Here is a 57,671-nt window from a genome sequence, read left to right as displayed (position 1 = left end):
GAGATCACGCTGTTGCCGGATGCTCAATTGCGAACATCCGAGTCCCGGTATTGGGTCGATACGGCGGTTCATTCGCTAAACAAATGCATCGACGAACATCCCGGCACGCCCTGGCCCTATCTGGCGCAGTGGGAACTTGACGTTCCGGTGGGATTGCGGATCCAGCCCGCGGTCATTCCTCGTCCACCCCCGCCACCTCCGCGGCCACCGGGTGGTCCTAGCTTCTCGACGAAATCGTCGTCAGGGTCGTCGTTTTCGTTTCCTCGTTTGTAGCGGCCTCGTAGTGGATCCTTGCTAACGATCCCGCTTGGCGGATTTTTGGCGACACTGACTACTGCGAGTTCCAGCTACGGTTGTGACAACACCTTGTCAAAGAACTCGATCATCGCCTTGCTGGTTTGAGGGTTCATGAACGTGATCAAATGGCCTTGTCCGGCAATGGTCGTCAAGTCGCAGAGGACGCCAACGGCTTGCGCTCGTTCGCGAAACCGCAGGCTATTTTGGATCGGAACGATTGAATCGGCTTCCCCGTGGATCAGATGAACCGGCGGGTCCTCGGCCGAGACGTGTGCGGTCGGTGACGCCGCTTCGTACACACCGGGTTTTTCGCTGCGAGAGCCTCCAAGAAAATAGGCCAATCCGGTGTTCTCGGGCGGCAGATTACGAAAGTCGCATGGGGGGCCTCCGACACAGACGGCTTGGATCGTCGGCAGTTTTTGCCATCGTTCGTCGTCCGCAGCCCACTCGCTCGACGCCAACTTGGTTTCCATCGGTTCGTCGCCGAGCACCGAAACCAGCAGCGACAAGTGGCCGCCTGCCGAGTAACCAAACAGCCCGATACGACGGAGGTCGAGTGAAAAACGAGCGGCATTCTCTTGGGCCCACACCAGCGCTTCGCGAACATCATCGACCTGCGAGGGAAATTTGTAGCGAGGAGCCAAGCGATAGTTGATGTTGATGGTCGCGTAACCATGTTCGGCCAAGAAACGCGCGTAGCCTTCGATCGTCCATTTGTCGCCACTCATCCACGCACCGCCGTGGACGATCACCACGGTGGGAAATCCGCCAGGGGGCGGTTCGGCACCGCCGGGAAGGATGACGTCGCAAAGCCCCGCATGGTCCTCTCGCTGAGAGTAGCGTTGGTTCGCAAACTTCCGCGGCTCGGCGGCCTTTTCCACCGCAACCGCCTTGTCTACCACAGCCGCCTTGTCGTCCATGTGATCCGCTGGATGAAGTGCGGGCGGCGAGGCCGATTTATCGCGTTCGCCAGCATTCGTGGGGGGGGCGGCGTGCAGAGGGCCCGCGGCGGCCAACGCACATAACGCGACCCACGCCCTCACCATCCCGGGCGAGGCAATACCTCGCGAGGCGATACCACCGCGCGAAGCGATACCGGGCGAGCCGGATTGTGTAGCAAGGCGGTCGAGTGACGGGAAACGGTCAAAATAGTGCATCAATCGTCCTTTAAACGCCCACTGCAATAGAATTCAGGTAGGCCAACAATTCCGTCCCACTGCAAAAATGGGGCGGTGGGAGCGTTGCGTTGACAATCGTATAATACGTTCCCTGTCGACCCTGTTTAGTCGTCTTACTCGTACAAAGTTCAATATGGCCATCGAGCTCAACACCGTTCCCGAAGCGGTAGAAGCCATTCGCCGAGGCGAAGTGGTGATCGTTGTGGATGCGGAAGATCGCGAAAATGAAGGCGATTTCATCTGCGCTGCTGAAAAAGCAACGCCCGAAACCATTAATTTTATGCTCTCAGGCCGCGGCCAATTGTGCGTGTCGGTGTTGCCCGAAGTCTGTAAGCGGTTGGAGCTGGCGCCCATTGTCGCGCTGAACGATGCCCCCCTGAAAACGGCGTTTATGACCCCCGTTGATATTCGCACTGCGAAAACAGGGATCACCGCGCGGGAAAAAAGTGACACGATCCTGCGGATGACCGCCGACGATTGCACGGCGGCCGAATTTGTCCGACCTGGACACGTATATCCGCTGTTGGCCAAAGAAGGGGGCGTGCTTCGCCGTGCCGGACACACAGAAGCCTCGGTCGATCTAGCTCGCATGGCTGGTTTGCGTCCCGCTGGGGTGCTTTGCGAAGTGCTTGATGAAACCGGAGACCGCGCGTCGCGAGATTCGCTGTCGGCAATCGCTCAAAAGAACAATCTGAAAATCATCAGTATCGAACAGCTGATCGCCCATCGACGCGTCAGCGAAAAACTGATCAGCCGCGCGGCCGAAGCCGAGTTGCCCACCCGATACGGCAGCTTCAAGATCATCGTCTACGCGGTCCAGTACGAAGACCAGCAACCGATCGCATTGGTTTATGGCGATTTGAACGATGACCAAGGCGGCACTGCAGAGGCGCCGTTGGTGCGGATGCACAGCAGTTGCTTTACCGGTGACTTGATCGCGTCGCTGCGCTGTGATTGTGGTGACCAATTGCAGATGGCGCTCGAAACGATCAGCAAAGAAGGCCGAGGGACGTTGGTTTATTTGCCGCAAGAGGGACGCGGGATCGGATTGGCTCAGAAAATTCGGGCTTACGCGTTGCAGGACAACGGCATGGACACGGTCGAAGCCAACCACGCGCTCGGTTTCAAAGCCGACATGCGTGACTATGGAATCGGCTTGCAAATCTTGAAGGATCTGGGGCTCAGCGAAGTTCGATTGTTGACCAACAATCCGAAAAAGACCGAAGCGTTCAACCTGCGTGGTTTCGATCTGCGTGTGGTCGATCAAGTTCCGATCGTATCGGCGGTCAACGAGCACAACCAAAGGTACCTCAGTACCAAACGCGAAAAACTTGGTCACAAGTTACCGAATCTCTAAGGCGTCGCGACGCCTTCGCTTCCCTCCCCCTTCTTCTCGATCCGACTCGACGACGCCGATAGCTCTCAGCATGAAAGACTCCCACTCGGAATTTAGGCCCGCTCGTGTCGCGATTCTGGGCGTGGGGCTGCTTGGCGGCAGCGTGGCTCGCGCGATCCGTCAATCGATCCCTGACGTGCATGTCATCGGTATCGTTCGTTCTGCTGAAAAAGGCCAGCGGTGGGTCGATCAGGGAGTGGTCGATTCGGTGACCGAATCGGTCGCCGACGCGTGCGTTGACGTCGACGTCGTTGTGGTGGCGACGCCCGTGGACAAGGTCGCTGAAAAGGTGATCGCGGTTGCCCAGGCGTCCAAGCCACAGTGTTTGATCACCGACGTCGGCAGCACCAAGCGAACGATCGTCAATTCCGTTAGCCAGTGTCCCGCTGCGGTTGCCAAGTTTGTTGCGGCTCATCCGATCGCCGGAAGCGAAAAAACGGGGGCCGAGCATGCCACGGCGAACTTGTTTGTCGGCAAAGTGATCGTGCTGACCCCCAGCGAGCAAACGCCCACGAATTTGCTCAAGCGAGCGGAGCAGTTTTGGCGGTTGACCGGCGGACGCATCGTCACGCTCAGCCCCGAGGATCACGATACCCACTTGGCCGCAGTTAGCCACGTTCCCCACCTGGCATCGTCGGCCGTGGCCAAATTGGTTTGTGATCAATCAGCGGATCTGGTGGGCAGCGGGTGGACCGATATCACTCGTGTTGCCGCGGGGGATCCCGCGATGTGGTTGGCGATTTGTCAAGAAAATCGGCCTGCGATTGAGGAACAACTTCGCCGCTTGGCCGGATCGATCGACGAGGTCCGCCAATGGATGCACACGCACGACGACGAGAGTCTGCTGCGATGGTTGACCGAGGCAAAAACGATTCGAGATTCGTTTTGACTCCGCTTGGGCGTGACAAAAACGCCATACCGCACCCGCAAATTTCGCGTTCTGCGATGTTTGCCAGCGATCGCTTCATGGATTTCCGCAGATACCGAGGCCCCCGGGGCTATGGAATTTAGCGCCGTTGGCGTAAAAAACGGGGGCGTCGACTTCGTCAACGATCCAAACGCTGACCTTCAGCGAATAAACTTCACTTCGAAATTTTGAAATACTGGAAACGCAACCATGCCGCTTTGGCAAATTGATATTTATCCGGCCGAAGGTCAAGTCGATCGTGAAGCCGCGCGAACCCAAGAAGAAATTCACGAACTTGGGCTGCATGACCATTTGGATGTCGATTGTGCTCGCAGTTTCTTGATCCAAGGCGACTTCGGTCATGACCAAGCGGTCCAGCTTGCCAACACGCTGTTGGTCGACGCGGTCACCGAACGCTCGGTCGTCGCGATTGCCGGCCAGGATGAATTGAACGAGCCACCCGGCGATAGTTTGACACTCGTCAACGTGCTTCCTAAACCGGGCGTGATGGACCCGGTAGCCGCCAGTACGATTGCCGCGGCCAAGGACATCGGATTCAACGTCGATGCCGTGCGGACGCTTCGCAAATTCTGGATCAGCGACGTCGACGAACCGGTGCTCGATGCGATTTGCCGCCGAGCGCTGTCGAACGACTCGGTCGAGCAGGTTGTCGTGGGTCCGCTCGAAATGGACCAATTGGATGTCGGATCGGCAGGCCAATTCGAATTGAAAACGATTCCGATTCGGAAACTCACCGATGCGGAACTCGAAACGCTTTCCAAAGAAGGCCAGTTGTATTTGACGCTGGTCGAGATGCAGACGATTCGCGATCACTTTGAATCGATCGGTCGTGATCCAACCGACATCGAACTGGAGACGGTCGCGCAAACGTGGTCCGAACACTGCAGCCACAAAACGCTGGCCGGGCGTATCCACTATCGCGGCCCCGGTGCCGATGGGACTCCCGAAGCGGACGAGCGTCAGTACGACAACATGCTCAAAGAAACGATCTTTGCCGCCACGCAAACGATCCGCAAAACGCTCGGCGACAACGATTGGTGCGTCAGCGTGTTCAAGGACAACGCCGGTGTCGTCACGTTCGATGACGAGTACCACGTTTGTTTCAAAGTCGAAACGCATAATCACCCGTCTGCACTGGAGCCCTACGGTGGTGCGAACACGGGACTTGGCGGCGTGATCCGTGACCCGATGGGCACCGGGATGGGAGCCAAGCCGGTTTGCAATACTGACGTCTTCTGTTTCGCTCCGCCCGACACCGATCCCACCGGTCTGCCGCCTGGCGTGCTGCATCCTCGCCGAGTGATGAAAGGCGTTGTCTCGGGCGTGCGTGACTACGGCAATCGAATGGGCATCCCGACCGTCAACGGCGCCGTTTACTTTGACCGCCGTTATCTGGGCAATCCGCTGGTGTATTGCGGAAACGTCGGCATCATTCCTGTCGGGATGGAAGAGAAAGAAGTCCAGCCTGATGATTTGATTGTCGCCATCGGTGGACGCACCGGTCGCGATGGTATTCACGGGGCGACGTTCAGTTCAGCGGAATTGACCAGCGAATCCGAATCGCTTTCCGGCGGTGCCGTGCAAATCGGCAACGCGATCACCGAAAAGATGGTGCTCGACGTTCTGATGCAAGCTCGTGACCGCGGGCTCTATAACGCCGTGACCGATTGTGGGGCGGGCGGTTTTTCGAGTGCCGTGGGCGAGATGGGCGAAAAGCTCGGCGCCGAAGTCTGGCTCGAAAAAGCACCACTGAAATACGAAGGTCTCAGCTATACCGAAATCTGGATCTCTGAAGCACAAGAGCGAATGGTGTTGTCGGTACCGCAAGACTCGTGGGACGAACTTCGCGAGCTTTGTGAAAGCGAAGGCGTCGAGGCGGCGATCCTGGGACGATTTGCACCCACTGGGCGTTTGCAACTGACCTATCACGGCAACGTTGTCGGCGATGTTTCGATGGAATTTTTGCACGACGGTCGACCGCCGATCATTCGCGACGCGGTCTATCATCCCGCACCAACGACAAAGGCCGAATTGCCTTCGCTGGACGACGCTGGTCATCGCGACGTGCTTTTGAAGATCATGGGCAGCCTGAATGTCGCCAGCAAGCACTGGATCATCCGCCAATACGATCACGAAGTCCAAGCGGGCAGCGTCGTCAAACCGTTGGTCGGCCCGATGTGCGACGGTCCCAGCGACGCGGCGGTGGTCAAACCACGACTGGAAAGTCGTCGTGGCTTGGTGATCTCGTGTGGCATGAATCCTCACTATGGTGATTTTGACACCTATCACATGGCCACCTCGGCGATCGATGAAGCGATGCGAAACGCAGTGGCGGTCGGTGCCGATCCGGCCAAGATCGCGATTCTCGATAACTTCTGCTGGGGATACACCGATCGCTCCGAAACACTCGGTTCGCTGGTCCGCGCCGCGATCGCGTGCCAGGACATGGCCGTTACGCTGGGCACGCCATTTGTCAGCGGCAAAGACAGCTTGAACAACGAGTTCAGCTACAACGACGCCGACGGCAACCGTCAAACCATCGCGATCCCGCCTAGTTTGTTGATCAGTGCGATGGGGCAAATTGACGATGTCGCCAAAGCGGTCACGATGGACGCCAAGGCGGCGGGCAACGCCGTCTTCCTGGTTGGTGAAACCAAATCGGAACTCGGCGGGTCGCACTTGCTGCTGTCGCTCGGTTTGGATGGCGGACAAGTTCCCACAGTCGATGCGGCGAAAGCCAAAAACACCTTTGCCGCGGTCCATCAAGCGATCAACAAGCGGTTGATCCGCGCTTGCCATGATTTGAGCGAGGGCGGTTTGGCCGTCGCCGCGACCGAAATGGCGATGGCTGGTGGGTTGGGCATGAGTCTGAATATCGACGCGATCTGTAAGGCATCAGGATTGTCGGCGACCGAGGTGATGTTCAGCGAGTCGAACACCCGCTTCTTGTGCGAAGTGCCAAGCAACCAAGCGGACGCATTTGCCGAACTGTTTGCAAAATCGGCTGTAACCGCGACACGGCTTGGTACAATGGACGACTCCGGCAAACTGGAGATCATGACCGATGCCGGATCGGTGCTTAGCGTAGCGCTGGCCGATGCCAAAGCCGCGTGGCTCAAACCACTGAACTGGTAATCCCGCCTTTCCTGTCAAAGTCCCCACCGCATTGCAGACGACGAAACCACAATGATTTCAGCGATCGAAAGAGCCGCATACACCGTTGTTGTCTCGCGAGGCCAATCGCGGAACCCGCAAAAGCGGGCGATCGAACAGCAACTTGCCGACGCGGCCGCGAAAATCGACGGCGTCGACGTGTTGGTCGTTCCTCACCTGTACGATTTGCCGAAAACGAGCGAGTCGTATCAGCAGTTGTCGCAGATCGAGGGCGATTTGATCGTCTTTTCGTGGATCTATTCGCGTGCGGCCCACTGGGTTCTCGATCGCAACGGCGTCCGCGGCCAATTGGTCGAAACGGAACTGGGCGAGTCGCATGCGGATGAGTCGGATGATGAAGCCCAACAGGCCGTCAACGGGCAAGCGAGTGATGCGGAGGACACCGACGACGGCGTCGACCGCGTCGCGACCTTGTATCCGCGACCGGACCGCAAGATCCACTGTATCGGCTTGAAACTCGCAGGCGATGCCGAGCCGTATCTCAACGAGCTAAAGCGGATTGTGGGTCAACCGACCACGGATGAATCGTCCCCACAAAGCTTGCCGATCATCGGCGGAAAATTGGTCGAGGTGGAAGAACAGACATCGCGGCGTTGGTATCCCGTGATCGACTTCAGCCGCTGTACGAACTGTATGGAGTGTGTCGACTTTTGTTTGTTCGGCGTTTACGGTGTCGATGCCGCCGAGACGATTTTGGTGGAACAGCCCGACAATTGCCGCAAGGGTTGTCCTGCGTGCAGCCGCGTCTGTCCCGAGAACGCGATCATTTTTCCTCAGCACAAGGCGCCTGCGATCGCCGGTGCCCAAGTCGAAGGTGACGAAGGCTTCAAGATTGACTTGTCGCAATTGTTCGGTGCTCCCGCTGGCAGCGACGATCCGATCGCAACTGCCGCTCGTGAACGCGACGAGCAGTTGTTATTGGCAGGCCGTGACACCGTTGGCATCGACGACCAATTGCTCAAACGTCAACAGCAACACGCCGCCAAGCCGAAAGACCAACTCGACCGCCTGATCGATTCCTTGGACGACTTCGATCTGTAGCGTTTGGGATTGTCGCTTTCTCCTCTCTGCAACGCTGGGGTACTGATCGGAGATAACTTCGTCATTCGAGTTTTGTGACAAATCACTCGGGTGAAGTGGTTTCTCTGTAGTGGACGAGGCAACGAGTCCCGTCGTGCCACTGAGCCCACGGACGACTGTTGCCCCGACGGAGACGTGGTTGTAATGAAATCGCGTATTGAGGGATCTTTAGCAAGATCCACTACGGGAATGGAGGTGGTGAACCTCTGGCGAGGTCCATAAGGACGATTGGATACGCGGGATCGGATGGCGGTTAATTTGCGCCGCGGCGATCAGGGCGATAACCGGTGCTCTTGCGGTCGCGGCGTTTCTTCTTGCTGCCCTTCTTCTGCTCGCCGCCGCCCGTTGCACCTGGCTTGGCAATCGTGTGCACGTAGTCGCCTCGGAACCGTTTGTTGGCGTCTTGACGCCGCGCTCGGATCGCTTCTTGCGGAGGTTTCGAGGGGATCAATCCATCGCAACCGTCGCTGATCAAATCGGTCCGCCCCACCGATCGCAACGCCTCGCGGACTTCGAAATAATTCTCGGGCTTGAAGAACTGCATCAACGCCCGCTGCATCTTCCGCTCTTTCATCGCCTTGGCAATGTAAACCGGCTTCTTGGTGAACGGGTCCAATTCGGTGTAGTACATCGTCGTCGCAATGTCCAACGGCGCAGGAATAAAGTCTTGCACCGCGTCCGGTTTGTAACCGTTACGCTTTAAGAATAATGCCAACTCGATCATCGCTCGCACGTCGCTGCCAGGATGCGACGCGATGAAATAGGGGACAATGAACTGCTTCTTGCCGACCCGTTTCGATTCCTCTTTGAAGATGTCCGTAAAGTGTTCAAAGTCGTCATTCTTGGGCTTCCGCATCTTGTTTAGCACGCCGGCGTCGACATGCTCCGGTGCCACCTTGAGCTTGCCGCCGACGTGATGCGCGGTCAACTCCTTCAAGTACTCGGGCGAGGTGCGGGCCAAGTCCATGCGGATTCCGCTGGCGACCAACACCTTCTTGATCCCAGGCAGATTGCGAGATTCTCGCATCAATTCAATCACCGGTGTGTGATCGACGCCCAGCAATTTGCAGATCTTGGGATGCACACATGATTGACGGCGACAAACCGCTTCGACCTCAGGTTTTGTGCAGTTCATCTGGTACATGTTCGCGGTCGGACCGCCGATGTCGCTGACCACCCCTTTGAACGATTTGTCCTCGGTCATCTTTGCGATCTCGCCAAGGATCGATTCTTTGCTGCGTGATTGAATGATCCGGCCCTGGTGCGCCGTGATCGAACAAAACGTGCAGCCCCCGAAACAACCACGCATGATCGTGACCGAGTTCTTGATCATCTCGTACGCAGGAATTGGTTCCTTGTAACTTGGATGAGGACGTCGGGTGTATGGCAGTCCGTAGATTTGATCCATCGCCGCTTCCGAGATCGGTTGTTGCGGGACGTTGCAGACCACCGTTTGTGTACCGTGCTGCTGGACCAGCGGTCGCGCGTTGTGCGGATTGGTTTCGTTGTGGATGATACGCGTCGCCTCGGCAAACGCCACCTTATCGCGAGTGACCTCGTCAAAACTAGGCAACGTCAATGCATCTTGGGGGACCGCGTCCGATTCTGACGCGCCAAGTGCATAAGCTACCCCGAGCATATTCCGCAGCGACTTGACGTCTTCGCCGGCATCGAGTCGTTTGGCAATCTCGACAATCGCGTTTTCGCCCATGCCGAAGGCAACCAAGTCGGCTTTGCTGTCCAACAAGATCGATCGTTTGACCTTGTCGCTCCAGTAGTCGTAGTGGGCTAAGCGGCGCAGCGAGGCTTCGACGCCGCCCGCGATCACCGGCACGCCTTTGTAGGCTTCACGAGCGCGTTGGCAATACGACAACGTCGCGCGATCGGGTCGCAAGCCGATCTTTCCGCCGGGCGAATAGGCGTCGTCGTTACGAACCTTCTTGTTCGCGGTGTAGTGGTTGATCATCGAGTCCATGTTTCCGGCGCTGATGCCGAAGAACAAACGTGGACGACCAAACGTGGTCCATGGTTCGCACGATCGCCAATCAGGTTGGCTGACGATGCCGACGCGAAAACCGGCTGCCTCGAGCGTGCGGCCGAGAATGGCCATCGCAAAGCTGGGGTGGTCGATGTACGCATCGCCGGTGACAAAGACAATGTCCAGTTCGTCCCAGCCACGTTCGCGAGCCTCTTTCATGCTCATCGGCAACGGACGCGCAGCGACGGGGCCCGTCGGAACACGGCCTCCTGCGGCCAAATCCGACAAGTAGTCGCGTGACATCGCAGGAGCGGGCGGGTTGCTGCTGGAGTGATCAATAACCGGTAACTGCATCAAAAAAGCTGATTGATTAGAGTGCGGGGTCGTTACGAGCGGGACACGAGGGCGATGGCCGAGCCCTTTGGGGGCAATGGCACGGTCAGCCCGAGCCGACGGACGTCGTCGCACTCATTGTAGGGCGAAACCCCCAATCCGATAGCGATAATCTTTGATCCACGCGATCTGGCGCCGCGAAACGAGCAAATGACAAGATTTTGAGTCCTGGGGGGTGGCTGCTCCGCTCGCCAAGAGTCCGGTTGTGCCGCTTGGGGCGAATGAGCCGTGGGGGGGGACGGGGTCATTGTTTCGGTTCACCGAATAAATGAGCGAAAAAGGAGCAATGTTGCTAAAGCGGAAGCTAGCGTTTGCATGACACGGTGGGGCACCGTGTAGACACAGGGCAACCGGTGTCTGAACTCGTTTGTATTTTGAGTGTTCTGATGACCACTACCGAACCATCCATGCCAATTATCGATCGCGAGCAATTGATCCAGCGAATGATGGGAAGTGCAGAGATGGCAAAACGGATGCTTAGTCGATTTGTTGAGACGTCGCGAAACGAATGCGACCTGATCGAATCCACGGTTCGGATGGGAGACAAAAGTTCATTGGCCTCGCTGGCCCATCGACACAAAGGAACGGCTCAAACCATGGCGTCCGCTCGCGTGGCTCAAGTGGCTGCGGCGCTCGAAACACGAGCACATTGTGATGAAACCTCGGAATTACTCGCGATGGTTGACGAACTGCGCTCACTGCATGGCGAGGTCCGAAATTTTTTGCATGACGAGTTTTCGGAGAGCGTTCCTGCGGTCCGTGGAGAACAGAAATGACCATGAAATTAACTAGCAAGACGACTCATATCTTGGTCGTCGATGACGATCCGATCGCCGCCGAAACGCTGCGTCATGCGCTGTCGTATTTCGGATACTCCACCGCCGTCGCCTCCGACGGGGTCGAGGCGCTGCGGTACGTTCGTACCGGCAAGTATCGAATGGTGATCTCGGACGTCGAAATGCCCAACATGAACGGCATCGATTTGTGCCGCGAGATTCGTTCTCGCAATTCGTGTGACTACACCTACGTCATCTTGTTAACAGGACGTTGCGATACCGAAAGTGTGGTCGAAGGGCTCGATGCCGGCGCCGATGACTACATTGCCAAACCCTTTAGTCCGAGCGAAATGTTGATGCGAATTCGCGCGGGCGAGCGGCTATTGCTGCAGGAAAGCCGCGAATTGATGATTTTTGCGCTCGCCAAGTTGGCCGACAGCCGTGACAACGAAACCGGCAGCCACCTCGAGCGAATCCGCGAATATTGCCGATTGCTATGCGTCGAACTTTCCACGTGGCCCAAGTTCCAAGAAACCATCGACGGGATTTACATTCAATCGATCTACGAAACCAGCCCGCTGCATGACATCGGCAAAGTGGGGATCCCTGACCGCATTTTGCTGAAACCGGGAAAGTTGACGCCCGAAGAATTTGCGATCATGACCCAACACGCAAAGATTGGGGGCGATACGCTGCGTTCGGTTGTCGACGCACATCCCGAATCGACCGTATTGCAGATGGCTTATCAAATTGCGATGACGCATCACGAGCGATGGGACGGAAGCGGTTATCCCAACGGTTTGGCGGGCGAGCAGATTCCGCTTTGCGGCCGGATCGTCGCCGTCGCCGATGTGTATGACGCTTTGACCAGCGAACGTGTTTACAAGCCAGCGTTTTCCCACGACAAGGCCGTCGAAGTGATCAAGGAAGGTTCAGGATCGCATTTTGATCCCGACATGGTCACCGCCTTCCTGAAACTTGAGGACGAGTTTGCCAAGATCAAAGAAAACCTGAATGATTCTCTGGAAACCGAAGATTCCGAGTTTCTGCCGTTGATCAAGACATCGTCCACGCCATCGTGGGCGTTACAGATTAACTAACCCGAACCACCCACAATGACGAGCCCTCAAATCGGCTTATCACGCCGATTCGTGACAGACCGAACAACCCCACCGACCGATTAGATCCCAATAGTCGTTGTGCGTAGCAGAATCGCCACGCGTCAATTGATGGGGCTGAAATAATCAAGGACGATTGGGGGCATCCAAGTGAAGATTCGGAATCGGCGTGCGCGGCAAACGCATTTGTCAAAAAAGTGGTGGGCAATTCCATTGTTCGCCGCGCTGTTTGCGGCTCCCGCGGACGCGGCGGGGACGATTAGTAACGCGTTGTCCGCACGCGAAGCAGGACGCGGCGGAACCAATCTCGGCTTTGGTGACAACGGCGTGATCTTGCACGACAACGCAGCCGGGATGCTAGGTCTGGTTGGCGACGGCTGCTGTGATTCGTCATACCTTGATATCGGCGGTGTCGCACTGTTTACGGACTTGTCCTACTCGGACGACGATAACCCCACCACCGATGCGGCCGACAATCCGACCGGGCTCGGCTACTTCATGATGGCTCGTCGCTGGAACGAAGACATTGTGTTGGGCTTTGGTGCGTTTGCCCCAGCGGGATTTGCATCAGACTACGATTTGCAAGGTCCGGCGACGCTGCCCGGCAATCATACCTACAAATCCTTTGGCGCGCTGGTTCGCATCTTGCCCGGTATCTCGGTTCGCATGACCGAGCGCTGGACCGTCGGGGCCACGCTTGGCACGGCGGTAAGTCACGTCGAAATCGAAGGCCCTTATTACTTGAATTCCGGACCGCTACGTGGCACACCCACGATATTGGATATCCAAGCCACCGGGGCGGCCCTCTCTTGGTCGTGCGGATCTCAGTACGCTTTGACTGATCGCACGACGATCGGCGTGAACTATCAGAGCAAAAATGAATTCGAAGCCGATGGCAAAGCGGCGGTCGACATCACGCCACTGGGACGCAGCTACTATGACGTCGAGTTTGGCTTGACGTGGGCTCAATCGGTTGGCATCGGGATCATGCACCAAGTCGATTCTTGTCAACGGATCGGGTTGGATTTCGAATGGGAAGATTGGTCCAGTGCCTATGACAACGCGAATCTTGTCTTCACCAATCCAACCAATCCCGTTTTCGAGAGCGTCGCAGGCCCCAAGATCGACGAAGTTTTTCCCTTGCAGTGGAAAAATGCCTTGATCGTCAGCGCGGGATACGAACGCGACCTAGATGATCATCGAACCGTTCGGCTGGGATATCGTTATCAAGACAATCCGATTCCCGCGGCGACCACGTCCACCTACCTGCAAACCACGCTACAGCACCACTTTTCAGCAGGTTATGGATTCAAGCACAGTGGATGGGAAATCGATACCGCATATCAATTTGCGTTTGCACCGGACGTGCACACCGGGACAAGTACTTATCCCGGTGGTGATTTTTCCAATGCCACCGTCTCGACGCAAACGCACATGGTGTTTGTCAGTGCGATGCGTCGATTCTAGTCATTGGCATTGGCGTTGCCGAAGCCTGTTTAGCGTTTGGTCATTTCCATGACCACAACGTTTTCGTTGACTTCGGCGACGACCCGGATCTCTTCGACCGTGGATTGCACGATCTTGTCGGCCAATTTCAACATATCGCCGCGGCTGCGATAAATCAGATGCCAATCCATGAACATTTCCATGTAGCCAACGTCGCGAATTTCAGGCAAGAAGTTCGCGATCACCAGCTTTCCACCGGGACGGACACAATCGAATAGATTGGCGGTCAAACGCATCCCGGTCGAATCGGCCAAGTAATCGTACAGCCCCGTGGTGTAGATCAAATCGAACGAACCGAGATCGAGGTTGCCGGTCAACATTTGGCGAATGTTGGCGGTCACAGGATCGATCCCAAAGCGTCCGTAACTGTTCTTGATCTCTTCGAGACTTTCGGCGTCGGCGTCCATCGCGACAAACCGATCGAAGCGATTGCGACGGACGGCCAACGACAAACTGGCTTCGCGAAGATGCCCCGCCGCGACGGCCAACACGTCTTGGCCGCTTTGTTTGCGAGCCATTTTGTCCAGCAATTCGGCAACATAACAGCGTCGTTCACGTACGCCGGCCGATGCCGGTGCGGCGGTGGTGTAGTTAAACACGGCGGAACCGACATGGGTTGCTTCAGGACGCTCCCAATCCTCTTCGCGGCCGTAGATGTAATCCATCATCACCGCGTCGCCCGCATACCCACGCGGCTTGTTGAACGCTCGCGATGTGAAAGGGTCTTGATGCACCAATTGGCAAACGGGATGGGCTCGCCCGACTTTGATGAATTCGGCCCATTGGTCTTTGGACGATTCATGACGGATGTCACGCAGCTCGTGAAACAAGACGTCCACGGCGTCTTCGATCGCGTCGCTGTCCGATGAGGGCGACGCCAACACCGAGTTGACGTGATCCAATAAGGTTTTCAGATAAGCGACACTGCTTTTCTGAGGAGACGAGATTGTCTCGCTTTTGATCCGAGTCGAGTTTACCACGTCCGATGGTCGGACATGTCTACGAAAATCCTGTGACATCACGTTCATGATGCGTTTGCCCCTACGAAGAAAAAAGAGAATAGTCAGCGATCCGATGAGTTGGATGAACACTGCAAGTTCAAAACATAATCGTGTCGCCAACAGGTTGCGAGCAATATTCCATAGCTGCGGCAACTGTCAAGTTGATGCAAGGTGTTGTTCGTCGTCGGCGTCGCAAAGGGACACGTTCCGGTTGTAACGCCCAGTGAAGCTGGTTGGTGCGCCGCGCAAATTGCAATTTCTTACGTGTTTTGTTAACAAACAACTCTATTGACTGACCGCTATGACCGTCAGAACAAGCCAAGCGGGTGGGCGCATTCTTGCGCGTCGGATGCGCTTTGGCATGCCCTTGAGGCCTGCTGTAGAAGGGGTCGGTGTCCCTGCGAATTATGCTGAAAAAAAGTTCTATTTTGGCTGTAAAGGCCGCTTGTACTCGGATTGTGATCTAGGCTTCGGCAGGACGCGGCGCAAACATCCCGCATTCGCTTCGCAAACGCTTTCATCGGAATCCGTTTTTTGGGGGGCGTGGTTACTCAGCAGTGACTAAGCGCTACTGCAAAACAAAACGTTTCGCTTCCACAAGACGATTCACGCCCTCCTTTTCAGGGCGACCGCTACAGACGTCATCGTCATCACGCTCGGCATCGCCGAAGCAACGCCATAACCAACATCACGCAAATGAACACTGTTCCGATTCCTCTGCCCGAATTAAGCAACTATGCGGCAATCCAAGCCGTAGAGGATCATGGGTTCGTGAAGAGTTGTCGTGTGCAGTCGTATGCGCTAGGAGAAAACTTTCTGGCCGAGTGGATCGACGCCAAGGAAGCTGATGCTGAGCGGTTTGCGTCGCTTCGTTTGGAGTGGCAAAACAATGTTCGCGAGCAACCGATGGGGAGTCTGAAACAGCGTGAATTTCACGATCATCCCCGTCGCTTGGTTCGTGTGATTGATGTGCCGCGAGGACGCCCCTTGCAGCAGCATCTTGCCGGGCGTCGGTTCGAACTGCAGGAAACACTACAAAACGCAATCTCATTGACGAAGTGTCTCGAAGATTGGCATCGGATGTCGCGTGTCCACGGCTGGCTCAGCCCGCAAAACGTGTTTTGTGATCCACAAAATCAAGTGGAACTGCGTGACGTGTCGGTGTTAAGCGTGCATGCCCAACAAGACATCCTCGCCTTTCCGGTCGAGGAACTTGTGTTCATTTCGCCTGAATCAAGTGGCCTGCTGTCGCGAAAAGTTTGTCCCGCATCGGATTTGTACTCGGTCGGTGCGATTCTCTTCAGCATGTTGTCGGGGCGCGCCCCGATCGAAGCGAACAACGCGAGCGACTACTTCGATTATCAATTGTGTCTCGAACCACCACGCCTGCGTGAACTCGGATTGCAAGTGCCCGCGGCGGTGGACGATATGGTCGCCCGTTTATTACGGCGTGACCCGCGGGATCGTTACGAGACCGCGGCGGGTTTGCTATACGATTTGCAATCGATCGCCCAGCGACACACCACTCCATCCACAGCGACCAAGACGTTTGCGATCGGCACGCGTGATGTTCGTCCTGAATTGGCCGAAGCCTCCTTGGTCGGCCGCGACGAAGAACTGGAAACGATCCAGAAATCCATGGCGGCGTTACAGTCCGGGCAAGCTCAGTTGCATGCGATTACGGGAGCTGAAATCGCCCATCGACGCGCATTTGCTGACGAAGTGCTGCTGCGGGCGAAAGCCGAAGGGTTGTTTGTGTTTCGTGGTGGGGCGAGCACCGCCACCAATCCAAAACCGCTGCAATCGCTTGATACCGTGTTGTCGGCCATCGAGCAGCTTTGTAAAGCACAGCCCGAACTCGCCACTCGGCTCGCCGCGAGTACCAAGAACCATACCGCCACACTGCGTGAATTGTGGCCTGCGCTGGCGCCACTGTGGCCAAGTTCGTCAGACCATACCGGACCCGAAGCGTACGGCAGCCAGCGAGCGGCGATTGCATTGGCCGAATTGTTTGCTGCGCTAGCCAAGGAACCGGCGGGGGTGGTGCTGCTGTTTGACGATCTGGACGTTGCCGATGACCTAAGCCGTACCGTGATCCGTACGATCATGGACCAGGTGGCCTTGGCACCGGAACATCGGATGTTGTGTGTGGTCACCGGCCAATCGGCTGAATCGTTAAACATGACGCTCGGTGGCGCCCCAATTCGGCTAGGTCGGCTGTCGGCCGAAGCGTTGGGAGTGCACCTCGAATCGACTGCGGGTAAAATTTCCGAGTCAATTAAATCTTCGATCATCGACGTCGCCGATGGCAGTGTGACAATGGCATCGGCATTGTTGCGGCGGATGATCGATACAAAGGTCGTGACTCTTTCCGAGGATGGCTGGATTTCCAGCGGGCAATTGATCGAAGCCCTGCGGGGTGACGAGTCGTTTGCCGAATTGTTGGACCGACAAGTCAATGCGTTATCGAATCACGCGATGCGGATTCTGGCCTCTGCCGCCGTGATCGGCCAGCAGTTTCATTTGGACATGCTGACTGCGGTGACCGGCGTTCCCTACGCGGAAGTGCTACAAGTCGTCACCGAGGCACTGGGCCGACGTATCTTGTGGCGTGATACGCGGGCGGGATGGTTCTCGTTTGCCAATGATCCGATCCATCAACAGCTTCGCAAGCATCTCGATCCGGTCGAACACCGCGGCATCCACAAGCAAGCGGTGGCCTACCTGTGCCAACATGATCCCGAGAACCTTTACGATCTAGCGTTCCACTACGACGCTGCAGGCGAAGGGGAATTGGCGCTCACCACGTCGCTGCAAGCGGCTCGGGCGGCACGTCAGCGGTTCTCGTTATCGGTCGCACAGGATCAGCTCGAGATCGCCAAACGCTGGTTCTCGAGTGAAGACCGAGACACAGGACTCGAGATCTTTGAAGGGCTGGGAACAATTCACTTGTTGGCCGGCCGCTACAACCAAGCCGCCGACCATCTGTACGAAGCGTTGGAGTTGGCCGACACGCCGCTGGAACGGGCTCGAATCCAACAGCAGATAGGCGAGGTGGCGTTTAAACGCGGACGTTTCAATGAGGCCGCTGCGCAATATGAACAGGCGTTAGCGGTGACCGGAATCCGAGTTCCGGGAAACGTGTTTACGATGTTTTGTGGGTTGATCGCACAAATTTTCTTCCAAGTGATCCATAGCTACTTGCCCTCCCGCTGGTTCGCTCGCAATGCATCGTTGTCCGAAATTGATTGTTTGCGACTTGAACTACTCAGCCGTTTGTCGCGGGTCTATTGGTTTAGTCGCCACACGCTATGGACATTAGGGAACCATTTGCGTTCATTGAACGAGGCCGAACGGTTCGTCCCCTCCGAGACGCTCGCGGCGTTCTACAGCGAACATGGACCTGTGATGAGTTTGTTGAGGTGGTTCAAACGCGCCAACCGCTACGCCAAACGGTCGTTGGCGATTCGCACCTCGCGAAACGACGTGTGGGGCCAGGGGCAATCGCATCACTACCACAGCGTCGTGATGCTGGCCGAGTGTCGTTTCGACGACGCCATCGTGACGTCCAAGCGTGCTGTGGATCTATTGCGTCAAACCGGCGACGTGTGGGAAATGAACATGGCGCGATACCAGAAGGCCAACGCGCTGTATCGTATCGGGCGGTATGCCGAAGCGGCCGAGTTGGCTTCGCAAATGTTTGAATCAGGCCGTCAAATCGGGGACCGACAAGCCACCGGGATCAGCTTGGATGTTTGGGCTCGCACCACTCCGCAAACGTTGTCGTTGTCGCTTGTTTTAGAAGAAGCGGCACGGTCACGTCCAGACGCTCAAAGCCACGCGCAAACTCAGCTCGCATTCGCAGTCATGCTGTTGCATCACAACCGTGTTGATGAAGCGGTCGTGGTTTTGCAGGATGCGATCAAACGCTGTGAACAAGCGGGGCACCTGAATACGTACATCTGCCCTTGTTACGTGTGGTTGGGTACCGCGATGCGACGTCAACTCGAATTGATTGATCGTCGCGATGGCCGCTGTTTCCGCAAACAGTTGCGGGAGACACAATCGGCGCTACGCAAAGCCGCCAGATTGGCGCGGGGCTTCCCCGCCGATCTGGCTCACGTTCGTCGTGAAATTGCCATTCTGCATTTGATTCGTGGCAACACGCGTCGCGCCGCAAATCAGCTTCGATCCAGTTTGAAGGTTGCCAAGCGATTGTCGCAAGCGGTCGAAGAACGCGACTCGTTACAATTGTTGCAAACGCTTTACGAACGCGAAGTGGACTACTTTGGCGCGTTTCCAGAACCGCTCTCGTTGCGATTATCCGAACTCAAACAACAGTATCCCTCCACTAGTGACGAAGGGAAGGATTCTAGATTGACATCGACGAATCTATCGCTGGCCGATCGTTTCGTCACGGTCTTGAAATCGGGTCGCCGGATTGCTCAAGCACTTTCGTCCGACTTAGTGTTTGCCGAAGCGAGCGAGTCGGCACGACGACTGTTGCGTGGTCAACATGTCGACGTTGTCACGATCCATCAAAACCTTAGCCAACTGGTGTTCAAGCCTTGGAATGGCAAGGACTGCGAACCTTCGTGTTTGCGACGGACCGAAGCGAACGAGAAATTGATCCGCATGGCCGTGCAAACCAATCAAGCAGTTTGCTTGGACTACGATGCGAGCAATGTCGGCGGCGGTAGTGGAAGCGCCATTGCGGCTCCGATCGCGTTTCGCGGTGATCCGGTGGCGGTGATCCTAGTCACTCACCTTGAATTAAAAGATTTGTTTGGTGCGGACGAGCGGCGAATCGCGGACTTTGTGACCACGTTGGCTGGGGCCGCACTCGAAAATGCCGACGGATTCCTTCGTCTGCAACAGATGAATGACACGCTCGAGCAACGTGTGTTGGAACGCACCAAGGCCGCCGAGGATCGTGCCGGCCAACTTTCCAACAGCAACGAGCAACTTCGTGCCACCGAGGAACAATTGCGACGCGCCATCGCGCAAGCCAATACGGCGAACGAAGCGAAGAGCCGATTTCTGGCGACGATCAGCCACGAGATTCGTACACCGCTTAACGGCATTCTCGGAATGACCCGGTTGGCTCGCAGTGCATCGAGTGATCCGCGGCAATCGGGATACTTGGAAACCGTCGAAGAGAGCGGTCAGTCGCTGCTGACGTTGATCAACGATTTGCTCGACTTCTCGAAACTCGAAGCCAATAAGATGGAATTGGAACGAATTCCGATGGATCTTGAACGCTTGGCGGGCGAGGTCAGTCGCTTGATGGCGGCGTCGGCTTGGCAGAAAGGGGTCGAGCTGGTTTGCGATGTCGATCCGCACTTGCCCAAAGCGATTCTCGGCGACTCGGCGCGGCTGCGTCAAATCATCATGAATTTGATTGGTAACGCGATCAAGTTTACCGAACAAGGCTACATTTCACTGACCATCACGACGTTGCATGTCAATGATGGCGAGGATCTGTTGTCGATCGAGGTCCAGGACAGTGGGATCGGGATTCCGGTCGAGCAACAGGGCAAGGTGTTTGAGTCGTTTTCGCAGGCCGATAGCAGCACGACGCGGCGGTATGGTGGCACCGGACTTGGCTTGGCGATTTGTCGTGAACTTGCCGAACGCATGCAAGGCACGATTGAATTGCGAAGCGTTGTCGGTGTCGGAAGCACGTTCACGGTGCTGTTGCCATTGGAATTGGCTGACGAACAACCCCATGGCGAACCGTGCCCGGTGCTTGGCAATCCGCGTGTGGCGATCATCGATCCGCTGGACGCATCCGCACGGGCCATCGAGTCGGCTCTCGAATCGATCGGTGCCAATGCTCGCGTGTGGCCATGCCGCTCGGAGTGTGGCGAATGGAAATTTGATGCCAGTTTCTTTGATTGCCAATGGGACTTGGTGATCTTTGGCTGCGATCGAATCGAACAACTGGCCGATCAATGTGCCGAATTGAATATCCCATGTCTGTTCCTGCTGCCGGCTCACGCGACACTTGAGGTTCAGCGTGGTGAGTGGTCCGCGGAATTGCGAAAACCGGTGCTGGCAAGTGATCTGTTGGCAAAAACGACCGGCCTGCTGCGTCGTGATCCTGAGCTCCGTTACGACATTTCCCAGGACACCACCGCAACCCAAAATTCATCTGCAATCGATGAGCAGGAATCGCGGATCGAGAGCGAAGCGTTATCGATACGGCGGAAACCCAATCTGCTTGACCAACTCGCCTCCGCTCCCATGGACGATGCGCCGGGCCAGCGGGAGGTCACTCAGGAAAAGGACGCGGCCGTTTCCGCAACGCGTATCCTGGTCGCCGAAGACGGAGAGATCAATCAAGAAGTGATCATGGGGATTTTGGAGATGAAAGGCTACGAGGTTGTCGTGGCCAGCGATGGAGTGGAAGCCGTTGAGTTGGCGAAACGAAATGCCTTTGATGTCTGCTTGATGGATGTCGACATGCCACGGATGGACGGAATTGATGCAACCAAATTGATCCGAGAACAGACAAGCGACGCGTGCAAGAACCTGCCCATTATCGCGATGACCGCCCACAGCGACGATCAGATTTGGGAAGCCTGCGAGGCGGCTGGGATGAACGGCTACTTGGCTAAACCGATCCAACCCGAAACGCTGTTCGAAATGATCGAGCGTCACTGCGATACAAGCACTTGCATTGCGTAGCTGCGCTCGTCAGAGCGTGGACCGGCGTAAGGTACCAACGCGTTCGTGTTGCGACGCGAACGCGAGTCACCACCATCTGGCGAAGGTGGCTACGGCAAATGGGACGCTACCTCAAATTGCATCACCGCGTTGCCACCGGCGGCAACGCAAAACCGCATCTTAGGCCGACAAATTCGAACCGACGTCGGTGCGATAGGCACTCCACGCCGGCAAAAATCCGGCAAACAACGCCAGCACGATCACCAGCGGCAGCACCGCGATTTCGTAGGTGCTGGTGGTGAAGAATCCGACTCGCACGCCGGTTTGGGCTTCGATGTAACCGCTCGAACTCCAGATCGCAAAGTGAGCGAGGAACCATCCGAGCGTTCCGCCGACCAAGGCAATGATCAAACTTTCGGCCAGAATGATGACGGTCACGGTTTCGCGACGTGCCCCCAGAGCCCGCATCACGGCAATGTCACGACGCCGGTCATTCATCGAGTTGTAAATCGCAACCAAGACACCGACCGCAGCCACCACGCTGGTGATCAACGTGATCGCCAACAATGCTTTGAGTAGCGGACCGACAATCGCCGTCATCAATTTGGCGATCTCGCCGACCGGAGCGGCCGCTTGCGACTGCAACCCCTCGTTGATCGCGTTCTGCATCCCCGGCGCAAACATCAGATTGCCGTTGCGAATCAAGATTGATGTCACTTCGCGTTGCGGGATCACCAGCGGTTTGTGTTCAGGGTCACGCTGTTGCCAATCCACGGGCTCCTCGATGATCTCGTCCCCCTTAAGTGGTTTGGCATGGTTGTCGAGCAAGTAGAATCCTTCGAGATTCACGAACGCAGCGCGGTCATTGGGAGTCCCCGTCGGCTCGAGAATGCCGACGATTTTGAAACCCTGCCCGTGTCCTTCACCTTCGGGATCGCCGTGTGTTGGAAAGAATTCGTCGCCGGCGTGTTTGCCCATTTCGCTGGCCACACGCGACCCCAGCACCGCTTCGAAGTAGCCGTTTTCGGCACTGTGTTCCTGCAACGCTCGGCCTTCGGCGAACGAAAAAGGTTCGTCGACATCGGGGCCATGACGTAGTTTTTCAAAGAAATCGGGAATCGTACCAACGACACGAAATTCGCCGTAGTAATCTCCTAGTGCCAACGGAATCGCGTAGCCGCCCGCCATGTAGCCGGCATAAATTCCATCACGCTCCCCGAGTGCAGGATCGCCACCATAGCGGCGGACCATCTCGGCACGTTCGGCTTTGCCGAAGAACTCCATGTATTCGGTAAACGGCAGATTCTCGATCGGTTGACTCAAGTAATAGACGCTGTTGAGCGTCAACTGCAACGCACTGCCTTTGGGGCCAACGACTAAGTTGTAACCGACCGATGCATTGCGAGTGAACGCTTCGCTGATGATGCCGAAAATGGACAACACCAACACCACTAAACCAACCCCCAGAGCCAATGACAACGTGGTCAAGACACTGGATAGAGAGCGATGGCAAAAATTACGCCAGGCAATTTGGATCAAGGACATGCGTCTGTGTTTCTTTGAGGTAGGTCTCGAGGAGGCGATTGTTGAGCGATTGGCTGATCAATCGACTATTGGCTGGTAACAAAGGCTCGGTTGATCTGTTCGAGCTTGTCGACTCGGTCAAAACGCTCGGCCACATGCATGCTGTGGGTGACCATCAACATCGCAATGTTTTCCTCGCTACAGGAAGTGCGAATCAAATCCAATACGTTTTCGGCGCTGACAGGATCCACATTCGCAGTCGGTTCGTCACACAGCAATAGCCGTGGTTTACCGGCCAACGAACGAGCGATTGCGACTCGCTGCTGCTGGCCAACACTCAATTGACTTGGACGATAATGGGCGCGATCGGCAAGCCCGACGCGGTCCAACAAATCCTTGGCACGCCCTGAATCGGTATTGCCATGTCCAAAGGTCATGCCTAGTCGCACGTTTTCAATCGCCGTAAACGCGGGCAGCAGATTAAAGGTCTGGAAGACGTAACCGATTGTCGAGGCGCGAAAACGGTCACGCCCTTGTTCGCTCAGTCGTGTCAGTTCGGTCCCTGCAACGCGAATGGAACCGGAATCGGGAATCAATAACCCCGCGATCAGATGCAACAGGGTGGTTTTCCCACCGCCGCTTTCGCCGATCAAGGCGACTTGTTCGCCCGCGGCGATTTCAAATTGAGGGACATCCAGCACCGTCAATCGACCGCCGCCGGGTTGGTCAAATGTTTTGGTCAGATCCGCGATCCGCAGCGTCATATCAGCGTTTGACATAGTGGCTTTATTGAGGACGTATCAGGTATTGAAAAATCGTGTTCACTTTTCTTTGTCCCATCGCAAGTGATGGGACATCGTTTTGCGTGCGACGAGGATAGGTTTGCTCAAAGAAAGGCAAATCGTTGGGGGGCGGAGTTTCTACGAGCAGATTCGGTGGGGGGAGGTGACGGAAGCGAATGTCTTGATGACTCGATTGCCACTCCAGTCGTCATCTCGCTTAACCTCGCCTCATGGCCCGTTGCAATCCGCGGTCACTATCTCGCTTTTTCAGGGCTTCGCGTTTGTCATGTAGTTTCTTTCCTTTGACCAATCCCATCACACATTTGGCGATGCCACGCGAATTGAAATAGACCCGCAGCGGAATCAGGGTCAGCCCCCGCTCGTGGGCTCGTCCGGCGAACTTGTCATATTCGCGGGCGTGAACGAGCAGTTTGCGTGGTCGGCGGGGATCATGGTTCCACATCCCCGCGTTCTTGTAATGAGCAATGTCGCTGCCGATCAGCCACAGTTCGTTGTCTTTCACGCGGATATAGGCTTCGTCGAGCGACATTTTGCCATCCCGCATCGACTTCACTTCGCTGCCGATCAGCATCAGTCCACACTCGACCGAATCGAGGATCTCGTAGCGATGTTTCGCCTTGCGATTCTCGGTCACGATCGTCATCGATGGCTCGGATTTTTTTCCCGCAGCCTTTTTTTTCGTTTTCTTGTTTTTTGCCATAACGAGGCGAATTGTACCGCCAAGCTGCGACTTAGCGCAGCGGGGCATCGATTATCCAGGGGGTGTATCGTTTTCCTGCAAAACGGCGGGATTTTAAGCACGCTGAATCAGCCTACCTCGCGTGACCAATCGCCCGTCGTCTACTACAATGCGAACGATAACTCGATTTGGTTCATTCGTTCCACCGATCCCCCTACGTCCATGGCATTTCGCTTACCTGTCGTTTCTGATCCTGAAATTCCTGAAGGTGCCGAAGTCAGTGCATCGGGGCGGTTGCCTCGCTGGCTGAAACGCCCGATTCCTCGCAGCAATTCCAACCACATGACGGCAGGATTGTTGGAAGAATTGAAACTGGAAACGGTTTGTGATAACGCCAAATGCCCGAATCGTATGGAATGCTATAGCCAGCAAACCGCGACATTCATGATTCTGGGAGCCGTTTGCACCCGGCCCTGTGGATTTTGTGCCGTTCACCGCGGTCGGCCACCGGAATTGCCCGAGTCCGACGAACCAGAGCGTTTGGCCGAAGCCGCGGCGCGGTTGGGGCTTAAGCACGTCGTGATCACCAGTGTGACGCGTGACGATCTGCCCGATGGCGGGGCCGACCACTTCTACCGCTGTGTCGTCGCCGTGCGAGAACGCACCGGCGCGACGACCGAAGTGCTGACCCCCGACTTTGTTCACTGCAAACCGTCATTGGCTCGCGTGATCGAAGCTCGACCCGATGTTTTCAACCACAACATGGAAACCGTTCCTCGGTTGTACCGCCGCGTGCGAGGGCCGAAGAGCGATTATGCGTGGACGCTGCAGATGATGTTGGATGTCAAGAAATACGACTCCAGCGTTCGCACCAAGAGCGGTTTGATGCTGGGATTGGGCGAAGAACGAGCCGAATTGATCGACGCGTTGGCGGATCTTCGCGAGCACGACGTCGACTTTTTGACGCTCGGCCAATACCTGCAGCCCGGCGAAAAATACCTGCCCGTGGTCCGTTACGTTCCGCCAGAAGAATTTGACGAGCTGGGCGAAATCGCTCGTGGCATGGGATTCAAGAAAGTCGCCAGCGGCCCATTCGTTCGCAGTAGCTATCACGCCCGCGACATGGCCGAAACGGCCGTTTAACCGTAGCGAAACTGGCTGTATCCATTCATCGTCGCGAAACTCGCCAAGAGTTTCGGCGGTTCACATGGCAATCCTCGCCCGACGCGTGAGTTTTGATGTTGCGCGTCTGTATTGAGGGGCAAAGCCCCGGACGTTTACCTAGCCCAGCCCAGCGGGCTGGGACCAAGAAAACCAATGAATTGTAGGGCCAACGGTCCGGCCGTTTACTGGGACTTAATGAGGGCGGCTAGCAAATGGCCGGGCCTTTGGCCCGAGAACGTCTAATAACGCAACTTCAAAACGCATAGGCGAGCGACCAGGGCTGGTTCAAGAGCCTCTCGCTAATGCTTTGGATCATGATTTTCCAAATCCCAACCGCTTGCGGCCTACGACGTCTTGCACTCGGCCGACTGTAGGCTGGCCAGTACATCGGTGATCGGAACCTCGTAGCGTTTGCGGGCTTCGAACAGACTGATGTTCTCGTAACCACACTGCTGCAGCAGTTCCATCGCGGTCTCGTAGCCATCGGCCACCCGTTCAGGCTGGTGAGCATCGGCGCCGATCGTCACCGGAATATTCCGCTGACGCATTTCCACCAACATCTCGGGGCATGGATTCATTTGCGAGATGGTCTTGTTGACCCCCGATGTGTTCAGTTCCATCCCCACCCCGGTTGCCGCGATGCGATCCAGTGCGGCTCGGATATCGTCGATGATCAGGTCTAAGTCCCACGCGTCGGCGGTCACGTTTTTGACCAAATCGGGATGAGCCAACGAGTCAAACAGCCCGGTTTCGGCGGATTGGGCGAGCAGCCGAAAGTAGGTGCGTTGGAATTCTAGCGGATCGTTGTTCCAGTAGCGCTCGCGGAACTCGCCGATCTGCGGGTGGACCGAGCCGAGCACAAATTGGAAATCGGCCGAGCGAAGCTGTTTTTCGACGTAAGCCTCGTGGCCTTCGAAGTAATCGGCTTCCAATCCGAGCCGGACGTCGATGCGTCCCGCCCACTCGTTTCGCGTGGTTTCGACTAGCGAAACGTATTCGTCGAATTGGTCTTCACGCATCCGGACATGCGCCGAAAAACCATTGGGCATCGGGTTGTGGCAGGTCACGTTGATCCCTCGCAAACCACGCTGCCAGGCTGCTTCGGCGTACTCCGTCGGCATGCCGTCGGCGTGCATGCATAAAGGGGTGTGGGAGTGGGATTCGAATAAAATTCGCTCTGTCACGACTCGTCGATTTCCATTGTGGGTGTTCTCGGACGCCATTTTTAGGCAAACTTCGTTTCAACCATACTGGTCGCTCCCCGACAGTGGCAAGGGCGCCCTTGGCTACAATCTGACGCACAAGACGAAACAACGTTCATGGATTTGCTGGACCCCCACTACGAAGACGACGCTTCACCGCCGCTGCCGATGCTGGTCAGCGGGATCGCAGGCGTGCCTGGATACAACGCGTTCCATTACTTTCGCGACCTGTATGGCGATCAAGTGATCGGGGTTCGGCAATCCAATATGTGGCCGCTTTCGGGCGACGGCATTGTCGCCTGTGATGCCGAGGATGCCGACAGCGTGGCACGGTTGTGGGACGAATATGGTTTCCGAAGTCTGCTGAATTTTGGTGGTTGTTGTCGGTTAAAATCATGTGAATTGAATGTCGACATGGCGCATCGGGTGAATGTACTCGGAGCCGAGAACATGATTGCCCAAGCGATCCGGCATGATGCGCGTGTCATCCACTTGTCCGTTGATTTGGTGTTCGCCGGCCGCGTTGGCGGAAGCTACAGCGAACAAGATGCGACCGACCCGGTGACCGTCTACGGTGCCAAGATGGTCGAAGCCGAAAATGTCGTGCTCTCGCGGTGCGACAACGCATGCGTGCTTCGCATCTCGTTACCGATGGGAATCAGTTTTAATGAGCACGCTGGTGCAATCGATTGGATCGCATCGCGGTTCAAACAGAACAAACCAGCAACGCTGTTTACCGACGAAGTGCGGACGCCGACCTATACCGATTGCATGAACGGATTGTTTGCGACGCTGTTGGACAAGCCTCTGACGGGGCTGTATCACGCTGGCGGACCACGGCGTTTGACGCTTTATCAAATAGGCCAGATCGTCAATCGCATTGGTGGGTACGATCCCGATCTGCTGCACAAGTCGCTGCGACACGAGGCCGGACCCATGCCGCCCCGCGCCGGCGATGTGTCGATGGATTCGTCCAAACTGCAGCAAGACCTTGGCTACAACCCGTTTGACCCGTGGCCGCTTTCGGACGATTGGTTACCGACCCACGAGCGGTGGCATTACGATCGCGACGACGGCTTTTCGGGTTCCGAAGCGATGATCAAAACGCTGCTTTACCAAAACCCCGACAAACCTGGCTTGGTACCGCCGAGCCGCAACGAGGTGTGGGGAGCGAGCCGGTTCGCGTAGGCTGATGTGGAGGTAGCGAAACTCGTCAACGGCTTGTTGATTTAGTCGTACGACGGACTTTCTAGTCCGTCGAATACACCATTGACGGACTAGGAAGTCCATCATACGACCCTTGCCGCAGGAAACTTCACTAAATCAACTAGCCGCCAACAGTTTCGGTTCGCAACGTAATCCGCCGAAAGTCTTGGCGACTTTCGCTACGTCACCGCCCTAGCCTTAATCATGGACTGCGTTTTTGTCTCGCGCGATCCACATGCTGCAGTGAGCATGCTGCAGCACGAACCGCGACACACTGCCCAATAGCATGCGGCTGATCCGGCTGCGGTGCGAGTCGCCAATCACAATCACGTCGTTCTTGTTTTCTTCGAGCCGTTCGATGATCGCGTTGCCGACGTGATCGGTCTCGACCACATCGCACGAGATTTGATCGGTGGACAATTGCGTGTGCTCGCTGGTCAATCGTTCACGCCCCGCCTTTAAATACCGCATCGCGGCGACCCGTTGCTCGCTACGGTATTGCACGATGTTAGGCATCAGATCGGGGCTAAAGCCTTGAAAAACCGGCACCACCCCCAGCAAACTGATTGCGGCCGTGGTGGTCCAGTCGAGTTTCGTGAACTCGCTGATTGCCTCGTCGGAACCTTCGCAATCGTTGTATCCGATGGTGATCTTCATCGGATCTTCTTGCGAACATTGATGCAGCGGTTTCCGCGCGACAATCACATTGCACGTCGCATGCGTGGCGACATAGTCGCTGACGCTGCCCAACAGAATCCGGCCGATTCCCGAACGCCCGGTCGCGCCCATGACAATGAAATCACTCTCGTTTTGCTCGGCGAACTCGACAATGCTGTGCCCGATATCGCCGTGCAGGAATTTTCGAGTCACGGTATCCGCGAAATCATCCAGCGCCGCTTCCGATCTCTCCAAATACTGATTGGCCTCGGCTTCTTGGTGTTCGCGGAAATCACGCAACAGAGGATCGGTCAAATCACCATTGTGGAGCGGTACGAAAACGTTCGTCACGATGTCCACGTCGACCGGTCGCGGCATCGGCAATCGTTTTAGGAATGCGATCGCGTCATCCGCTTGGGGTGAACCATCAGTGGCGAGAATGACCTTGGTCATGGGGGATCTTTCCTAGGCGAAACGTGGCTTACAGTTCCAAGAACAAACGAGCAGGATCCTCGATGATCTCTTTGATCGTCTTGAGGAATCCTACGGCTTCGCGGCCATCAACGATGCGGTGATCGTAGGTCAATGCTACATACATCATCGGACGAATGACGACGTTACCATCGATTGCCACAGGGCGTTCTTGGATCGAGTGCAACCCGAGGATTCCGCTTTGCGGAGGATTCACAATCGGAGTGCTCAGTAGCGATCCATAGACGCCGCCGTTGCTGATCGTAAACGTGCCACCAATCAAATCGGCTGGCTGCAATCGGTTTTCGCCTGCTTGACGTGCAAATTCGGCAATCCCCGCTTCGACGTCGGCAAACGACATGCGTTCGACGTTTCGCAAAATCGGAACGACCAATCCTTTGCCGCCTCCGATCGCGACGCCGATATCGTGGTAATGGCGATAGACAATATTGTCATCACGGATTTCCGCGTTCACCAGCGGGTAGCGACGCAGTGCTTCGACCGATGCTTTAGCGAAAAACGACATGAACCCGAGTTTGACCCCATGACGTTCTGCGAACGCGTCCTTGTACTTTTTGCGGATCGCCATCACTGGCTGCATGTCAATTTCGTTGAACGTGGTCAACAGTGCCGCGGTTTGTTGGGCTTCGACCAATCGCGCGGCGATGGTGCGACGCAGCATGCTGAGCGGTTTGACCTCTTCGCTGCGGTTAGGAACCGATTCGGCCACCAACGATGTGGACGCCGTCGGACGCGGTGCGGGGCTAGGAACGCTCGCCGCAGGTTTGGGGGCTGCGGGGGCTGCCGGAGCATTGCCGCGGTTGCGAACGAACGCCAACACGTCTTCTTTTAACAGTCGTCCCCCCGGTCCGGTGGCTGGCACTTGGCTTTGCGACAATCCATGTTCTTCGAGCAACCGTTTTGCCGCGGGCATGACGAACGAAGCCGATGTGCCGGTCGCGGTCGATCCGCCACTCGCTGCGGGTTGGCCGCCAGCAGCCGGACCACTAGCAGCCGGGCTGCTGGCAGCTTGAGGGCTTGAACTGCCGCCCGCCGAAGCGGCAGGTTCCGACGGGGGGGTGCCGTTTGAATCGGGAGCGTCGCTGAGGCGGATTGAAGCGATTGTTTCGCCGACGGCGGCGAATTCTTCGGATGCCTTTTGAATATTCTCAAGGTATCCGGATCCGGGAGCAGGGATTTGTACCGATGCCTTTTCGGTTTCGATTTCGACGAGGTCCTCCCCGTCCTTGACCCAGTCTCCCTCTTGTTTGAGCCACTGACCAATTTGCACTTCGCTAATCGATTCACCAACGGTAGGGACGTCGACGTTAATAGATTCGCTCACGGTTCGTATCAGCTCGTAAGAATGAGGGCAAAACGGACTAAACATAGGGGTGGTTCGTGCAAAACTCGACTTCTGCACATGGGCATCATCCTACCGCGTGTTTTCGATCGTGTCAGCGACTCGGCGGTTTCAAAATAGGGGTGTGCGACGAAACGACGTTAAAGCCTAGCGAATGTACCGAATGCAGTTCTTGGTTCGCGCAGGTAGCCGATGGTGGTACGAGTGCGTCCAAATTTACCACTCGGCGTGATGAAGCGACCGCTTTCGGATCGATGACGCATGAGGCGGCAAATGGGAATCGAGACACGTTCGGGTCGATTTCCCCCTAATCCATTCAATTCGATCCGCCCTCTTATTCTTACAACTCCTTTTAAAGCATCACTCGTTTGAGCAATGGAAGACTCTACCCGTGGCAATCCGATTCAAGTCGCCGTGGTAGTACTGCTACTTGTCGGTGGCGGCTGGTATTTCTTCAAAAACTATAACATTCAAGGGCTTGATGGCGTTCGCGTTTCGCCCAAGAACGAGTTGTGGGGTGACGCCGAGCTGACGAGCTTTCCGGGCGAATCCGAGTTCAGCGGCGATTCGTCTCGACTCGTCTCGGGCATTGCTGCATCCTCTGCCCAAGCGACGTCTGAAAATCCGTTCACATCGACCGGCCGCGCTGCCGTGACGGCGACCCCGGCGAGTGTCTCGCCACGACCTCCGGCTCGCATCGCCAATCTGCGAATCGCGTCGTGGGCGCTCGACGGTTTTGGGCCGACCAAGTTGGCTAATCCAATTGCTCGCCAAAACATCGTTCGCATTGTCCACCAATTTGATATCGTCGCGCTGCAGCAAATTGCCGCCATTGAACGTGACTTGATCCCTCGGCTGGTTGACGAGATCAATCAATCCGGTCGGCGTTACGATTTCGTACTTGGTGAGTCCAACGGCCCTGCCGGACGCCAGGAACAATTGGCGTTTGTGTTCGATACCACGCGAGTTCGTGTCGATCGCAATCAAACCTACACGGTCGCCGACCCCATGAATCAAATGGGCTATGATCCGCTGGTGGCATGGTTTCAAGCCGCCCAACCGTCGGTGGAAACCGCTTGGACCTTCTCGCTAGTGAACATTCGAGTCGATCTTGGCCAAGCTCCGGTCGAAGTTGCGCTGCTGCCTGGGATTCTGAAAAGTGTTCGCAATGACGGGCGGAACGAGGACGACGTGGTGTTGACCGGACTGTTCCAAGCTGATGATGCCTATTTGGTGCCCACGCTTGTCGGGGACAACATCGTGGCCGCGGTGCGAAGCGTTCCTACCGATGTTTTTGGCCGCTACCAAACCAGCAATATCTTGATGGATACAACCTTTTGCAGTGAGTATCTCGGCCGTGGCGGTGCTCTGGACTTTTTGCGGGTCTACAACATGAGCCTTGCCGATGCCGAGGTGGTCACCAGCCATCTGCCGGTGTACGCCGAATTCACTGCGACCGAAGGCGGTCGGCTATAGCCCAGTTTCATCTCTATTGGCACGAGCCGGGTGGTTTTTATTGCAGAGCGGCGCAGGGCCCGCCCGGTCAAAATCGAACCTTTCCATCGCCGCACCGCTGAAAAAATGCCTGCCCGCTGCCGCTCTGCGGCGCACCGTCACCCGAAGGATGGGCTCAGGTAAGAGAGTCTGGCAGTCTCGTTCGCATTCGCCGGGGTCAGGCTGCGCGGACGATAGTAAAGCAGGCTGGGCCCTCTGAGCAGCCCTTTTGCTAAGGGTTTTCCAAGACGATACTACCTCGGGCAGGCTGATTTCGTCCCCCGCGTGATTGCATTATGGTAACACGGGATGTTTAAAACGTTGCAGCGATCGCGGGATCGCTCCGCTGTGTTGCGACGATAACGAATTTATTGCGAGAGATTTTTAAAGTGAACGGATTGCAAATTGGACTGCTCGTGATCGCGGTGTTGGCGATCCTGATCGTATTGTTGGCGGTCTTCTCGCCTCGAAGGTTTGTTCGTGGTTTCATGCGTCCGATCCTGGCAACGCTTTACCGCAAGCGGGTGGTGGGGCTCGAGAATCTGCCTCAAGACCGTGGCTATGTGATCGCCAGCAATCATGTGTCCTGGATCGATGGAATCCTGCTTCTGTGGATGTTGCCAAAGAACGTCCGCTTTGTCGTTGACGGCGCGAATTTCAATTCCCGCATCGGTGGCTATTTGGGCCGCGCGTTTGATACGATCCTGATGTACTCGGGCCCCAAATCGATTGGCCGCGCGCTAAAAACCGCTCGCGAAGGTTTGTCTAACGGTGATGTAATCGGGATTTTTCCCGAAGGCACGATCACGCGGACGGGGCAGCTGCAGGCGTTCAAACCAGGGATCCAAAAGATCCTAAAAGGCACCAACGCGGCGATCATGCCGGTTTGGTTGGAAGGCATGTGGGGCAGCGTCTTCAGTTTCTCAGGCGGCAAGTTCTTTTTTAAGTGGCCGACCCAATTTCGCCGCACGCTCACGCTCTACATTGGACCGCCGCTCGAAGGCGATGCGCCCTTGGAACTGGTTCGCTCGCATGTCCAGTCGCTCGGTGCGCGAGCAACGATCGAACAACGCGACAAGTTTCCCACACTCGCCCGCCGCGTCATCCGCGTTTGGCGGAAAAAAGGAAGCATCGTTCAGTGTGCCGATTCGATGGGCACCGAGGTCACCGGCCGTGAACTGTTGACCCGTGTGTTGGCGCTGCGCCGAGTCCTCCGCCGCGACGTGCTCGATCGCGATGAGTCCACCGTGGCGATCTTGCTGCCGCCTAGCGTTGGAGGTGTTGCGACCAACATCGCATTGACGATGGATCGCCGAGTCACCGCGAATCTGAACTATACCGTTTCGAGTCAGGTGATGAATCACTGCATTCACGAGGCCGGGATCAAGCACGTTCTGACCAGCGAAAAGTTTCTAAGCAAGTTGGATCTGCAGCTCGATGCCGATGTCGTTTTGCTCGAATCACTTAAAGACAAAGTCACGACGTGGGACAAGGCGGTTGCGTTCATCCAAGCCGTGTTGCTGCCCGCGGCCGTGCTCGATCGGGTGCTTGGACTTCACAAAATCGACAAGGACGACCTGCTGACGATTATCTTCACCAGTGGATCGACGGGGATGCCCAAGGGGGTGATGCTGACTCAGGCGAACATCAGCCACAATGTCGACGCGATCGAGCGTGCCGTCCGGTTGAATTACCAAGACGTCGTGATCGGCGTGCTGCCCTTCTTTCACTCGTTCGGCTATAGCGTAACGTTGTGGGCGGTGATGACGTTGGGGCCGACCGGGGTCTATCATTTCAATCCGCTCGATGCACGCCAAATTGGAAAGCTTGCCGCTAAATACAAAGCGTCAGTGTTGTTGGGGACTCCCACGTTTCTGCGAAGCTACCTGCGTCGTGTCGAACCCGAGCAATTCGCCACGCTGGATGTGGTGGTTGTGGGTGCCGAGAAAATGCCGGCTGAACTGTTTGATGCCTTCGAAGAACGATTTGGTGTTCGACCGGTCGAAGGCTACGGTGCAACGGAACTCAGCCCGCTGGTGTCGGTCAACATTCCGCCGAGCCGTTCGGCGGCGAAGTATCAAGCCGACCGCATCGAAGGCAGCGTGGGACGCCCCTTGCCAGGCATTGGTGCTCGAATCGTTTCACCCGAGGATGGCAGCGAACGGTTGTCCGGGCAAGACGGCATGCTGATGGTCACCGGACCGAACGTGATGAAAGGCTATGTCAACCAAGACGAATTGACTCGCAAAGTGGTCCAAGACGGCTGGTACGTGACCGGGGACATCGCCAACGTCGACGATCAAGGTTTTCTGCATATCACCGGACGGCTGAGTCGGTTTTCAAAGATCGGCGGCGAAATGGTGCCACATCTTCGCGTCGAAGAAGAGATCGCCAAAGTGTACGGCTGCAAATCCGGCAAAGAGGCTGCATGCGGTTCCGCTGAGGAATCCGACATCGAGCAGCCCACCGTATGCGTGACGGCCGTTCCGGATGCCAAGAAGGGCGAACGCTTGGTGGTTCTGCATTTGCCGACGTCCAAAACCTACGACGAAGTGCGTGCTGGATTGATCTCGGCCGGCTTGCCCAATCTGTTCATCCCCTCGTCGGACAGTTTTCTAGAGGTCGATAAGATCCCGCAATTGGGCACTGGCAAGCTCGACATCAAAGGAGCTCAAATGGTCGCCAAACAGCACTTTGGCGAAGTCTAGTCCCGCCGTCGTCGCTGAGTTTCGTCATGAAGGCTTCTCGGTGCACAAAACAAAAACACCGGCACCATCCGCTGCATTGGATGGGCCGGTGTTTCAAGATCGACTTTCGTTGTCTATTGATTTTCACCTACGCGAAGAGTCGCGAAAGCAAGCCGTACGAAATTCGGTCGTCGTTTTTGAACGACGCTTAGAATTCGCTGTCAATCGTCTCTTTGGAAGCGCGGGTACCCAGAGCACCCCACAAGCCGTACGGGCTTTTCGATCCAGGGGCGATGCCGGGGCTACCTTGCTTGACCACCGGCGAACGTGAATCTCCGGCTTCGATCGAGTCGGTAATGAACTTCACTGCTCCGTCGCCCATCAAGATGTGGACACCGCCTTGGTGACGGCTACTTGGTGGCAGAACCCCTGTGTCAAAGTCGCCACTGCCACCGATGCAAACCTCGCGATTGGGCGGCAGCATGGTCGTAAAGCTGGTGTAGGTTGGTACCGAATCACTCCAGCGAAAGCCACGTTTCCAACTATTGCTACGCAGCCCTGGGTTCGAATTGCCGATCGACGGTTCCCAGAACTGAGGTCGCTCTGGATCCGTCAGCCCCGCATCAAGGCAAGCAGATGGGTTGCCGTGAATCTTACCCCAGCCGATTCCGAAGTAGGGGTCGGTGCGAATATCGCGGTCACCCAGTCCGGTGGCGATTTCACCCACCGCAACCGTGTTTGACAAGCCATCCAACATGTCACGGAATTTCATCGACCTGCGATTGTAGAAGAAGCCACGATTCGACGCGTTTGCGCTGTTGATGTGGCCCTGGTTCCATGAACCGCCCTGCCATCGCCAATACCCCCAGTTGACCCAGTCAGTGCTGTCACCGATGCAGGCCGCGTAGTTGGTTCGAGCCATCGCAGGGGCTCCGGTTCCAGGATCGCTCGGGCATCGGAATGCCGGAAGCTCTGTCATCCAAGGCTCATAGTTCGTTTGCCAAGGCCAAGGTCCCATGGAGTAGTAATCAATCGTGCCATCATTGTTTCTGTCCATCGGGTTGCTGATTTGTTCCCACAGCGCCTGTTGTTCAATAAACGGCGTAATGCCAATCAGCCAACTGAGACGAAAGCGATTGTTGTTACCGCCACTACTGTCGAGGTCATAGGTGCCACCCGATTGCTTCGGCAATTGCTTGTAGGCCGAGTGATAATTGTGCAACGCCAACCCGATTTGCTTCATGTTGTTGCTACAACTCATCCGCCGAGCTGCTTCGCGAGCGGCTTGCACTGCTGGCAGCAGCAGCCCGACTAATACTCCAATAATTGCAATGACCACAAGTAGTTCGACCAGTGTAAAACCAGTCTTGGTTTTAGGACGCGAAACCATCGAAAGCCCCTTTGTGAAGAGAGTAAAAAAATGACATTGGAGGGGATCGGTATCCCTTCGCAGAAGTCCGCAAGATAGGCAAGAATAACAAACAAGCTAAATTAGCTCGGCGAGCGAACGGGCCAGTAATGGCGACGTTCGTTGCGATATCAGCTTCGCACGGATGGATAAGTCGCCGTTATGGCGTCGAATGCTGATGCAGCGATTATTGGGTCAGGCACAGTTGTGTCAACCTTAAAATGCTACGAGGGAGCTCAATTGGCGGGAAAAATCACAAGGGAGTGTGCGTGCGTACACTTGCCCGCATCGCTTTTTGATTGACCGTTTCCGTTGGTGGTCGGAGAGCGATCAGGCGTTGATCGAGCATCGGTCAAGCGTTGCTCTGGCATCGATCAGGTTTTTGGGTGCGAAATAACGACAACATCGTTGTGATGCTCGGCGATCGCTCGATTCGTCGTTCGTCAATCGATTGCACCGCTGAACCGACTCCGATAGGTTGGCGTAAATCATTTTCAGGCGGCATGCGAAAAAGCGACTGCCCCCTTGGTGTGTGGGCTCGCGTGGGACAAGAAATGCTTGGTGAAAAAAGACAACCCGATGAGTTGCGGTGGCGGCACTTCGTCGGAGTCCTCGTTTTCTTGTTGGCGTTCTGCGGGTGTCAACCGTCCGAAAACACTCCTCTGGCGAGTTCGACGACAGATTCGCAGCCAGTCAATGTGGAGCTGGAACGCGAAACGATGAAGCAGCAGCTGACTCAGGTTGCGAATCTAATTCATAACGGACGTCTGGACGACGCCGAAAAGATCCTGACTGCAGTTCAAATTCAGTCTCCGAACGATTTGTACGCCGGCACATTGAGGGTGCTGCTGCTGTGCGAGCAAAATCAGGTGCAAGAAGCTGTGTATGCCCTGGACGAACTGGCTCTTTCGCACCCGGACAACGCAGCGCTGCTGAGAGTGCAGGCTGCGGAGTTGCTGTTCGAGGATGGCAACGATTTGGCGGCAATACAGCGTTTTGACTCGTTGCTACAACAACACTCCGATTTTGTGGAGGCGCGACGCCGCTTCGCTCAGCAGCTAAATCAGCGAGGCTTTCGTAGTGAGGCAAATCGTCAATTAAAAATCTTGTCCAACCAAGCACCGCTTGAACTTGCCGAACTAAGGGCACTCTGCTTCCCTCATCACGTGGGGGTCGATATTGCCGAAAAGCCTGATATTCATGACGCCCAACAGGTTCGGTCCCTTGGCGTGTTGAATGTGGCTCGAGCGCTTCGTTCCCAAGGCGATATACGAGAGTCCTTGCAGCTGTTGGATTCCCGCGATGATCTCTGGCAACAACATGCCGCAGTCGAAACACTATATGGCTGGACGTTAGCCGAGTCTCAACAACAGGACAGACTGGCTCGTTGGCTTGGTGGACGCAGTGAACAATGGGAATTGTACAGTGAGTATTGGTTGGCGGCGGGGCATGCGGTGATCCGTCAATCGCCCGACGCGGCAGCAGCCTGTTTCGCGGCCGCAATCCGCTTGGAACCCAACAGCGTGGAAGCTCACAATGCGATGGTGCAGTCGCTGCAGTTAGCGGGAGACCAAGAAAGGGCGGAGGCGTTTCGAGAACGCGTCCGCATGGTGCAGCACGTTCAACAATTGGTTCGCCGCATGATCAATTCAAAGCAAATTGATCCGCGAGACTATTCGGAGATGTCTGCGATCATGCAGGCAATGGGGCGGCCGTTGGAATCCGTGCTATGGCAGGAATTGATGTTCACGAAACTGGCTCCGGGATCGGAACAGCTAAATGAATTGGCCGAGTACAAGCCGAAATTGTTAGCCCAACGACCCGGTGGGTTGGACATGACGCGGCTGCTGTGCGGTTTCACGCCGGTGAATTCAGCGGTTGTAGAGACTGTTTTAGCATCGCTTGAGCAGCAATCGTTGACGGTACCGACGACGTCGATGCAGCGGGGCTTGAGCAATGCGATGGCCAAGGCGAAACCGGCTCCTCCCGTTTTTGCGAACGTGGCCTCCGATGTGGGCCTTCGGTTCGCGTATCAGAACGCGGCGCCTCCGGTGGAACGTCATTTTCAAATTTTCCAGGCTTACGGTTCTGGCGTCGCCTGCTTAGATTTTGACGCCGACGGCTTGATTGATTTGTATTTTGGGCAAGCTGCCTGCAACCCTCCCGAGGGAACGTCGGAGCTGCCCAATGGGTTGTTTCGCAATCGGGGGGCACAATTTGAAAATGTTATCTCGGCTTCCGCTGCGGACGATCGGCACTATACCACGGGGGTCACCGCAGGCGATTGGAATCAAGATGGTTTTCCCGATCTCGCATTGGCGAACCTCGGCCCCAACCGCTTGTTGGTCAACCAAGGCGACGGGACGTTTCGGGTGCAAAACGTTGCCCCCATGTGGGACGAGCCCGAGTACACCACTTCGCTTGCGATTGCCGATGTCAGCGGCGATCATTTGCCTGATTTAGTCGCCGTCAACTACATCGATGATTCCGAGATCTATCGACCGATCGAATACGATGCCAAAGGGAAGCCGATTCGATTGCCCGGGCCGTTGCATTTTCAACCAGGGCTTGATCGCTATTTTGAAACCACCCCCGTAGGAGGTTTCCAGGCGAAAACGTTTGGTAGTTCAGCTTCCGAAACAGCCAGTTCAGGGCTCGGGTTGTTGGTTAGTGACATCGACGGTGATGGTGGGATCGATGTCTTTGTGGCGAATGACCAGCGTGCAAACCAGTTGTGGATGCATCGCGAGACTGCGGCGACGAGTGAGACGACCGCCACGGAGCAGCAGTGGTCGGACGTCGCGGTCGCCAAGGGAGTCGCATACGGTCAAGGCGGAATGCCCATGGCTTGCATGGGCATTGCTGCAGCCGATTTCGATGGCAATTTGTTGATGGACCTGCATATCACCAACTTTGAAAACCAGTGGTCCAACCTGCTGATGCAGAATGCCTCGGGCGTTTTTTCCGATTTGGTCGTTGCGTATGGGCTGGATGCGCTAACACGAAATCGGTTGGGTTTTGGAACGCAGGCAATCGATTACGACAACAACTCGACCTGGGATCTCGTAACCGGGAATGGGCACATCGAAGACTTTAGTGAACGTGGAGTTGATTTTGAAATGCGTTCACAGCTTTTCGTTCGCAGTGGCAGCCAGTTTCGTGAAGCGACCGTCGACGGTGATGACGATTATTGGCAAACCGGTCATCTTTCCCGCGGCATGGCCCGATGTGATTGGAATCGTGATGGGCTCGTTGATGTGGTGGTCACCGATCTAAAGCAGAATGTTGCTCTCCTGGAAAATCGAACCGGTTCAACCGGCCATTTTCTGCAGCTGGAGTTAACGGGAACGCGATCCGAACGCGATGCGATTGGTGCCAAAGTCACGATCCGCTGTAATGACCAAACGTGGGCCGCTACGGTGCAAACCGGCGATGGATACCTGTCTCGAAATGAAAATGTCTTATGCTTCGGTCTTGGCGATCACCAGCAGGTGGATGCAGTGGAAATCGTATGGCCAAGTGGACAAACTCAATCGTTCGAACAGCTGACTGTTGATTGCCGTTTGTTGATTATCGAGAACGAGGCGGCACTATGGAAACGCTGGTGAGGGGGCGTCCACGCGATGAGCTGCTTTCCTTGCAGGCAAAAGCGAAAAATGGGTTAGCGTCTGCGAGTGGTAATCGATACCAGGATCGCGTAAACTTCGATGCTAATGTTCGTTCACTTCACACGACTTTTAACTTCTTTAATCCTGAAGCAAAAAATGATGAATCTCCGCAAACTTGTTCTTTTAATTCCCATGTTCGCGTTCACCGCTTGTTGCATCTCTGGCTGTGGCGAAAAGAAACCAGAGGTCATCGAGGCTACCAATGAATCGGCTCAGCCTGAGAACTACGAAGAAATGTCGATGGGCGACTCGAATAATCAGTAGCGGCGAGTGCCCGATACGATCCGTGTGCTGCACAGCGGCCGTCGTGAATGATGGACCTGGCCTCGGATTCAATCGTCAACCGAAGGTTGGGGACGTCACCAGTCCCGGTGGACTGTGTCGCGGTTGCCACTCCGTTCCGGATTGCGACTCCGTTCCCGATTGCCACTCAACAGCAGGCTGTGAATCGACATGATTCGCTGCCTGCTTTCTTTTTGCCAACTCATAGGTATCCGCGTCTTTGTTAGCGGCGGTTCTTTTTGTCTAGGTTGGCGTCCAGGTCGGCTTGGGTGACCGTCGACTGGACGCCGCCTTCGGGGACCTCGTGTTTGCCCAGCCAGAGCATGCCATTGAGAACAACTTTGCGGAAATCGTCGTTGCCCCAATTGTCATGAAAGTGGCCTCCGGTGAATCCAAGTCCACGGCCACCGTCGTCGCGATTGACGACCCACATCATCGCTTCGGCGCGGCCTTGGTTCGCTTGGATATGCTCGTACGGGCCTCGTGGGTAGACGTAGGGTCCATCGCGAACGTCATCCGATGGCACAGCAACCAAGATGGGCTGGAATTTTAACCCGTCGACTTCGGTCGCTTCGTTTCCGCTAATGTCGCCAACGAAACGCATGTTGAAATACCACTCGTCCTTGATTTGGAACGGCTTTACCCCGCGGGTGATCGGATGATCCGGCAGCGTGACGAACATCGGTTCCCAAAACGGGTTGCACGAGAACATGTGTTCGTAATGGCCGCCGATCCAATCTTTGAATTCCTCGCCCGCCTGATCCGCAACCACTTCGACACCAAAGTGCATGAAGCCGACGCCGACGCCATTTTTGACCCATTTGTCGATCAGTTTTAAACGGCGACCGTTTTCTTTGACCACTTCGTGTCGACCACCGCCATCCATATAGAACACGACGGCATCGGCATTTTCAAAGACCGATTCGTCCTCGGGCCAACCATTCAATACGACTTCGGTTTCCAAGTCTTCGACCGACGACAAACTCTTGGCCAACAATTGCACCCCGGCGTTGAACTCGTGCATCCGAGGTGGGTGCGATGGTTTGCCTGCGACCAGGACAAGTTTGGTGGTTTCGGCTGAAGCGATGCCAGTCAGAAGCGTACCGGTGAAAAGAGCCAGTGCGAGGATCGCCGAACTAAGTAGTCTCACGTGTGGATTGCCTTGTGGGGGTGAATGAATCTGTCGGGCGGTCCGCAGGGGGGATGGCCCTCTGCATCCGCACCGGAACGCTTATCATAACAAAAAAGCTTCGATTCAATCATGAATCGAAGCTTCGCATTATCAACCGTGTTCAGTTGAGTTTTCTGTGGGGGGAAGAGGATCCGAATTGGCCTATTCTGCCTCTTTCTTCTTCTTGCCTTTACCTTTGGCTTTTTCTTTGCCCTCGGTTTTTCCAGTCGCTTTGACGCGGGCGGGAAGCTTTTCTTTTTGCTCGGCAGTCAGCAGAGCGACCGCTTCCTGCATGAAGTTCTTGCGAAGTTCCGCCACCTTTTTCATCGCGTTGACTTGGGCGTCCGTAAGCCCTGCCTTGGCGTCGACTTCGGCAGCCAACTCCTTACCTTTCTTGCCTGATTCGCGAGCTTCCTTCATCGCTTCGGCCCGCTTTTTCATCAGTTCTTGGGTGACACCCGCTTCCTCGCGGATCGCGTTGCTCTTTTCGTTCATCGCCTTGCCCAAGGCTTTGATCTTGGCGGTTTGCTCTTCCGTCAAGTCGACCGCTTCAAACGGCTTTAGCAACTGGGCTGCGCCCGCATTTTTTCCGCCTGCCCGATCGCCTTTCTTTTTCGGCTTCGCATCGTCTGCGGTTGCCGTTACGACCAAAGCTAAAGTCAAAACCAAAACACTCAACATGCGTCTTTTCATGACCGCGAACTCGACTAATAAGTGGGGGAGTGAAATCGGAACCATCGCCGATTTCGGATTTGCAAATTTTAGTTCCCCGATCGAGCCAAAGTCTATGGCTTACGACTCAATTTTTAGAAACAGTTGAGTCTGCTGCGGCGCTGTCGTGGTCGTTGGGTTCGTGAAAGGGCAGTGATTGGCCCCCTAGCGGTTGCCTTTCCCGAAGCCACGCCGGTGTGATCAGCACCAATGCAGCCGCCGCCAACAGCACCCAAGGCGAGCTGCCGTCGCTGGGCCAATACGCTGCTGCATGCAGTGGTCGCCAAAACACAACCGACAAGCAAAGGGTGATGGGCACCGCAACGGCAAAGCGGCCAAGCATGTCAGTCGAACTTGGCAGGACCCGGCCTAAACCTAACGCGATACAGGCGGCGACGAACAAGACGGCAGGTAGTGATTGCCAACCTAGTACCAACGCCGGGATGGCAATGATTGTGATCAGATCGACCAACCGAATGGTTGATTTCCCCAACGGATCAAGTTTCGGATCCGCCCCGACACACAACCCGCGTGCCAAACAGCGTCCCAAAAACGTGGCGGCTACCAGCGCCGTGATCACTCGCATCAAGGCGTCAACGTACAATCCGTCGCCTCGCCAACTGGCCGGTACCTGCATTTGCCAAGGCACGACCATCACCGTGGGAAACAGCAACATGCCGCCGACCATGATTACCGCCGCGGTGCTGCTCAGCCGACGGGGCAACGCATGACCGTCCATGCGTATCAGCCCCATCGCCCAGCTCAGTGCGATGGCAATCACGTGATACAGCAGCGTGATCATCATCGATCGGTCTACCACGGGAATCCACAATGGTCCGCCGTGCCAATGTTGATTTTGATAAGGCAGGCTCAATCGATAAATCTCGGCGATCCCGACCCAAGTGATGCTGATGCCGACCGCCGCTTCGACAATGGGATAGCGAGGCGAGATTGGAAGCCGGCAGGTACGGCAGCGACCACGGAGCGCCAGCCATCCGAATACGGGGAAGTTATCGCGGGCCTTCAGCCGGGTGCTGCAGCGTGGGCAATAGGATCGTCCGTTGACACTTTGGTTTCGTGGCATTCGCCATGCAACGACATTCAGAAAACTGCCGATCGACGATCCGATCCAAAACAACCAAGCCGCGATCGCGACGTCCATCAACCGAGTCAGATACAGATCCGCTGGGCTGTAATGCGAGGTGCCTCGCGATTGCAACCATGCCATGCCAAACACGTAAGCCGTAGCGATGCAAGCGAGCGTGATTGCCAAAACGAGGGCCCAAGGAATTGATCGTCGCCTACGTCCCACGTCGGGAACCTCAAACTATCAGGGGAAAACGGAAATCAGCAATGGGAAGCACTGAAATTGGAAATGGGTCTGCGCGTCTGGGATCCGCATGAATGTAGCCGAAGTCACTCCGCTTTGAACCGCGAACCCCCAGAAACCCAGCGAAGCGGTCGCCGGCGACGGGGGAAAGAGCCAAATTCAATGACCGTGGCGAGTTCGTGATGGAAAGTAATTGACCGCAACATGCTACGCTGCGTAAGCTTGAGTGGCTATCGCTACTTAGCAGGGCAGACTTGCCATCCGGTATGCGATTATCGCCCCACGTGGAGTCACTTTTGCATCGTTTGTGTTTTTCCAGGGCCGTGTCGGGTGGCAACACCCGGTCTTTTCCAATCGGCTTGCTCTGTCTGCTGCTGTCTCTTTCCATCGCTCAGGTGACGGCTCAGGATGTGCCACCGCTACAGTTGACCGCGCCGGGGGATGCGAATTCGCCCGGGGCTGTCGAACCGCCATCGGCCCGCCCGCAACCGGGCGATCGGCAATCGGGCGATCCCAGGTCAGCCCCCTCCGCACGTCCTGCGAATCCGACTCCTGTGGCAGCCGCTGCAACCGACCAAGTCGACGGGGTTTCGTCGCCCGATGTGAATGATCCATCCATGGCGACTGATTCCGTCACGGCCAACGGGCTTCCCGACCCGCAAGTGCCCAGCAAGAGCGATTTGGAAACGCGAATTCAACAGGTCACGGCGTCGGTCGATTTGGACGATTCGCTAAAGACGCAAATCATTGATCTGCTGAAAAAAGCGATTACGCGGATCGACGAATCCAAGGCCGCAGCCCAGCGAATCGAATTGTTGACCAAGCAATCAACCACGGTCGCCGACGATCTCAGTGCCGCCCAAACGCGTCTTGAAAAATTGGCCATGCGTCCGCTCAATGACGCCTTGAATTTTGACGAGATGCCGCTGAGCCAATTGCAAGTGATGCATCGTCAAGCCTTTGCGGATCTCGCCGTCTTGGATCAACAATTAAAGACGTTGAATGACCAAGTCGACTTCTGGGGCAAGCGGATGGCGGAGTTGCCCGGGCTGGTCGCGACGTCGCGGTCGGCCTTGGTGGAGGCCGAGAAACAGTTAAGTGAGATCGCCGAAGACGATTCCGATCCACTGCAATCGGCGCGTCGAATCTCGTTGCAGACAAAGATCCTGCAGCTCAAAAGTGACTTGGATTTGTTCGACACGGAAACTCGCGTGGCCGAAGACGCCCAGCGATTGCTGGCGCTTCAGCGCGATGCCACGGCGCGCGAACAGACGCTGAAACAAAAACAGGTCGAGGAATTGCAATCCGCCCTGGCCAAAGCGGAACAGGCCGAGGCGATGCAAAAGGCCAACCAAGCGGTCGAAGCGGTTCAGGCCGCAGACCAAGAAATCAAGGATGCCGCCGAGATCAACCTTGCCTTGGCCAATCGCAAAACGTCGCTATTGGAAGAGCTGGAAAAAACTCGCAAGCAGATCGTTGTCACTCGCGAAGAGTATCTTGCGCGTAGTGCTCAATTCACCGAGACGCGGGATCAAGCCGAAGCGGCTCAGTTTTCCGAAGAGATCGGGATGCTGCTTCGCAACGAGAAAAACGAGCTGCCCAGCACGTCGGCGTATCACCAGGAATCGCGAAAACGACGTGCGACGATCAGCGAGTTGACGGTCGAAATCCTGAAGTGGGAAAACGAGCGGCGGAAACTTTTGGACCTCGATGCCGCTGTGGATCGTTACATTGAAAATCACACAGGATTGGTCCCCATCGAGGATCGCGAGCATGTCGAGGATCAGCTGCGGCGTGTTTTTAACGATCGATTGACGCTCTATCGCGAGCTCACGGAAATTGCCCGTAAACGACTCAACCGGTTGAGCAATCTGGAAGTCGAGCAGCGGCGATTAGCGGATTTGATCGACGAACATGCGGCGTTTGTCGCCGAACATGTCTTGTGGGTGCCCAGCACCATGCCGATTTGGTACCGCGAGGGATTCTCGTGGCGTGAACCGTTGCTCGATGCGTTTGATCTGAAGCCCTGGAAGCACGGCTTGATGGTTCTCGCTCGCGATTTTCGCGACAAACCTCTTGCCACCGTGCCAATTTGGATTTTGATCGGTTGGTTGCTGTTTTCACGCGGCCGCATCAAACGCGAACTGAGCCGACTGGGGCACGAGGCATCACGCCCCAACGCGACACGCTTTGCACCGACCGCACATGCGGTATTGATGACGATGTTGATTGCCAGCCCCGCAGCACTGTTGGTGTTGTGGATCGCGTGGCGATTAGAAAGTGCCACGTTGATTGGCGAACCGCTGCATCTATTTGGAAAGGCTCTGTTTAGCGGCAGCATCTTGATGTACGTCATCGATTTCGTGCGTCATGTGTTTCGCACCGATGGGGTTGCCCAAGATCACTTTGGATGGGACCTCACTGCGACCGATGTGATTCGCCGTGGCTTGGTTTGGAGTGCCAGGATCATCGTCCCTTGCTCGGTGATCGTGATGTATACCGAGCTTCGCGGCGATGATTTGATGACGACCTCGATCGGGCGACTCACCTTTGCCATCGCAATGACCACCGGTGCCGTTATTTTGTGGAGTTGGCTTGGTCCACGTAGCACGATTATGGCTCAGATTCGTGCTGCGGCGGATTCTCCGTCCGCCAGGATCGGAGTCACGCTGGCGCCACTGTTGGCGCTGATCCCGTTGGTGTTATTGGCGGGATCGCTCGCAGGGTACCATTACGCGGCGGTCCAATTGTCGTGGCGAGTGGTGGTTTCGGTTGGAATCGTTTCCTTCTTGATCTTTGTTCGTGCCCTGTTGATGCGGTGGTTGTTGCTCACCTACCGGCGTGTTGCCATCGCACGCGCTCGAGAACGCCGTGAAGCGTTGGCACAAGTCAAGCAGGCGACTCCTGAAATGCCATCCGATGCGGTGGAAATGATCGAAAGTGCCGGACATGTCCAATTGTCGGACCTCAATCGTCAAGCTCAACGCTTCGTCAAATTAGTGCCGATTTTGCTCGGAGCAATCGGGCTGTATTTGACTTGGAGCGAGTTTTTTCCTGCACTTGGGGTCGTGCATCGTTATCCGCTGTGGTTAAACGTGCATCGGTCGGCCGAGTCGGATTCGGGGGCGGTATGGGTCACGCTTGGCGATTTGGTCATGGCGATTGTCGCGATCGCATTGACCGTGATCGCGTGTCGTAACGTCCCAGGGTTGATGGACATCACGCTGCTGCAACGGTTGCCGCTGGACGGAGGTGCTCGCTATGCCGCCAGTGCAATGTCACGCTACTTGATGATCTTGGTCGGTGCCTTGGCGGCGTTTCATTTTGTCGGCGTCAGCTGGTCCAGCGTGCAGTGGTTGGTCGCTGCGATGACGGTGGGGTTGGGCTTTGGTTTGCAAGAGATTTTTGCCAACTTCGTCTCCGGAATCATTTTACTATTCGAACGACCGGCGCGAGTCGGTGACACCGTGACGATCGGGGATGTGACCGGCACGGTCACGCGAATCCGCATCCGAGCGACAACCATCCTGGATTGGAACAACAAAGAGTTGGTGGTTCCTAACAAAGAATTTGTGACAGGCAATTTGGTCAACTGGACGCTCAGCAATGCTAGTTTGCGATTGGTGACGACCGTCGGCGTCGCGTATGGCAGCGATACTCGCTTGACCACAAAATTGCTTTACGAGGTGGCCAACAAAAATGCATCGGTCTTAGACGATCCGCCGCCGATGGTGATTTTTAACGAATTCGGGGACAGCACGCTGAATTTTGAGCTGCGAGTGTTCGTCGGCGGTGTGGCAAGTTATCGCCGCATCAAACACGAGCTGCACCTCGCGATTGATGATGCCTTTCGCGAAAACAAGATCGAAATTGCTTTTCCGCAACGAGATTTGCATGTGCGTTCGATCGACGGGATCAGTGCAGCGATGTTGGGCGGCAAACCGAGTTCGGACCTTCCCAGCTAAGCTTGCCTCGCTTGAACAATGAACTCGGTTCCCGGTCGATCGTGGCCGGACGACTGATTGGTTTGTTTTCGAAAATGTGGTCATCGCATGTTGATTCCCGAGATTCGTCACAGCGATGCCAACACGCATCCACTGCGTCCCGATGGCGATTATGTGCTGTATTGGATGATCGCGTTTCGGCGAACTCGATATAACTTTGCGCTGCAGCACGCAGTCGATCGAGCAAAGGAGTTTAACAAGCCGTTAGTGGTCTTTGAGCCGCTTCGCACTCGCTATCGATGGGCGAGCGACCGACTGCACCGGTTCGTGATCGAGGGGATGCGGGACAATGCCGCCGCGTTAGCCAAGAAATCGGCGACCTACTACCCGTACGTTGAACCCAAACCAGGAGTGGGAAGTCCGCTGCTGCACACGTTGGCAAAAAAAGCGTGCACGGTTGTCACGGACGAATACCCATGCTTTTTTTTACCGGACATGATCAAGGCGGTGAAAGATCGTATTCCGGCACGGCTGGAATTGATCGACAGCAATGGCATGATGCCGCTGCGGTTGCCCGACCGCACTTTCACCGTGGCTCACAGTTATCGCCGCTGGATGCAGAAAAATATCCTTGATGTGTTGTTGGAAGTGCCCAAACCCGATCCGCTATCAAGGGTCACGCTTCCGAAGCTCGAATCGCTGCCTGAGGCGATCACCCGTCGCTGGCCTCCGGCGGACATCGACGCATTACTTTCACCCGGCGGGCTCGACAAAATCCCGATCGACCATGACGTTCGACCGAGTCCGACGGTAAGCGGCGGGGCCAAGGCAGCTCAGGCTCGCTTGGCTGCGTTTATTAAAAACGATCTGTCTCGTTACGCCGATGATCGCAATCATCCTGATGAAAATGCGACAACAGGGCTCAGTCCCCATTTGCATTTTGGGCACATCGCGGCCCACGAGATCGTGGATCGAATCTTGGATCATGAAGATTGGACGCCCAACCAAGCGTCCGAACCCAAGGGAAAAAACCATGGATTTTGGAACACCAGCGAGTCGGCTGAGGCGTTGTTGGACCAGCTGATCACGTGGCGTGAGATGAGTTTTAACCGCACGTTTCGCGACAGTGAGGTCTACGATCACTTTGACACCCTGCCTGATTGGGCGATCGAAACGCTGCGAAAGCACCAGAGCGATCCTCGCGACGAGGTGTATACGTTGAAACAGCTCGAAGCCGCGAAAACCGCCGATCCGCTTTGGAATGCTGCCCAGCGTGAACTCGTTCGCACCGGCGTGATGCACAACTACATGCGAATGTTGTGGGGAAAAAATATCTTGCGGTGGACCGAATCGCCCCAAGAGGCGTTGCGGATCATGATCGAGCTTAACAATAAATATGGGCTCGATGGACGGGATCCCAATTCGTACAGCGGCATTTTCTGGACACTTGGCCGGTTTGACCGAGCGTGGGGGCCGGAGCGTCCCATTTTTGGAAAGGTGCGGTACATGACCAGTGATAGCACTCGCCGTAAATTGAGGCTCGATCACTATTTAGAGCAATTTGGTCCCGATTCGGGTGCGTGATCCCGCAGCCGGCTTTGCAGGTGTGCTGTTTTCGCGCCGATCGCCATCGCCGCGGTGGGTTGATGGCGGCGATCATTGGCTTTTCGCGGCTCGCCGCCTATTTGGGGGGCGAGGGCATGAAAACGAAGGATTCTTGTGGATTCCAGTTCCCGAAGATTACTTCAATCCGACGACGTCAGGCTGCCGATTGTTTCCCAGATGGCAGCTTTGCCGGGAAATCATCGTAATTCAGCGGGAAACTAGAACGAAAGGCCTTGCCGTTAACCGCCTTGCCCGATAAATTCCTCGATTCTCGCCAGCCACCGGGGCAACCCGTACGTAGGCGGCTCAACCTCAAAACACCCTTTAGCTCTCGATAAATAAAGTCAATCTCGTGGTTGCTCAACGAACATACATGGCCAAGTCTGGCGAAGTTGATAAGCAGTGGCACATCGTCGATGCATCCGATGAAGTTCTCGGTCGGTTGGCGAGCGATATCGCCGTCGTGCTGATGGGGAAACATCGCCCTGAATACACTCCGCACGTCGATTGCGGCGATTTTGTGATCGTCACCAACGCCGACAAAGTGGCCATGACCGGCCGCAAAATGGACGTTCGCCACTACACTTGGTACACCGGGCATCCTGGATTGCGTTTGGAAAGCTACAGCGATCGTCAGCAACGCAAACCCGAAGATTTGATCTTCCACGCGGTCCGACGCATGTTGCCTAAGAACAAATTGGCAACCCAAATGCTCAAGAAATTGAAGATTTACGCGGGTCCTGAGCACCCACACACGGCACAGCAGCCAGTCGTTTTGCAGCGAGTTGGCAAAAAGGCCAGTAGCGATAAATAAATCTGGTAGAGTTTGCTCTGCTGGTTACCCCTATTTAATGCGTGACGGATTTTCCGCACGTGCTGTTAATCCATCTGAAAAAAATTAAACACCAGACTGATATTTATGGTCGCTGTAAAAAAGGACAAAATCAACGGTGATGCCCTCGGTACGGGACGTCGTAAAAGCAGTGTCGCTCGCGTGCGAGTTCGTGCTGGAAGCGGCAAGATCGTCGTGAATTCGAAGCCGATGGGTGAGTATTTTGTTAACGCTCAAGACCAAGCCAGCATCACGCAAACGCTCGATGCGGTTGGTTTGAACGAACAAGTCGACGTGCTTGTCCGTGTCAGCGGCGGCGGCATGACGGGCCAAAGCGGTGCGGTACGCATGGGATTGGCTCGTGCCTTGGTTAGCTACGATGAATCGCTTCATGAGCCGCTTCGCGATGGCAGCTACCTGACCCGCGATTCGCGTATGAAAGAGCGAAAGAAGCCAGGTCTTCGTGGTGCTCGCCGGGGTGTCCAGTTCAGCAAGCGTTAATCGCTTCTCTTTTTCGAAAGAGAACTGTGGCACAAAATATGCATTCCCGTTTATTGGGATATCACTTTCCCGCCATCTTGGCGGGTTAGTTTGTTCTCTGTTGATGGTTCTTTCGGGAATGATGGTCGTTCGTAATCGCGGTGCGGTGGCGGATTGACGAGTTTGCTGAAGGAACCAATGCCACTTTCTGCTGTTTAAATTCCAGCGAATTACCCTCAAACGAAACAGGTTTTGTCACTTGGCAAAGAAAGAAGAGGCCTTCGAAGTCGAAGGTACTGTAACCCAAGCACTCGCCAATACTCGTTTCCGTGTCCAATTGGAGACCGGTAGCGAAGTGATGGCTCATGTTGCGGGCCGTATGCGTAAACACTTCATCCGTATTGTTCCGGGTGATAAGGTGCGAGTTGAATTGTCGCCTTACGATCTGACCAAGGGTCGAATCATCTTCCGAGAACGATAGCGTTCGCATCCGCTGGCCCTCAATCTCTCTGGGCACCTTTTTCGGCCAGCGATTCTTGTGTCCTTGCGCTCGGCTGCTAATGCGCTGCCGCCTGCCTCTCCGGTTTTCAGGCAGTTTTGTGAGAGCGTTCTCCCTGCTGAGATTGGTCGCCGTAACACGGCGAGTCGTCGCTCTCTCTCCACCCTTTCGGTTTGACGTTGCCCCCTGCCCGTTGACCCCTGCCCGTTGACCCCTGCTCGTTGGCCGATGGATCGCTCGCGGTGTGTCTTGGCGATGTGGCTGATGCCAGGGTTTTTCCGATGGGTTGTTGCATTCTTGGGCTTCGGTGAAACTATTGCGGTTCAGTGTGGGTAACTTAGATAGAGACTCCGGATTAGCTTGCGATCCGTTCTTTGGATTGCCCTCCCAGAGAGGTCCGGATAAAAAGATTTCTGAAACACTTGGTTCGAATTCCCTAAGGATGGTTTGAAAATGTCTTTCCGTTGTTCCGTTACGGTCAACCGACTTTTTGCAGTCGTTGCTTTTGCAGCGTCAACGCTGTTTGCTAGTTCAAATTCACTCGTTCACGCTCAAGGCACGGCACCCGCAGCCGAAGGCGGCACGGTCGTCACGGATGCCACCGAGCCTGTCGTGGTTGTCACGCTCGGTTCGGTCAACAAGTTGATGCAAGACATCAATTACTTGACCGGCGTGGTGGGCCAACCTCAATACGGCGGCATTTTTCAAATGATGGCCGGCACGTTCACCCAAGGGGTGGATCTGAATCAACCGATTGGCATCATCGTTCCGCTTGTCAACGGAACGCCCGAGCCGATCGCGTTGTTGCCAACCGCCGACGTTCGAACGGTCCTGAAGCGTTTGGAGGCTCAAACCGGGCCCGCGGATGAACTCGATGACGGCACGCTCGTGATCGCCGTCGGTGCGAATACCGTCTACATCCGCCAAGTGGGCACGTGGGCCGCGATCGCTCGCAACCGCGACTTGCTATCGCTGGCACCGACCGACCCTGCATCGTTGTTCGAAGGAATGGGTAATGACTATGACGTTGCGATCCGGCTGAGAATGCAATTGGTGCCGACCGAGACTCGTAACATGCTTGTTGCCCAGCTTCGCCAAGGGTTCGAGCAAGCGATTTCCAAGCAAGACCAAGCGGATGCCGAAGGCACCAAGGCGATGGCCGAAAGTTCGATCAAGCAGATCGAGCAATTGATCCAAGATACCGACGAGCTCAAGATCGGCTGGAATATCGATCAAGCGGGCAAGCAGTTGATGTTCGAAGGATCATTCACAGCGGTTGCGGGTAGTGAGTTGGCTGCGATGTACGGTGGTCAACAAGCGATTCCCTCGCAGTTTGCTTCGGTGATTCGTGACGATGCGGCTGCCTACTATCACACGGCCATGTCGATCGGTCCTCAAGCGGTTGAGCAGGTCAGTGCAAGTCTCGAGAATGCAACCGGAGCGATTCGTGCGGCGCTGAATCAGTCGGATGATTTGTCGGATGCTCAGCGTGCGGATGTCGAGGCCTTGGTGCAGCGCATCATTGATCTAGCCAGCCGTTCGGTGAAAGAAGGCAAGGCTGATGTGGGCGCCCTGTTGTTGGCAAACCAGAATGATTTTCAGTTTGTGTTTGGCAGTTTCGTTGCAGATGGCAACGAAGCCGCGCAGATTGTCAAAGACTTGGCGGCCAAAATCCAAAATGAACCCAAGGCTCCGAAGTTTTCGTTTGATTTGAGCACCTACAAGGGTGTTACCATGCACCTGATCGAAGCCGATGTGCCGCAAGACGAAGACGAACTGCAGAAAATGTTCGGCCCCAAATTGCGAGTCCACGTTGGAACCGGAGCCAAGTCAGTATTTGTTGCTGTGGGCAAGGACAGCGAATCGTTGATGAAGAAACTGATTGATTCGGGCGATAGTGATCAAGGTGGTGTGCGTCCAGTAGGTCAATTCCGCGTCAAATTGCTGCCGATTTTGCAATATGCTCAATCCATTGAAACGAATGAAGTGATCGCTGCGATGATCGACACGCTCTCGCGAGCAAGTGATGGTGGCGACGTGATGGTCGTACAGAAATCAATCGTCAATGGTCAAGAATCGCGGATGATGATCAGCGAAGGTGTGTTGCAAGCGATCGGGTCTGCAGTGCGTCAAGTTCAGCAGCAGAAGATGCAGAACAACGGCAACTTCTAATTCGTGACCGCGTGTCACCGATATTTGTAGGTCGGCCTCTTAGGAGGCCGACTTTTTTATTGTCTGAATAATCCACTGAGTTTTGTATTCCACTGAGTTTTTGTTCAATGAAATATCCAAACAAACATGTGGTCCTTGGCGGCTTTGTTTTTGCATTGGTCGCTGCGGTGTTGTTGTTTAGTACGGTGCCTAGTTCGGGGCGAGGAAGTTCCCAGCGGGTGTTGCCGACGGACCTTTCGAATTCCGAATCGCAAACCGACGACGATCTGCAGACGCCGAAAACTCGTCCATCGTCGCTTGAGGAAGTGCTGCAAATTGCAACGCGAGCGCGAGCGGAAATGGCTCGTTCGCTGCACAGCTATACCGCCCGTTTCGTCAAGCAAGAAGTGGATCATAGCGGGTTGCTTGGCGAGCAGACGGAAATGCTGCTGAAGGTCCAAACGCGATTTCGCAATGGCGACGAGTCGGCAGGCAAACGTGTCTATCTGCGATTTCTCGCACCTGAGTCGGTCAAAGGTCGCGAGGTGATCTGGGCCGAGGATTTGCATGACGGAAAACTGCTTGTCCACGAAGCAGGATTGCTGGGGATGGCTCCCATTCCACCGCTGGACCCGAACGGATTTTTGGCAATGCGAGGCCAGCGTTATCCGATCTCGCAAATTGGTATCGTGCGTCTGGTGGAAAAGTTGATTGAGCGGGGGCAAGAAGATTTAGGCAACCCTGATATCGACGTCACGATCACGCAGGACTTTTTGTTTGACGATATTTCGGCGGACCTGATCCAGGTCAAGCGAGCCAAGCCGTCTGGTAAAGAGGGTGATTTTTCGCTCGCGGAAATCGTGATCGATCCAACGCGGCAATTGATTGTCCGCTACCGAAGTTTTGGTTGGCCTGAATCCAGCGAAGAGGTTGCTCCGCTGCAAGAGTCCTACACTTATCACGATATCCAAACCAACGTGGATCTGACGGAATTGGATTTCGATCCAAAGAATCCCGAATATGGATACCCTTAAAGTTTGGTGGTTGCTGGATTGTGTAGGAATTTGGCAAGCATTTGTCGTAGCGTCTCGTACTCGATTGGCTTGCTAAGGTATTCGTCCATTCCTGCTTGCAGACAACGCTCGCGATCTCCTTTCAATGCGTTGGCGGTCAAGGCAATGATTGGCAGGCGGTGAGATTGTCCGGCATGGCGTTCGCGACGACGGATTTCGCGGCTCGCCGTAAAGCCGTCCATTTCGGGCATTTGGCAATCCATCAATACAACGTCGTAGTGATGTTTGCTGATCATCGAGACGGCTTCGTCACCATTTTGCGCGATGTCATAGCTGCAGCCTGCATGCTTTAGCAGTTCGCACACGTACAACTGATTGATGCAATTGTCCTCGGCGACTAACACGTGCCCCGTGAAGGAGGATGTCGGCGTTTGGGAAGCTTCATTTCCGTTGGATTCAGCCGAAGGGGCCGGAGCCGATTTGTGGATTCCCGCGGCCAGGGCATCAAACAAAGCACTCGGCCGGACTGGATCCAATAGCATCGTTTGCACCCCAGCTTTTCTCAGCTGCTCGAGCGTTGCGTCATCGAAGTTCGCGCCCATGCCAATCAGCGGCAGGCGGCACTGCGTCGCAAATTCTTTGATGGTCACGTAGGGATTGCCTTCAACGCCACGGCAATCCAGCAAGACTTGTGAAAACGGAGTGCCATGTTTGTCGGCTTTGTGGATCGCTCGCAACGCTTCGGCAAGTGAGTCAACCAGTTCGAAGGGGCAGCCCCACGCTCTTAAACTGTCGTAGATTTGTTTACGTTCGCTCTCGTTCGTATCCACCGAAACCACGCAAATCCCCGCCAGGATCCTACGTCGTGCTTCTAGCGTCGGTTCCTCTGCGGTAAGTTCTAGATCCAATTCGACCCAGAACGTCGATCCGACTCCCGCCTGGCTTTCCACGCCGACCTCGCCGCCCATAAATTCGGCGAGTTGTTTACAGATGGATAGCCCCAATCCAGTGCCACCAAATTCGCGTGACGCGGATGGGTCGACTTGCGAGAACGGTTTAAACAAACGATCGCGTCTGTCGGCAAGGATGCCGATACCAGTGTCTTCGACAGAGAAGCGGACTCGCATCCGTTGCGGTTTTCGTTCGATGCATTCGGTCCGTAGGATAATACGTCCGGATTTCGTGAACTTCACCGCATTGCCGACAAGGTTGACAAGGATTTGTTGCAAGCGATTTCCGTCACAGCGGGCTTTCACGCAGGCACGTGGATCGATATGGCATAGCAGGGGCACGCCCTTCTGTTGGGCGCTGAGCGAAAACATGCCGACGATGGAATAGGTAAGCGATTCAATGTCATGTTCTTGGATATCGAGCTCGATCTTTCCCGCTTCGATTTTGGATAGGTCCAAGATGTCGTTGATTTGTTGCAACAGCGATTGACCACAGGTGTGCGCCGCATCTACATATTTGCGTTGTTGTTCCGACAATTTGGTCTGCATCAACAATTCGTTCATCCCCAAAATGCCATTCAGCGGGGTGCGTAACTCGTGGCTCATCGATGCCAAAAAGTCGCTCTTGGCTTGATTGGCAAGTTCGGCCGCATCTCGGGCTTGGACCGCATGGTCAATCGTATGTAGCGATTCCTTGAGCGTCTTTTGGCTACGCCGCAATGATTCGCTGGCGAGTTGTTTCGAACGAATAGCGCGGGTCGAAAAGAGAGAGACCGCAAGGAGGGTTGCCGTCGCGAAAGCAAACACGAGGCGTAGATGAAGGATGATTTCGGCGTATTCGGCGTCAGAAATCTCGGATGCGACGAGGATAAACTTTTCCTCTGCGATGACGGCGTCAGTGTTCGATTCGTCGGCGATACTCTCCTTTATCCCCACTTTTCGCCAAGTCAGGGAACCGGTTGAGGTTCGCGATTGGCCTCGGTCATTCGTTTGGATTTGACGCCATAGCTCTGGCTCCGTTTGGCTCAGTGGCTGTATCTTTCGCTCTGGGAATAGGAATCCCCATTCCTGTTTGGGCTCGGCTGCTTTCAGCCAGTAGCCCTCTTCATTGATGATCCGCAAGCGGTGCTGCATCTTGGGACGCATTTCTTTGAGGTGTGCGAGCATATTGGCGCCGAGATAGTTAATCACGTAAACGCCGTTCCGCTGTCCTGTTTCATCGAATACTGGCATCGCAAACCGTAGCACTTCGCGAAATGGGCGTTCGATCTGGCCATGTTCAACGTTCAAATCCAATGCGGAAAGGTAGAGTTCTCCTTGTGCGAGTCGGTTTGCTTTTTGGAAATAGAGGCGATCCGATTTGTCTTGAAGCTTCTCTGTCGCGACGACCTGTCCTGGCTGATTGACACGCATCACCTCGTGACCCTGTGAATTCAAATAGCGTATCTGGTCGTATTCTGGTTTGAGCCGGCTGAAGACGACGGCTTGCTGAATCGCTCGCTCGAGTGCAGCAGGACGGCCGGTGGTCACGTAAGAAATCAAGCTGCCATCATTGACCAACAGACGCAGGTTATCAGCCACCGGATGCAAGCTGGATTGGATGTGCTGAGCAAATGTATCGATGCGGCTGCGTTCTTCGTTCAGCAGAGCGACTTCGAGATGTTTCGCCTCTCGTAGATAAAACATCCCGCAGCCGATCAAAACAATGCTGCCGATTAGCGAGTAGGACAGCAGCGAATCGATACGATTGGGGGCCGGTCGATGCGTCGTTTCTCTGTGCATAAAGCAATCCTCATGTCCCATCCGACCGATTTGATTTTGGCGGGGTCTCAGGACTTCCCTATCAGAAATCGCTAGGCGAATCCGAGGCTAGTCGCGAGTGTTGTAGGTTTTGGTGGTAAGCAAACGAGGGGCGAGTTTCTTGTGTGGCGGCGATCCCCGTATTGGGGTTCTCTTAGCTGGGCAAGCAACACAGACGCATCGGCGTTGTCGTCGCCGAAGACGGTTGCATTCATCGAATGATCACGTGGTTATTGTGTCGCCGGTGCGTAGGGGGCGAGGCGGTTTAGGGACAATGATTGCAAGGGCAGCGGTGGGGACAGGGTCAGCGGCGATGGTGGTGTGACGCAGGGTCGTGCCAACCCCTGATGTGTGGGACCCTAGCATAAGAATGTCATGGCGTTTGGACAACTTCAACTCCACGCATCTGTGTGGTTACTCTATACAATTGAGATCCTAGGGCGGCTTTGGACATTCAAATACCAGCATATCAGCATTTCGAAAAACGAGACCGACGTCGCAGTGAGTGTACATCCAAACCGGGGATGCGATTGCAAAGGGTTGAGTGGGGAGACATGGGCAAACAGCGGGCCAGTGCGATAAAAAACGTGGAGCGGTTAACGCAACTCCTGTTGTCACAATTGTTTGCGTCAAACCTACCAGGGAATTAGCGTTCTCCCCCTCCTCTTTCCCGATCGGTGCCACCCACCTTCTCCGCTCCCAATCATCCAAAATCGGTGCCAGGCACCTAAATTTAGGTGCCTGGCACCGAAAATTTGACAGGTTTTCAATTTCCGCTCTAATCACGGTAGCCCTATCACATCCCTCGAGCCTGCGGAGGTGACCTGATGCCGCGGCCACCACGAGCTGAACAATTCAGCCCCGATGAAGTTTGTATCGTCCACGTGACACAGCGCTGTGTCCGCCGCGCCTTCCTGGCCGGCGTCGATGCGGTCACCGGCAAGGACTACGCTTGTCGTCGAGAGTGGATCCGCAGGCGTATGGAATCGCTAGCATCTGTCTTTTCCATTGACATACTATCCTATTCCATCATGAGCAGTCACGTTCATGTGATTCTCCGCAATCGGCCCGATGTCTTGGCCA

Annotated in this window: 37 protein-coding genes (1 of these 37 running past the window's edge); 23 read left to right on the top strand and 14 right to left on the bottom strand. The window is 55.5% G+C overall.

The genetic code is table 11. From position 1 onward, the window contains the following. Positions 1 to 273, top strand: partial view of a vWA domain-containing protein gene (locus ABEA92_RS21950; RefSeq protein WP_345686197.1) — the 3' portion only. The gene continues 1,827 nt to the left of window position 1, outside the view; the window shows 273 of its 2,100 coding nt (coding positions 1,828-2,100); the start codon falls outside the window, past its left edge; the stop codon is at positions 271 to 273. 74 nt (positions 274 to 347) lie between these two features. Here the strand turns inward: ABEA92_RS21950 and ABEA92_RS21945 are convergent, their stop codons facing one another. Then, complete coding sequence (locus ABEA92_RS21945) at positions 348 to 1,454, bottom strand: alpha/beta hydrolase fold domain-containing protein (RefSeq protein ID WP_345686195.1); 1,107 nt, start codon at positions 1,452 to 1,454, stop codon at positions 348 to 350. Positions 1,455 to 1,608: 154 nt separating this feature from the next. On the opposite strand from ABEA92_RS21945, the gene ribA reads away from it, so the two are divergent. From ribA to ABEA92_RS21925, 4 genes are all read left to right on the top strand, one after another. Beyond that, positions 1,609 to 2,832, top strand: coding sequence for a GTP cyclohydrolase II (ribA, locus tag ABEA92_RS21940; RefSeq protein WP_345686193.1), 1,224 nt, complete (start codon positions 1,609 to 1,611; stop codon positions 2,830 to 2,832). 70 nt (positions 2,833 to 2,902) lie between these two features. Further along, positions 2,903 to 3,760 carry a prephenate dehydrogenase gene (locus ABEA92_RS21935; protein WP_345686191.1) on the top strand — a complete coding sequence of 286 codons (858 nt, stop codon included), beginning with the start codon at positions 2,903 to 2,905 and terminating at the stop codon, positions 3,758 to 3,760. 228 nt (positions 3,761 to 3,988) lie between these two features. Then, positions 3,989 to 6,934, top strand: a complete 2,946-nt coding sequence (gene purL / locus ABEA92_RS21930) for a phosphoribosylformylglycinamidine synthase subunit PurL (protein ID WP_345686189.1) — start codon at positions 3,989 to 3,991, stop codon at positions 6,932 to 6,934. A gap of 51 nt (positions 6,935 to 6,985) precedes the next feature. Beyond that, positions 6,986 to 8,014, top strand: a complete 1,029-nt coding sequence (locus ABEA92_RS21925; protein WP_345686187.1) for an ATP-binding protein — start codon at positions 6,986 to 6,988, stop codon at positions 8,012 to 8,014. 292 nt (positions 8,015 to 8,306) lie between these two features. Here the strand turns inward: ABEA92_RS21925 and ABEA92_RS21920 are convergent, their stop codons facing one another. Further along, positions 8,307 to 10,385 (bottom strand): YgiQ family radical SAM protein, encoded by a 2,079-nt coding sequence (locus ABEA92_RS21920; protein ID WP_345686185.1) that lies wholly within the window; start codon positions 10,383 to 10,385, stop codon positions 8,307 to 8,309. A 425-nt stretch (positions 10,386 to 10,810) separates the two neighbouring features. On the opposite strand from ABEA92_RS21920, the gene ABEA92_RS21915 reads away from it, so the two are divergent. From ABEA92_RS21915 to ABEA92_RS21905, 3 genes are all read left to right on the top strand, one after another. Then, the gene (locus tag ABEA92_RS21915; protein ID WP_345686183.1) at positions 10,811 to 11,200 is read left to right on the top strand and encodes an Hpt domain-containing protein; all 390 of its coding nucleotides are present in this window, start codon (positions 10,811 to 10,813) and stop codon (positions 11,198 to 11,200) included. A gap of 2 nt (positions 11,201 to 11,202) precedes the next feature. After that, on the top strand, positions 11,203 to 12,300 hold the full coding sequence (locus ABEA92_RS21910; RefSeq protein WP_345686181.1) for an HD domain-containing phosphohydrolase: 1,098 nt from the start codon (positions 11,203 to 11,205) through the stop codon (positions 12,298 to 12,300). Between the two features lie 168 nt (positions 12,301 to 12,468). Then, positions 12,469 to 13,785 (top strand): OmpP1/FadL family transporter, encoded by a 1,317-nt coding sequence (locus ABEA92_RS21905; protein WP_345686178.1) that lies wholly within the window; start codon positions 12,469 to 12,471, stop codon positions 13,783 to 13,785. Positions 13,786 to 13,814: 29 nt separating this feature from the next. On the opposite strand, the gene ABEA92_RS21900 is transcribed toward ABEA92_RS21905, so the two are convergent. After that, positions 13,815 to 14,804 carry a class I SAM-dependent methyltransferase gene (locus ABEA92_RS21900; RefSeq protein WP_345686176.1) on the bottom strand — a complete coding sequence of 330 codons (990 nt, stop codon included), beginning with the start codon at positions 14,802 to 14,804 and terminating at the stop codon, positions 13,815 to 13,817. A gap of 717 nt (positions 14,805 to 15,521) precedes the next feature. Between ABEA92_RS21900 and ABEA92_RS21895 the strand changes: the two genes are divergently transcribed. Then, a complete protein-coding gene (locus ABEA92_RS21895; RefSeq protein WP_345686174.1) occupies positions 15,522 to 21,515 on the top strand; it encodes an ATP-binding protein in 5,994 nt (1,997 codons plus the stop codon). A 159-nt stretch (positions 21,516 to 21,674) separates the two neighbouring features. On the opposite strand, the gene ABEA92_RS21890 is transcribed toward ABEA92_RS21895, so the two are convergent. The 3 genes from ABEA92_RS21890 to smpB form a co-directional block, all read right to left on the bottom strand. After that, positions 21,675 to 23,039, bottom strand: coding sequence for an ABC transporter permease (locus tag ABEA92_RS21890; RefSeq protein ID WP_345686172.1), 1,365 nt, complete (start codon positions 23,037 to 23,039; stop codon positions 21,675 to 21,677). 65 nt (positions 23,040 to 23,104) lie between these two features. Beyond that, positions 23,105 to 23,797 carry an ABC transporter ATP-binding protein gene (locus ABEA92_RS21885; protein ID WP_345686170.1) on the bottom strand — a complete coding sequence of 231 codons (693 nt, stop codon included), beginning with the start codon at positions 23,795 to 23,797 and terminating at the stop codon, positions 23,105 to 23,107. A gap of 220 nt (positions 23,798 to 24,017) precedes the next feature. Then, positions 24,018 to 24,569 (bottom strand): SsrA-binding protein SmpB, encoded by a 552-nt coding sequence (smpB, locus tag ABEA92_RS21880; protein WP_345686167.1) that lies wholly within the window; start codon positions 24,567 to 24,569, stop codon positions 24,018 to 24,020. A 153-nt stretch (positions 24,570 to 24,722) separates the two neighbouring features. Here smpB and lipA point away from each other — a divergent pair, with 153 nt between their 5' ends. Continuing rightward, positions 24,723 to 25,643 carry a lipoyl synthase gene (gene lipA, locus ABEA92_RS21875; RefSeq protein WP_345686165.1) on the top strand — a complete coding sequence of 307 codons (921 nt, stop codon included), beginning with the start codon at positions 24,723 to 24,725 and terminating at the stop codon, positions 25,641 to 25,643. Positions 25,644 to 26,008: 365 nt separating this feature from the next. Here the strand turns inward: lipA and ABEA92_RS21870 are convergent, their stop codons facing one another. After that, the gene (locus ABEA92_RS21870) at positions 26,009 to 26,887 is read right to left on the bottom strand and encodes a histidinol-phosphatase (protein WP_345686163.1); all 879 of its coding nucleotides are present in this window, start codon (positions 26,885 to 26,887) and stop codon (positions 26,009 to 26,011) included. Positions 26,888 to 26,983: 96 nt separating this feature from the next. Between ABEA92_RS21870 and ABEA92_RS21865 the strand changes: the two genes are divergently transcribed. Further along, positions 26,984 to 28,054: an SDR family oxidoreductase gene (locus ABEA92_RS21865; protein ID WP_345686161.1), complete on the top strand. Its 1,071-nt coding sequence runs from the start codon at positions 26,984 to 26,986 to the stop codon at positions 28,052 to 28,054. 216 nt (positions 28,055 to 28,270) lie between these two features. On the opposite strand, the gene ABEA92_RS21860 is transcribed toward ABEA92_RS21865, so the two are convergent. Together ABEA92_RS21860 and odhB are read right to left on the bottom strand one after the other, a co-directional pair. Continuing rightward, positions 28,271 to 29,182, bottom strand: a complete 912-nt coding sequence (locus tag ABEA92_RS21860) for a universal stress protein (RefSeq protein WP_345686159.1) — start codon at positions 29,180 to 29,182, stop codon at positions 28,271 to 28,273. 28 nt (positions 29,183 to 29,210) lie between these two features. Beyond that, positions 29,211 to 30,545, bottom strand: coding sequence for a 2-oxoglutarate dehydrogenase complex dihydrolipoyllysine-residue succinyltransferase (gene odhB, locus ABEA92_RS21855; RefSeq protein WP_345686157.1), 1,335 nt, complete (start codon positions 30,543 to 30,545; stop codon positions 29,211 to 29,213). Between the two features lie 393 nt (positions 30,546 to 30,938). Here odhB and ABEA92_RS21850 point away from each other — a divergent pair, with 393 nt between their 5' ends. Both ABEA92_RS21850 and ABEA92_RS21845 read left to right on the top strand, forming a co-directional pair. After that, positions 30,939 to 32,039 (top strand): exonuclease/endonuclease/phosphatase family protein, encoded by a 1,101-nt coding sequence (locus ABEA92_RS21850; RefSeq protein ID WP_345686155.1) that lies wholly within the window; start codon positions 30,939 to 30,941, stop codon positions 32,037 to 32,039. A 416-nt stretch (positions 32,040 to 32,455) separates the two neighbouring features. Continuing rightward, on the top strand, positions 32,456 to 34,765 hold the full coding sequence (locus ABEA92_RS21845) for an AMP-binding protein (RefSeq protein WP_425572479.1): 2,310 nt from the start codon (positions 32,456 to 32,458) through the stop codon (positions 34,763 to 34,765). 187 nt (positions 34,766 to 34,952) lie between these two features. On the opposite strand, the gene ABEA92_RS21840 is transcribed toward ABEA92_RS21845, so the two are convergent. After that, positions 34,953 to 36,134, bottom strand: coding sequence for a DUF1559 family PulG-like putative transporter (locus ABEA92_RS21840; RefSeq protein WP_345686151.1), 1,182 nt, complete (start codon positions 36,132 to 36,134; stop codon positions 34,953 to 34,955). Positions 36,135 to 36,538: 404 nt separating this feature from the next. Here ABEA92_RS21840 and ABEA92_RS21835 point away from each other — a divergent pair, with 404 nt between their 5' ends. Both ABEA92_RS21835 and ABEA92_RS21830 read left to right on the top strand, forming a co-directional pair. Next, positions 36,539 to 39,760, top strand: coding sequence for a CRTAC1 family protein (locus tag ABEA92_RS21835; protein ID WP_345686149.1), 3,222 nt, complete (start codon positions 36,539 to 36,541; stop codon positions 39,758 to 39,760). 192 nt (positions 39,761 to 39,952) lie between these two features. Then, positions 39,953 to 40,084, top strand: a complete 132-nt coding sequence (locus ABEA92_RS21830; RefSeq protein WP_345686147.1) for a hypothetical protein — start codon at positions 39,953 to 39,955, stop codon at positions 40,082 to 40,084. A 241-nt stretch (positions 40,085 to 40,325) separates the two neighbouring features. On the opposite strand, the gene ABEA92_RS21825 is transcribed toward ABEA92_RS21830, so the two are convergent. The 3 genes from ABEA92_RS21825 to ABEA92_RS21815 all read right to left on the bottom strand — a co-directional run bounded on the left by ABEA92_RS21825 (position 40,326) and on the right by ABEA92_RS21815 (position 43,212). Then, on the bottom strand, positions 40,326 to 41,252 hold the full coding sequence (locus ABEA92_RS21825; RefSeq protein WP_345686145.1) for a ThuA domain-containing protein: 927 nt from the start codon (positions 41,250 to 41,252) through the stop codon (positions 40,326 to 40,328). 183 nt (positions 41,253 to 41,435) lie between these two features. Beyond that, positions 41,436 to 41,966 carry a Spy/CpxP family protein refolding chaperone gene (locus tag ABEA92_RS21820; protein ID WP_345686143.1) on the bottom strand — a complete coding sequence of 177 codons (531 nt, stop codon included), beginning with the start codon at positions 41,964 to 41,966 and terminating at the stop codon, positions 41,436 to 41,438. Positions 41,967 to 42,072: 106 nt separating this feature from the next. After that, positions 42,073 to 43,212, bottom strand: coding sequence for an A24 family peptidase (locus tag ABEA92_RS21815; RefSeq protein WP_345686141.1), 1,140 nt, complete (start codon positions 43,210 to 43,212; stop codon positions 42,073 to 42,075). Positions 43,213 to 43,709: 497 nt separating this feature from the next. Here ABEA92_RS21815 and ABEA92_RS21810 point away from each other — a divergent pair, with 497 nt between their 5' ends. The 7 genes from ABEA92_RS21810 to ABEA92_RS21780 all read left to right on the top strand — a co-directional run bounded on the left by ABEA92_RS21810 (position 43,710) and on the right by ABEA92_RS21780 (position 53,859). After that, positions 43,710 to 47,279, top strand: coding sequence for a mechanosensitive ion channel domain-containing protein (locus ABEA92_RS21810; RefSeq protein ID WP_345686139.1), 3,570 nt, complete (start codon positions 43,710 to 43,712; stop codon positions 47,277 to 47,279). 87 nt (positions 47,280 to 47,366) lie between these two features. Continuing rightward, positions 47,367 to 48,842 (top strand): cryptochrome/DNA photolyase family protein, encoded by a 1,476-nt coding sequence (locus ABEA92_RS21805; protein ID WP_345686137.1) that lies wholly within the window; start codon positions 47,367 to 47,369, stop codon positions 48,840 to 48,842. 394 nt (positions 48,843 to 49,236) lie between these two features. Continuing rightward, positions 49,237 to 49,677 carry a 50S ribosomal protein L13 gene (gene rplM, locus ABEA92_RS21800; RefSeq protein ID WP_345686135.1) on the top strand — a complete coding sequence of 147 codons (441 nt, stop codon included), beginning with the start codon at positions 49,237 to 49,239 and terminating at the stop codon, positions 49,675 to 49,677. A 105-nt stretch (positions 49,678 to 49,782) separates the two neighbouring features. Then, positions 49,783 to 50,196 carry a 30S ribosomal protein S9 gene (gene rpsI, locus ABEA92_RS21795; protein ID WP_345686133.1) on the top strand — a complete coding sequence of 138 codons (414 nt, stop codon included), beginning with the start codon at positions 49,783 to 49,785 and terminating at the stop codon, positions 50,194 to 50,196. Between the two features lie 238 nt (positions 50,197 to 50,434). Continuing rightward, the gene (infA, locus tag ABEA92_RS21790; protein ID WP_040764994.1) at positions 50,435 to 50,656 is read left to right on the top strand and encodes a translation initiation factor IF-1; all 222 of its coding nucleotides are present in this window, start codon (positions 50,435 to 50,437) and stop codon (positions 50,654 to 50,656) included. A 471-nt stretch (positions 50,657 to 51,127) separates the two neighbouring features. Further along, positions 51,128 to 52,846 (top strand): hypothetical protein, encoded by a 1,719-nt coding sequence (locus ABEA92_RS21785; protein WP_345686130.1) that lies wholly within the window; start codon positions 51,128 to 51,130, stop codon positions 52,844 to 52,846. 107 nt (positions 52,847 to 52,953) lie between these two features. Next, positions 52,954 to 53,859: a DUF1571 domain-containing protein gene (locus ABEA92_RS21780; protein ID WP_345686128.1), complete on the top strand. Its 906-nt coding sequence runs from the start codon at positions 52,954 to 52,956 to the stop codon at positions 53,857 to 53,859. On the opposite strand, the gene ABEA92_RS21775 is transcribed toward ABEA92_RS21780, so the two are convergent. Beyond that, on the bottom strand, positions 53,856 to 56,570 hold the full coding sequence (locus ABEA92_RS21775) for a hybrid sensor histidine kinase/response regulator (RefSeq protein ID WP_345686126.1): 2,715 nt from the start codon (positions 56,568 to 56,570) through the stop codon (positions 53,856 to 53,858). The two genes, ABEA92_RS21780 and ABEA92_RS21775, sit on opposite strands and share 4 nt — an antisense overlap. An 845-nt stretch (positions 56,571 to 57,415) precedes the next feature. Between ABEA92_RS21775 and ABEA92_RS21770 the strand changes: the two genes are divergently transcribed. Then, a partial coding sequence (locus ABEA92_RS21770; RefSeq protein ID WP_486348738.1) for a transposase occupies positions 57,416 to 57,671 on the top strand: 256 nt, incomplete at its 3' end.

It is taken from the genome of Novipirellula caenicola (genome assembly GCF_039545035.1).
In the GTDB taxonomy this organism is placed as follows: domain Bacteria; phylum Planctomycetota; class Planctomycetia; order Pirellulales; family Pirellulaceae; genus Novipirellula; species Novipirellula caenicola.
The sequence above is the reverse complement of the archived record's forward strand: the minus strand, read 5'-3'. Positions and strand labels throughout refer to the sequence as shown.

Excerpts from the sequence above, each read along its gene's own strand:
- ABEA92_RS21890 (WP_345686172.1), bottom strand. The coding sequence starts at position 23,039 with ATGTCCTTGATCCAAATTGCCTGGCGTAATTTTTGCCATCGCTCTCTA.
- ABEA92_RS21920 (WP_345686185.1), bottom strand. The coding sequence starts at position 10,385 with ATGCAGTTACCGGTTATTGATCACTCCAGCAGCAACCCGCCCGCTCCT.
- ABEA92_RS21925 (WP_345686187.1), top strand. The coding sequence starts at position 6,986 with ATGATTTCAGCGATCGAAAGAGCCGCATACACCGTTGTTGTCTCGCGA.
- ABEA92_RS21910 (WP_345686181.1), top strand. The coding sequence starts at position 11,203 with ATGAAATTAACTAGCAAGACGACTCATATCTTGGTCGTCGATGACGAT.
- ABEA92_RS21830 (WP_345686147.1), top strand. The coding sequence starts at position 39,953 with ATGTTCGCGTTCACCGCTTGTTGCATCTCTGGCTGTGGCGAAAAGAAA.
- rpsI (WP_345686133.1), top strand. The coding sequence starts at position 49,783 with ATGGTCGCTGTAAAAAAGGACAAAATCAACGGTGATGCCCTCGGTACG.
- ABEA92_RS21805 (WP_345686137.1), top strand. The coding sequence starts at position 47,367 with ATGTTGATTCCCGAGATTCGTCACAGCGATGCCAACACGCATCCACTG.
- ribA (WP_345686193.1), top strand. The coding sequence starts at position 1,609 with ATGGCCATCGAGCTCAACACCGTTCCCGAAGCGGTAGAAGCCATTCGC.
- ABEA92_RS21885 (WP_345686170.1), bottom strand. The coding sequence starts at position 23,797 with ATGTCAAACGCTGATATGACGCTGCGGATCGCGGATCTGACCAAAACA.
- purL (WP_345686189.1), top strand. The coding sequence starts at position 3,989 with ATGCCGCTTTGGCAAATTGATATTTATCCGGCCGAAGGTCAAGTCGAT.
- ABEA92_RS21865 (WP_345686161.1), top strand. The coding sequence starts at position 26,984 with ATGGATTTGCTGGACCCCCACTACGAAGACGACGCTTCACCGCCGCTG.
- smpB (WP_345686167.1), bottom strand. The coding sequence starts at position 24,569 with ATGCCCCGCTGCGCTAAGTCGCAGCTTGGCGGTACAATTCGCCTCGTT.
- ABEA92_RS21820 (WP_345686143.1), bottom strand. The coding sequence starts at position 41,966 with ATGAAAAGACGCATGTTGAGTGTTTTGGTTTTGACTTTAGCTTTGGTC.
- ABEA92_RS21935 (WP_345686191.1), top strand. The coding sequence starts at position 2,903 with ATGAAAGACTCCCACTCGGAATTTAGGCCCGCTCGTGTCGCGATTCTG.
- ABEA92_RS21860 (WP_345686159.1), bottom strand. The coding sequence starts at position 29,182 with ATGACCAAGGTCATTCTCGCCACTGATGGTTCACCCCAAGCGGATGAC.
- ABEA92_RS21840 (WP_345686151.1), bottom strand. The coding sequence starts at position 36,134 with ATGGTTTCGCGTCCTAAAACCAAGACTGGTTTTACACTGGTCGAACTA.
- ABEA92_RS21915 (WP_345686183.1), top strand. The coding sequence starts at position 10,811 with ATGACCACTACCGAACCATCCATGCCAATTATCGATCGCGAGCAATTG.
- ABEA92_RS21850 (WP_345686155.1), top strand. The coding sequence starts at position 30,939 with ATGGAAGACTCTACCCGTGGCAATCCGATTCAAGTCGCCGTGGTAGTA.
- ABEA92_RS21780 (WP_345686128.1), top strand. The coding sequence starts at position 52,954 with ATGAAATATCCAAACAAACATGTGGTCCTTGGCGGCTTTGTTTTTGCA.
- ABEA92_RS21945 (WP_345686195.1), bottom strand. The coding sequence starts at position 1,454 with ATGCACTATTTTGACCGTTTCCCGTCACTCGACCGCCTTGCTACACAA.
- ABEA92_RS21775 (WP_345686126.1), bottom strand. The coding sequence starts at position 56,570 with ATGCACAGAGAAACGACGCATCGACCGGCCCCCAATCGTATCGATTCG.
- ABEA92_RS21870 (WP_345686163.1), bottom strand. The coding sequence starts at position 26,887 with ATGGCGTCCGAGAACACCCACAATGGAAATCGACGAGTCGTGACAGAG.
- lipA (WP_345686165.1), top strand. The coding sequence starts at position 24,723 with ATGGCATTTCGCTTACCTGTCGTTTCTGATCCTGAAATTCCTGAAGGT.
- ABEA92_RS21815 (WP_345686141.1), bottom strand. The coding sequence starts at position 43,212 with ATGGCATGGTTGCAATCGCGAGGCACCTCGCATTACAGCCCAGCGGAT.
- rplM (WP_345686135.1), top strand. The coding sequence starts at position 49,237 with ATGGCCAAGTCTGGCGAAGTTGATAAGCAGTGGCACATCGTCGATGCA.
- ABEA92_RS21895 (WP_345686174.1), top strand. The coding sequence starts at position 15,522 with ATGAACACTGTTCCGATTCCTCTGCCCGAATTAAGCAACTATGCGGCA.
- ABEA92_RS21785 (WP_345686130.1), top strand. The coding sequence starts at position 51,128 with ATGTCTTTCCGTTGTTCCGTTACGGTCAACCGACTTTTTGCAGTCGTT.